53 protein-coding genes and 4 tRNA genes (1 of these 57 running past the window's edge) are annotated in these 57671 nt (G+C 56.8%); 38 read left to right on the forward strand and 19 right to left on the reverse strand.

Annotated features, from left to right (window positions below):
- The 11 genes from dnaA (at position 1) to LG294_RS00055 (ending at position 11008) form a co-directional block, all read left to right on the forward strand.
- Positions 1-1437: a chromosomal replication initiator protein DnaA gene (gene dnaA / locus LG294_RS00005; protein WP_404288297.1), complete on the forward strand. Its 1437-nt coding sequence runs from the start codon at positions 1-3 to the stop codon at positions 1435-1437.
- 467 nt (positions 1438-1904) lie between these two features.
- Positions 1905-3032, forward strand: a complete 1128-nt coding sequence (dnaN, locus tag LG294_RS00010) for a DNA polymerase III subunit beta (protein WP_404288299.1) — start codon at positions 1905-1907, stop codon at positions 3030-3032.
- A 60-nt stretch (positions 3033-3092) separates the two neighbouring features.
- Complete coding sequence (gene recF / locus LG294_RS00015) at positions 3093-4256, forward strand: DNA replication/repair protein RecF (RefSeq protein WP_404288301.1); 1164 nt, start codon at positions 3093-3095, stop codon at positions 4254-4256.
- The gene (locus LG294_RS00020; RefSeq protein ID WP_404288303.1) at positions 4249-4776 is read left to right on the forward strand and encodes a DUF721 domain-containing protein; all 528 of its coding nucleotides are present in this window, start codon (positions 4249-4251) and stop codon (positions 4774-4776) included. Before recF ends, LG294_RS00020 begins: the two co-directional genes overlap by 8 nt.
- A gap of 342 nt (positions 4777-5118) precedes the next feature.
- A complete protein-coding gene (gyrB, locus tag LG294_RS00025; RefSeq protein ID WP_404291830.1) occupies positions 5119-7116 on the forward strand; it encodes a DNA topoisomerase (ATP-hydrolyzing) subunit B in 1998 nt (665 codons plus the stop codon).
- Between the two features lie 60 nt (positions 7117-7176).
- Complete coding sequence (gene gyrA / locus LG294_RS00030; protein ID WP_404288305.1) at positions 7177-9804, forward strand: DNA gyrase subunit A; 2628 nt, start codon at positions 7177-7179, stop codon at positions 9802-9804.
- A complete protein-coding gene (locus LG294_RS00035) occupies positions 9801-10412 on the forward strand; it encodes a DUF3566 domain-containing protein (RefSeq protein ID WP_404288307.1) in 612 nt (203 codons plus the stop codon). The genes gyrA and LG294_RS00035 overlap by 4 nt, the downstream gene beginning before the upstream one ends.
- A gap of 118 nt (positions 10413-10530) precedes the next feature.
- Positions 10531-10604, forward strand: a tRNA-Ile gene (locus LG294_RS00040).
- 31 nt (positions 10605-10635) lie between these two features.
- Positions 10636-10755 carry a DLW-39 family protein gene (locus LG294_RS00045; RefSeq protein WP_404288309.1) on the forward strand — a complete coding sequence of 40 codons (120 nt, stop codon included), beginning with the start codon at positions 10636-10638 and terminating at the stop codon, positions 10753-10755.
- Positions 10756-10763: 8 nt separating this feature from the next.
- Positions 10764-10836, forward strand: a tRNA-Ala gene (locus tag LG294_RS00050).
- A gap of 99 nt (positions 10837-10935) precedes the next feature.
- Positions 10936-11008, forward strand: a tRNA-Ala gene (locus LG294_RS00055).
- A 77-nt stretch (positions 11009-11085) separates the two neighbouring features.
- Here the strand turns inward: LG294_RS00055 and LG294_RS00060 are convergent.
- Complete coding sequence (locus tag LG294_RS00060) at positions 11086-12228, reverse strand: glycosyltransferase family 4 protein (RefSeq protein WP_404288311.1); 1143 nt, start codon at positions 12226-12228, stop codon at positions 11086-11088.
- A gap of 357 nt (positions 12229-12585) precedes the next feature.
- Between LG294_RS00060 and LG294_RS00065 the strand changes: the two genes are divergently transcribed.
- Both LG294_RS00065 and LG294_RS00070 read left to right on the forward strand, forming a co-directional pair.
- A complete protein-coding gene (locus LG294_RS00065) occupies positions 12586-12915 on the forward strand; it encodes a hypothetical protein (RefSeq protein ID WP_404288313.1) in 330 nt (109 codons plus the stop codon).
- Positions 12916-13140: 225 nt separating this feature from the next.
- Positions 13141-14010, forward strand: coding sequence for a DMT family transporter (locus LG294_RS00070; RefSeq protein ID WP_404288315.1), 870 nt, complete (start codon positions 13141-13143; stop codon positions 14008-14010).
- Here the strand turns inward: LG294_RS00070 and LG294_RS00075 are convergent.
- The gene (locus LG294_RS00075; RefSeq protein ID WP_404288317.1) at positions 14007-14210 is read right to left on the reverse strand and encodes a hypothetical protein; all 204 of its coding nucleotides are present in this window, start codon (positions 14208-14210) and stop codon (positions 14007-14009) included. The genes LG294_RS00070 and LG294_RS00075 overlap by 4 nt on opposite strands.
- 168 nt (positions 14211-14378) lie before the next feature.
- Here LG294_RS00075 and LG294_RS00080 point away from each other — a divergent pair, with 168 nt between their 5' ends.
- Positions 14379-14924 carry a peptidylprolyl isomerase gene (locus tag LG294_RS00080; protein ID WP_404288319.1) on the forward strand — a complete coding sequence of 182 codons (546 nt, stop codon included), beginning with the start codon at positions 14379-14381 and terminating at the stop codon, positions 14922-14924.
- Positions 14925-15146: 222 nt separating this feature from the next.
- On the forward strand, positions 15147-15881 hold the full coding sequence (locus tag LG294_RS00085; protein WP_404288321.1) for a rhomboid family intramembrane serine protease: 735 nt from the start codon (positions 15147-15149) through the stop codon (positions 15879-15881).
- Between the two features lie 492 nt (positions 15882-16373).
- Here the strand turns inward: LG294_RS00085 and LG294_RS00090 are convergent, their stop codons facing one another.
- Positions 16374-16988: a LysE/ArgO family amino acid transporter gene (locus LG294_RS00090; RefSeq protein ID WP_404288323.1), complete on the reverse strand. Its 615-nt coding sequence runs from the start codon at positions 16986-16988 to the stop codon at positions 16374-16376.
- A gap of 71 nt (positions 16989-17059) precedes the next feature.
- Here LG294_RS00090 and LG294_RS00095 point away from each other — a divergent pair, with 71 nt between their 5' ends.
- The gene (locus LG294_RS00095) at positions 17060-17944 is read left to right on the forward strand and encodes an ArgP/LysG family DNA-binding transcriptional regulator (RefSeq protein WP_404288325.1); all 885 of its coding nucleotides are present in this window, start codon (positions 17060-17062) and stop codon (positions 17942-17944) included.
- A gap of 258 nt (positions 17945-18202) precedes the next feature.
- Positions 18203-18295: a hypothetical protein gene (locus LG294_RS00100; protein WP_404288327.1), complete on the forward strand. Its 93-nt coding sequence runs from the start codon at positions 18203-18205 to the stop codon at positions 18293-18295.
- A gap of 41 nt (positions 18296-18336) precedes the next feature.
- On the opposite strand, the gene LG294_RS00105 is transcribed toward LG294_RS00100, so the two are convergent.
- Positions 18337-18594 carry a cell division protein CrgA gene (locus LG294_RS00105; RefSeq protein WP_404288329.1) on the reverse strand — a complete coding sequence of 86 codons (258 nt, stop codon included), beginning with the start codon at positions 18592-18594 and terminating at the stop codon, positions 18337-18339.
- A 211-nt stretch (positions 18595-18805) separates the two neighbouring features.
- Between LG294_RS00105 and LG294_RS00110 the strand changes: the two genes are divergently transcribed.
- Genes LG294_RS00110 through LG294_RS00120 form a run of 3 tightly spaced genes read left to right on the forward strand, consistent with a single transcriptional unit; the run spans position 18806 to position 20397 of the window.
- The gene (locus LG294_RS00110) at positions 18806-19579 is read left to right on the forward strand and encodes a class E sortase (protein WP_404288331.1); all 774 of its coding nucleotides are present in this window, start codon (positions 18806-18808) and stop codon (positions 19577-19579) included.
- Positions 19580-19588: 9 nt separating this feature from the next.
- Complete coding sequence (locus LG294_RS00115; protein WP_404288333.1) at positions 19589-19756, forward strand: hypothetical protein; 168 nt, start codon at positions 19589-19591, stop codon at positions 19754-19756.
- Positions 19753-20397, forward strand: coding sequence for an anthranilate synthase component II (locus tag LG294_RS00120; protein ID WP_404288335.1), 645 nt, complete (start codon positions 19753-19755; stop codon positions 20395-20397). The genes LG294_RS00115 and LG294_RS00120 overlap by 4 nt, the downstream gene beginning before the upstream one ends.
- On the opposite strand, the gene pknB is transcribed toward LG294_RS00120, so the two are convergent.
- From pknB to LG294_RS00155, 7 genes are read right to left on the reverse strand one after another with little or no spacing between them, the layout of a single operon-like run.
- Entirely contained in the window at positions 20398-22293 is a 1896-nt protein-coding gene (gene pknB / locus LG294_RS00125) for a Stk1 family PASTA domain-containing Ser/Thr kinase (protein WP_404288337.1), read from the reverse strand.
- Complete coding sequence (locus LG294_RS00130) at positions 22290-24086, reverse strand: protein kinase (RefSeq protein ID WP_404288339.1); 1797 nt, start codon at positions 24084-24086, stop codon at positions 22290-22292. The genes pknB and LG294_RS00130 overlap by 4 nt, the downstream gene beginning before the upstream one ends.
- On the reverse strand, positions 24083-25543 hold the full coding sequence (locus LG294_RS00135) for a penicillin-binding transpeptidase domain-containing protein (RefSeq protein WP_404288341.1): 1461 nt from the start codon (positions 25541-25543) through the stop codon (positions 24083-24085). The genes LG294_RS00130 and LG294_RS00135 overlap by 4 nt, the downstream gene beginning before the upstream one ends.
- Complete coding sequence (locus tag LG294_RS00140; protein WP_404288343.1) at positions 25540-26928, reverse strand: FtsW/RodA/SpoVE family cell cycle protein; 1389 nt, start codon at positions 26926-26928, stop codon at positions 25540-25542. Before LG294_RS00140 ends, LG294_RS00135 begins: the two co-directional genes overlap by 4 nt.
- Complete coding sequence (locus LG294_RS00145; protein ID WP_404288345.1) at positions 26925-28322, reverse strand: PP2C family protein-serine/threonine phosphatase; 1398 nt, start codon at positions 28320-28322, stop codon at positions 26925-26927. Before LG294_RS00145 ends, LG294_RS00140 begins: the two co-directional genes overlap by 4 nt.
- Positions 28323-28325: 3 nt before the next feature.
- On the reverse strand, positions 28326-28805 hold the full coding sequence (locus LG294_RS00150; protein ID WP_404288347.1) for an FHA domain-containing protein: 480 nt from the start codon (positions 28803-28805) through the stop codon (positions 28326-28328).
- Entirely contained in the window at positions 28802-29626 is an 825-nt protein-coding gene (locus tag LG294_RS00155; RefSeq protein ID WP_404288349.1) for an FhaA domain-containing protein, read from the reverse strand. The genes LG294_RS00150 and LG294_RS00155 overlap by 4 nt, the downstream gene beginning before the upstream one ends.
- Positions 29627-29896: 270 nt before the next feature.
- Here LG294_RS00155 and LG294_RS00160 point away from each other — a divergent pair.
- Positions 29897-29980 (forward strand) — tRNA-Leu (locus tag LG294_RS00160).
- A 315-nt stretch (positions 29981-30295) separates the two neighbouring features.
- Entirely contained in the window at positions 30296-30811 is a 516-nt protein-coding gene (locus LG294_RS00165; protein WP_404288351.1) for a YdeI/OmpD-associated family protein, read from the forward strand.
- Here the strand turns inward: LG294_RS00165 and LG294_RS00170 are convergent, their stop codons facing one another.
- On the reverse strand, positions 30812-31855 hold the full coding sequence (locus LG294_RS00170; protein WP_404288353.1) for a LacI family DNA-binding transcriptional regulator: 1044 nt from the start codon (positions 31853-31855) through the stop codon (positions 30812-30814).
- A 139-nt stretch (positions 31856-31994) separates the two neighbouring features.
- Here LG294_RS00170 and LG294_RS00175 point away from each other — a divergent pair, with 139 nt between their 5' ends.
- From LG294_RS00175 to LG294_RS00215, 9 genes are all read left to right on the forward strand, one after another.
- A complete protein-coding gene (locus LG294_RS00175; RefSeq protein ID WP_404288355.1) occupies positions 31995-32954 on the forward strand; it encodes a nucleoside hydrolase in 960 nt (319 codons plus the stop codon).
- Between the two features lie 91 nt (positions 32955-33045).
- On the forward strand, positions 33046-33744 hold the full coding sequence (locus tag LG294_RS00180; RefSeq protein ID WP_404288357.1) for a dienelactone hydrolase family protein: 699 nt from the start codon (positions 33046-33048) through the stop codon (positions 33742-33744).
- Positions 33745-33821: 77 nt separating this feature from the next.
- Entirely contained in the window at positions 33822-34253 is a 432-nt protein-coding gene (locus LG294_RS00185; RefSeq protein ID WP_404288359.1) for a universal stress protein, read from the forward strand.
- Positions 34254-34348: 95 nt separating this feature from the next.
- Positions 34349-35068 (forward strand): LysR family transcriptional regulator substrate-binding protein, encoded by a 720-nt coding sequence (locus tag LG294_RS00190; RefSeq protein WP_404288361.1) that lies wholly within the window; start codon positions 34349-34351, stop codon positions 35066-35068.
- A 42-nt stretch (positions 35069-35110) separates the two neighbouring features.
- Complete coding sequence (locus LG294_RS00195) at positions 35111-35899, forward strand: enoyl-CoA hydratase/isomerase family protein (RefSeq protein ID WP_404288363.1); 789 nt, start codon at positions 35111-35113, stop codon at positions 35897-35899.
- Positions 35900-35901: 2 nt separating this feature from the next.
- Positions 35902-36576 (forward strand): alpha/beta hydrolase, encoded by a 675-nt coding sequence (locus LG294_RS00200; protein ID WP_404288365.1) that lies wholly within the window; start codon positions 35902-35904, stop codon positions 36574-36576.
- A complete protein-coding gene (locus LG294_RS00205; protein WP_404288367.1) occupies positions 36573-37478 on the forward strand; it encodes a carbohydrate kinase in 906 nt (301 codons plus the stop codon). Before LG294_RS00200 ends, LG294_RS00205 begins: the two co-directional genes overlap by 4 nt.
- A complete protein-coding gene (locus tag LG294_RS00210) occupies positions 37475-38269 on the forward strand; it encodes an HAD family hydrolase (RefSeq protein WP_404288369.1) in 795 nt (264 codons plus the stop codon). Before LG294_RS00205 ends, LG294_RS00210 begins: the two co-directional genes overlap by 4 nt.
- A complete protein-coding gene (locus LG294_RS00215; protein WP_404288371.1) occupies positions 38266-38982 on the forward strand; it encodes a glycerophosphodiester phosphodiesterase family protein in 717 nt (238 codons plus the stop codon). Before LG294_RS00210 ends, LG294_RS00215 begins: the two co-directional genes overlap by 4 nt.
- Here LG294_RS00215 and LG294_RS00220 read toward each other — a convergent pair.
- The gene (locus tag LG294_RS00220; protein WP_404288373.1) at positions 38979-40016 is read right to left on the reverse strand and encodes a mandelate racemase/muconate lactonizing enzyme family protein; all 1038 of its coding nucleotides are present in this window, start codon (positions 40014-40016) and stop codon (positions 38979-38981) included. The genes LG294_RS00215 and LG294_RS00220 overlap by 4 nt on opposite strands.
- A gap of 444 nt (positions 40017-40460) precedes the next feature.
- On the opposite strand from LG294_RS00220, the gene LG294_RS00225 reads away from it, so the two are divergent.
- The 4 genes from LG294_RS00225 (at position 40461) to LG294_RS00240 (ending at position 44699) form a co-directional block, all read left to right on the forward strand.
- Positions 40461-41387, forward strand: coding sequence for a carbohydrate ABC transporter permease (locus tag LG294_RS00225; RefSeq protein WP_404288375.1), 927 nt, complete (start codon positions 40461-40463; stop codon positions 41385-41387).
- Positions 41380-42354 carry a carbohydrate ABC transporter permease gene (locus tag LG294_RS00230; protein ID WP_404288377.1) on the forward strand — a complete coding sequence of 325 codons (975 nt, stop codon included), beginning with the start codon at positions 41380-41382 and terminating at the stop codon, positions 42352-42354. Before LG294_RS00225 ends, LG294_RS00230 begins: the two co-directional genes overlap by 8 nt.
- A 72-nt stretch (positions 42355-42426) precedes the next feature.
- Positions 42427-43782: a Gfo/Idh/MocA family protein gene (locus LG294_RS00235; protein WP_404288379.1), complete on the forward strand. Its 1356-nt coding sequence runs from the start codon at positions 42427-42429 to the stop codon at positions 43780-43782.
- 8 nt (positions 43783-43790) lie between these two features.
- Entirely contained in the window at positions 43791-44699 is a 909-nt protein-coding gene (locus LG294_RS00240; RefSeq protein ID WP_404288381.1) for an NAD-dependent epimerase/dehydratase family protein, read from the forward strand.
- 64 nt (positions 44700-44763) lie between these two features.
- Here LG294_RS00240 and LG294_RS00245 read toward each other — a convergent pair whose 3' ends face one another.
- The 5 genes from LG294_RS00245 to LG294_RS00265 are packed head-to-tail and all read right to left on the reverse strand — an operon-like array spanning position 44764 to position 51359.
- Positions 44764-45858, reverse strand: coding sequence for a M24 family metallopeptidase (locus LG294_RS00245; protein ID WP_404288383.1), 1095 nt, complete (start codon positions 45856-45858; stop codon positions 44764-44766).
- Positions 45859-45887: 29 nt separating this feature from the next.
- Positions 45888-47987: a DUF6807 family protein gene (locus LG294_RS00250; protein WP_404288386.1), complete on the reverse strand. Its 2100-nt coding sequence runs from the start codon at positions 47985-47987 to the stop codon at positions 45888-45890.
- 47 nt (positions 47988-48034) lie between these two features.
- A complete protein-coding gene (locus tag LG294_RS00255) occupies positions 48035-48943 on the reverse strand; it encodes a sugar phosphate isomerase/epimerase family protein (protein ID WP_404288388.1) in 909 nt (302 codons plus the stop codon).
- Positions 48940-50196: a dihydrodipicolinate synthase family protein gene (locus LG294_RS00260; protein WP_404288390.1), complete on the reverse strand. Its 1257-nt coding sequence runs from the start codon at positions 50194-50196 to the stop codon at positions 48940-48942. The genes LG294_RS00255 and LG294_RS00260 overlap by 4 nt, the downstream gene beginning before the upstream one ends.
- Positions 50193-51359 carry a Gfo/Idh/MocA family protein gene (locus LG294_RS00265; RefSeq protein ID WP_404288393.1) on the reverse strand — a complete coding sequence of 389 codons (1167 nt, stop codon included), beginning with the start codon at positions 51357-51359 and terminating at the stop codon, positions 50193-50195. Before LG294_RS00265 ends, LG294_RS00260 begins: the two co-directional genes overlap by 4 nt.
- Positions 51360-51501: 142 nt before the next feature.
- Between LG294_RS00265 and LG294_RS00270 the strand changes: the two genes are divergently transcribed.
- Positions 51502-52512, forward strand: a complete 1011-nt coding sequence (locus tag LG294_RS00270; protein ID WP_404288395.1) for a LacI family DNA-binding transcriptional regulator — start codon at positions 51502-51504, stop codon at positions 52510-52512.
- Positions 52513-52697: 185 nt separating this feature from the next.
- A complete protein-coding gene (locus LG294_RS00275; RefSeq protein WP_404288397.1) occupies positions 52698-54014 on the forward strand; it encodes an ABC transporter substrate-binding protein in 1317 nt (438 codons plus the stop codon).
- 62 nt (positions 54015-54076) lie between these two features.
- Here the strand turns inward: LG294_RS00275 and LG294_RS00280 are convergent, their stop codons facing one another.
- Positions 54077-55054, reverse strand: a complete 978-nt coding sequence (locus tag LG294_RS00280) for a hypothetical protein (protein WP_404288399.1) — start codon at positions 55052-55054, stop codon at positions 54077-54079.
- A 91-nt stretch (positions 55055-55145) separates the two neighbouring features.
- Here LG294_RS00280 and LG294_RS00285 point away from each other — a divergent pair, with 91 nt between their 5' ends.
- On the forward strand, positions 55146-57671 hold the 5' portion of the coding sequence (locus LG294_RS00285; RefSeq protein ID WP_404288401.1) for an HAD-IA family hydrolase. It continues 654 nt past the right edge of the window; only the first 2526 of its 3180 coding nucleotides appear in the window; it begins with the start codon at positions 55146-55148; its stop codon lies beyond the right edge, outside the window.

Consider the following 57671-nt stretch of genomic DNA (forward strand, 5'->3'; position numbering starts at 1 on the left):
GTGAGTAGCGACGAGACCAATAGTATTGGGAGCTCCTGGCGTCAAGTCATACGCAAGATCGAAGACGACGATCGGGTTAAGGCCCGCCACCGTCCATTTGTGTCCTTAGCAAAGCCCCAGGGTCTCATCGGAAGTACCCTTCTTGTCGCAGTGCCAAATGACCTCACCCGTGACATTCTGCAGACGCAGCTGCGCGAGCCGCTGGATCAGGCTCTGCGCGAAGTCTTCCAGGACGATATTCGCTGCGCGGTAAGCGTCGACTTGTCTTTGGCTGAAGAAGTCGAACAGCCCGTTGAGGAAAAATCAGCACCGGTTCCCATCCCGGCGCCGGTTCCGGAGACTCCAGGCCCGCGCCCGCAGCCGGCACCGCAGCCGACTCCCCCGTCCAATTCCCAGGAATTCGGACGACTGAATCCGAAGTACATATTCGATACCTTCGTGATCGGCTCTTCAAACCGCTTCGCTCATGCTGCTGCCGTCGCCGTCGCCGAAGCTCCTGCGAAGGCCTACAATCCGCTATTCATCTATGGTGATTCCGGTTTGGGCAAGACTCACCTACTTCATGCCATTGGGCATTACGCGCGCCACCTCTATAAGGGCATCCGGGTTCGCTACGTGAATTCAGAAGAATTCACCAACGATTTCATCAATTCGATCCGTGATGACGAAGGTGCCAGCTTCAAACAGACCTACCGCAATGTCGACATTCTGCTGATTGACGATATTCAGTTCTTGGCAAATAAGGACGCGACTCAGGAAGAGTTCTTCCACACCTTCAATGCCTTGCACAACCACAATAAACAGGTAGTGATTACCTCCGACTTGCCGCCCAAACAGCTGCAGGGCTTTGAAGATCGCATGCGTTCACGTTTCGAATGGGGTTTGCTCACCGATATCCAGCCGCCTGAACTGGAAACTCGAATTGCGATCTTGCGTAAAAAGGCGGACGCGGAGAATCTTTCTGCCCCGGGCGACGTGATGGAATATATCGCTTCACGTATCTCTACGAACATTCGGGAGCTCGAGGGCGCACTCATTCGCGTGACTGCTTTCGCCTCATTGAATAACCAGCAGGTAGATCTCGCCCTTGCCGAAACCGTGCTGAAAGATTTGATCAGCGCAGATGGTGCACAGGAGATCACTCCTTCGACCATCATCAAGCAGACCGCCGAGTACTTCGGGCTGAGCATTGATGAGCTAAACAGCAAGTCGCGTACTCGAACGCTGGTCACCGCACGTCAAATAGCTATGTACCTGCTCCGGGAATTGACGGACATGTCTCTGCCAAAGATTGGCGCCGAACTTGGCGGACGTGACCATACAACTGTGATCCACGCTGACCGCAAGATTCGTGAACTGATGGCCGAACGGCGTGCGATCTTCAACCAGGTGACGGAACTGACAAACCGCATTAAACAGAGCCAGCGCGAGCACTAATTCACGAAAAACACAGCTGTGGATAAGCCTGTGGAGTAGCTGGAGACAACCTGCGCATAACTGGCACCTCGAGTGTGGACTTCGAAAAGGGTGACACTGAGTTTCAACAGGGTGCTGGAACTGAGTGTCACTCCCAGTCACAGATTGTTCACATGCACAATTGGTTCAATCTATGGGCTCGAAGGGGTTATCCACAGTATCCACAGGGGTTATTAACACTACTTCCTTTAAACACTTATTCATCCAAATAACGAGACCTCTCCCCAGATGCCCGTTTTGAATGATTTTTTGTTCATAAGTTCGTCGCGCTCCACACTTCGAAATCTTCTATGCAGCTTCATGAGAAAAGTCGTGGCAAGATTATATGGAGATGTCGTGTAGCTACCTGCTCTATGCTTAAGAACTTGGCGGGAAACAAGCTTCTTGGCCTGACTTAAGACTTATGGGTTCCGAAAGGCGGATTTTTCGTGAAGTTCAGCGTTGAAAAGGATGTATTGGCAGACGCCGTTTCTTGGACCGCAAGGTCTCTAGCGCAGCGTCCACCATCTCCAGTACTTGCTGGCATTTTGATCACTACCCATGAGGGCATCGTTCGCCTCGAGGGATTTGATTACGAAATCTCATCCCATATTGAAATCCCTGCCGATATTGCCGAGCAAGGTGAAGTGCTGGTCTCTGGCAAGCTTCTTGCAGAAATTACCCGCTCCTTGCCAAATTCGACGGTGACCCTGGAAACCGATGGCACGAAGATTACGGTGTCTTGCGGCCGTTCACGTTTCCATTTGGCAACCATGCCAGTTGATGAGTACCCATCGTTGCCGGCACTTCCAGAAGTCGCAGGAACCATTAACGGGCAGGCCTTCTCCGAAGCTGTATCGCAGGTCATCGTCGCTGCATCCAAGGACGACACACTTCCGGTTCTTACCGGCATCAAAGTGGAAATCGAGAACGATCTCATTACCTTCCTGGCCACAGACCGTTACCGCTTGGCGATGCGTGAACTGAATTGGTCCCCAAATCAGCCAGAAGTTTCCACCTCGTTCTTGATCAAGGCTAAAACCTTGAGCGAAGTCGCGAAAACACTTTCGAGCGCCGGTGATTTGAAGCTGGCTATCAGCCCTACCGGCGAAATGGTTGGTTTCGAAAGCGCCAATCGTCGAACCACATCGCTGCTGATCAATGGCGACTACCCGAAGATTCGTTCGTTGTTCCCGGACAACACACCCATCCATGCGACCGTTCGCACCAGCGATCTTATTGAAGCCGTACGCCGTGTTTCGGTAGTTGCCGAACGAAATACCCCAGTTCGCATGGCTTTCACCGATGGCCAGCTAACCCTGGATGCTGGAACCGGCGAAGACGCTCAGGCCGAAGAAGCAATTGTTGCTTCCCTTCGGGGCGAGGACATCACAGTGGCGTTCAACCCTACATTCCTGAGTGAAGGCCTAGGCTCTTTCAACACTGACTACGTGCGATTCTCTTTCACCAGCGCACCTAAACCTGCCATGATCACCGGTCAGAAGCAGATCGACGAAGACGATCAGGACCAGTACCGGTACTTGGTCATGCCGGTTCGGTTGCCAAACTCGAACTAGTAATACCCTCGCGGTGGATGGCCTTGGGCATCCACCGCTTCGTAGCTTTCAGGACTCTCGGTGTATATCTCGCAGCTTTCCCTCACGAGCTTTCGCTCGTACGTGCAGGCCGACGTGCAACTTGCCCCGGGCATTAATGTACTGGTCGGTCCCAACGGTGTGGGCAAAACTAACATTGTTGAGGCCATCGGCTATCTGGCGAATCTTTCTTCGCACCGGGTTAGCAACGATGCACCACTAATTCAATTTGGGGCCGATCGCGCACTGATCCGCGGCACTTTGCATCGCGGTTCCCAGACCTCCTCGCTCGAGGTGGAAATTACCAACGGCAAGATCAACCGTGCCCGGATCAACAGGGCCAATCCAGTACGAGCGCGTGAAATTCTTGGACTGGTTCGAACGGTACTTTTTGCTCCCGAGGATCTCGCTCTGATCAAGGGCGATCCCTCGAACCGCCGCCGGTTTCTGGACGAAATGCTCATCTCCTTGCGGCCCATCGAAGCTGGAACTAAAAACGATTATGAGCGGATCGTAAAACAACGCAATGCGTTGCTGAAATCCATCCGCGGGAAATCAAAGCTGAACTCCTCGCAGGAGAGCACCCTGCAGGCTTGGGACATGCAGCTTGCAAACTGCGGGGCCCGCCTCATCCGGGGACGACTGAACATTTTGGCCTTGCTCCGTCCATATATGGAAGCCGCCTATGCGGATCTAGCCGATGGTAAAAAGCATGCCGGCGCGATCTATCGTTCCTCACTCGAGGGAGAAACCGATGAGAACTCAATGCCTGTCAACGATCTTGAAGGATTGAGCCAGGAAGCGATTCGAGAATTGCTGCTAAGTTCCATCGAGGCAAACCGATCACGCGAATTAGACCGCGGAATTTCACTCTTTGGCCCGCACCGCGACGATCTGACACTGACCTTGGGCGCGACACCGGCGAAGGGTTATGCCTCGCATGGCGAGACTTGGTCATTTGCGCTCGCTTTGCGTTTGGCAGCCTACCGAGTCTTCGGGGATGACGATCCCCGAACCGGCTCAGGCCCAATCCTGATACTCGATGATGTCTTTGCGGAGCTAGACGCGACTCGACGAGACAGGTTGGCACATATCGTGTCGGGGGCCGAACAAGTTCTTGTTACGGCTGCGGTTGCCGCCGATGTGCCCGAAGCTTTGAAAGGTCATTTTTTCCAAGTCAGTCCCGGCCAGGTCAATGATGTCTGAGGATGAGCTCGACTCGGCGAAGGCACTGCTCAATCGCATGCGCAAGCTCGCGGAGGAACGCGGAGATGCGAGAATCGATGCCGCCCGCATGGAGCGGGTGAAGAAACGGCAAGCATCTCGTCGCGGTTTTGCGGCACCGAAAGGGGCCGCGCCTGAAGGATCTGCCCGTGACCCTCATGCCATCGGCGAAATCGTCAACAGAATGTCCAAATCACGTGGCTGGAATACGCAAGTTGCCGTCGGTTCTGTTCTAGGCAGGTGGGCAGGACTTGTTGGAGAAGACGTTGCGGCTCACTGCAAACCAGAATCATTTGAGGACACGGTGGTCATCGTGCGCTGCGACTCAACTTCTTGGGCCACGCAATTACGCCTACTCAGCCATCAAATTTTGAAGAAAATCGATGCCGAATTGGGGCCCGGGATCGTGACCGTCATCAAGGTTCTGGGACCCAATGCCCCGTCTTGGCGTCACGGAATGCGCACCGTCGCCGGTCGTGGACCAAGGGACACTTACGGATAAAAATGCTGGCACGGCATATGGCGCTCTAACGGACCCGGTGGCTGGATCCCCCCACACCGGATCATCCTCAACCGCTCAGAGAGATGATTCTGTGGCTACTACAGCCGATTTGAGCCTCAGGATCCCTGTTTATTTTGCTAAACGCGGTAGAATTAGGGGTAGTGAATGCGCGTTGTGCAGGTATCCCCTGCGCTCGTTGCACCCGACCATGATTTTTTGATACGCACCTCACGCAGGAGCGGCAGGGAATCGCGCGCCAAATTCGAGGAGTTCGTAGCACAAGTGTCTACCGAAAACGCTTCACCGCAGGAGCCGGCCGAGAGCCAAGTACCCGCGGAATCGATGACTTCAAAAGTCGAACACACCTATGGCGCCCAGGACATTACCGTTCTCGAAGGACTCGAAGCGGTACGTAAGCGCCCGGGCATGTACATCGGTTCAACCGGTCCACGCGGCCTGCACCACCTGGTATACGAAGTTGTCGATAACTCCGTCGATGAGGCATTGGCAGGCTACTGCGACACCATTGACATCACCTTGCAAGACAACGGCGGTGTCCGCGTCGAGGACAACGGCCGTGGCATTCCCACCGACATGCACCCAACCGAAGGCAAGCCTGCCGTAGAGGTCGTCATGACGATCCTGCACGCCGGCGGTAAATTCGGCGGAGGCAGCTACGCCGTTTCCGGTGGTTTGCACGGTGTGGGTATTTCCGTTGTCAACGCCCTGTCGCGCCGGGTCGATACCGTGGTTCGCCAGAAGGGTCACGCCTGGCGAATTTCCTTCGCCGATGGTGGCGTCACCACGCTGCCGCTGACCAAGGGCGAAGAAACAGAGCTAACCGGCACCACCCAGACCTTCTACCCGGACCCGGAAATCTTCGAGACCGTAGAATTCGACTTCGAAACTCTGCGTGCCCGCTTCCAGCAGATGGCGTTCCTGAACAAGGGCTTGCGCATCCGGCTGACAGATGAGCGCGTCGTCGATGAAGTGGAAGCCGAAGTCGAGGAAGAGCGTGAGAACCAGGTAGTCAAGCCCCGCGTGGTCGACTACCTGTACAAGGACGGTCTGCTGGACTACGTCAAGCACCTGAACTCCGCCAAGAAGGTCGAGCTGGTCCACGACGAGGTCATCGCCTTCGAAGCCGAGGACACGGTCCGCGGCATCAGCGTCGAAATCGCCATGCAGTGGACCAGTGCCTACTCGGAATCGGTGCACACCTACGCGAACACCATCAACACCCATGAAGGTGGCACCCACGAGGAAGGCTTCCGCGCGGCGCTGACCGGCCTGCTGAACCGCTACGCCCGCGACAACAAGATCCTGCGCGAAAAGGACGACAACCTCTCCGGCGACGATGCTCGTGAAGGGCTGACCGCGGTGCTTTCCGTGAAGCTTTCCGAACCGCAGTTCGAAGGCCAGACCAAAACCAAGCTGGGCAACTCAATGGCCCGCGGGTTTGTCCACGGTGTGGTCAACGACGAATTGGGCGACTGGTTCGAGCGCAACCCGAACGTTGCCCGCGACATCATCCGCAAGGCCCAGCTCGCCTCCCAGGCGCGCATGGCAGCCCGCAAGGCGCGCGATAATGCGCGCCGAAAGTCGCCGATGGAATCCTTCGGCATGCCGGGCAAGCTCTCGGACTGCTCCTCGAAGAACCCCGCCGAGTGCGAAGTGTTCATCGTCGAGGGTGACTCCGCAGGCGGCTCGGCCAAGCGCGGACGCGACCCGCACACCCAGGCCATCCTGCCGCTGCGCGGCAAGATCCTGAACGTCGAGCGCGCCCGCCTGGACCGCGCGCTGGGCAATGCCGAGGTGCAGGCGATGATCACCGCCTTCGGCACCGGCATCGGCGAAGAATTCGACATGGCCAAGCTGCGCTATCACAAGATCGTGCTGATGGCCGACGCCGACGTCGACGGCCAGCACATCACCACGCTGCTGCTGACGCTGATCTTCCGCTTCATGCGCCCGCTGATCGAACACGGTTACGTCTACCTGGCCAGCCCGCCGCTGTACCGCATCAAGTGGACCAACGCGCCACACGAGTACGTGTACACGGACCGCGAACGCGATGAATCCCTGGTCAAGGGTGCCGCCGCGAATAAGCGGATCCCGAAGGAAAACGGCATCCAGCGCTACAAGGGTCTAGGCGAGATGGACTACTCCGAGCTATGGGACACCACCATGGATCCGGCTCATCGTGTCCTGCGCCAGGTGGCCATGGATGACGCGGCCGCCGCGGATGAGGTCTTCTCCGTGCTGATGGGCGAGGACGTAGAGTCCCGGCGTAACTTCATTCAGCAAAATGCCAAGGACGTGCGCTTCCTGGATATCTAACTCGCGCTCCGCGCAGCGAAACGATAACCAGCAACGAATTTTGACTTGTAAAGGGATGAAATGAGCGACGAGCAAACCCCGGGGACCGAACCGTTGGACGGGGAAATCGTGCCCGTACGTGAGGGCCACGACAAGATCGACCAGATCGATCTGCAGACCGAAATGCAGCGGTCCTATCTTGACTATGCGATGGCTGTCATCGTGGGCCGTGCGCTGCCAGATGTGCGCGACGGGCTGAAGCCGGTGCACCGCCGCGTGCTGTACGCAATGTACGACGGCGGCTACCGCCCGGAGCGTTCGTACAACAAGTGCGCCCGCGTAGTCGGCGAAGTCATGGGCCAGTACCACCCGCACGGCGATACCGCGATCTACGATGCGCTGGTTCGCCTCATCCAGGACTGGGTGATGCGCTATCCACTGGCTCTGGGCCAGGGCAACTTCGGCTCGCCGGGCAACGATGGCGCAGCCGCCCAGCGTTACACCGAAACCAAAATGGCCCCGCTGGCCATGGAAATGGTCCGTGACATCAACGAGGATACCGTTGATTTCACCGACAACTATGACGGCAAGAACCAGGAACCAACCGTGCTTCCGGCACGATTCCCGAACCTTCTGGTCAACGGCTCCTCGGGTATTGCGGTCGGCATGGCCACCAACATTCCGCCGCACAACCTGCGCGAAGTTGCCGAGGGCGTGCAGTGGTACCTGCAGAACCCGGAAGTTTCCCGCGAAGAGCTGCTCGCCGCACTGATGCAGCGCGTGAAGGGTCCGGACTTCCCCTCCGGTGCCATGATCCTGGGCACCAAGGGCATCTCGGACGCTTACCGCACCGGCCGTGGCTCGATCACCATGCGCGCCGTGGTCAACGTGGAGGAAATCCAGGGGCGCGCCTGCCTGGTAGTCACCGAACTGCCGTATATGGCCAACCCGGATAACCTCGCGGTGAAGATCGCCGAGCTGGTCCGCGACGGCAAGATCGCCGGCATTGCAGATATGCGCGACGAGACCTCTGGCCGTACCGGCCAGCGTCTGGTGATCGTGCTCAAGCGCGACGCCGTGGCCAAGGTGGTGCTGAACAACCTCTACAAGCACACCGAGCTGCAGTCGAACTTCTCCGCGAATATGCTCGCGATCGTTGATGGGGTGCCACGCACCCTGCCGCTGGATGGCTTCATCCGCCACTGGGTGACGCACCAGATCGAAGTGATTGTACGCCGCACCAAGTACCGGCTGAAGAAGGCCGAAGAAGAGGCCCACATCCTGCGCGGCCTGCTCAAGGCCTTGGATGCGCTGGACGAAGTGATCGCCTTGATCCGCCGCTCTTCCACCACCGAAGCCGCCCGCGACGGGCTGATGGAACTGCTGGACATCGATGAGGCTCAGTCCCGTGCCATCCTCGACATGCAGCTGCGCCGGCTCGCCGCCCTGGAACGCCAGAAGATCCAGGATCGCCACGCGGAGCTGGAGGTGATGATCGCCGAGTTCAAGGAGATCATCGGCGATCCACAGCGCCAACGCACCATCGTCTCGGAAGAACTTGCCGAGATCGTGGACAAGCACGGCGACGACCGCCGCACCAAGGTGCTCATGGGCTTCGACGGCGATATGAACGTCGAAGACCTGATTCCCGAAGAGGAAATGGTCGTCACCATCACCCGCGGCGGTTATGTGAAGCGCACCCGTATCGACAACTACCGGTCGCAGCAGCGCGGCGGCAAGGGAATCAAGGGCGCGAACCTGCGCGGGGACGACGTGGTGGAGCACTTCTTCGTCACCTCCACGCACAACTACCTGCTGTTCTTCACCAACCACGGCCGCGTGTACCGCACCAAGTGCTACGAATTGGCCGAGGCAGGACGTGACGCGAAGGGCCAGCACGTGGCCAACGTGATGGCATTCCAGCCGGACGAGCATATCGCACAGGTGCTGGATCTGCGCACTTACCAGGATGCCGAGTACCTGATGCTCGCCACCCGCAACGGCCTGGTGAAGAAGACTCGCCTGGAAGATTACGACACCAACCGCACCGCCGGGGTGATCGCCATCAACCTGCGCGAAGACGACGAATTAGTCTCCGCACAGCTCGTCAGCGAGTCAGATGATGTGATGCTCGTCTCCCGCAAGGGCCAGTCGGTGCGCTTCACTGCGACCGATACGGCACTGCGTCCGATGGGCCGCGCCACGTCCGGCGTGACCGGAATGAAGTTCCGCGAGCACGATGAATTGCTCGCCGCCGAAGTGGTCCGTGAGGACTCCTATGTATTCACCGTGACCAACGAGGGCTATGCGAAGCGCACCACCGTCGACGAATATCGTGTGCAATCACGCGGTGGTTTGGGCATTAAGGTAGCAAAACTCAATGAAGAACGCGGCGAATTGGTCGGTGCGTTGATCGTTGACGACAGCGATGAAGTGCTTGTTGTGATGGCCTCGGGCAAGGTCGTTCGCTCGGCAGTTTCGCAGGTCCCTGCCAAGGGCCGCGACACCATGGGCGTGATCTTTGCGAAGCCGGATAAGAAGGACCATATTATTGCGGTTGCCAAGAACTCTGAGACGGAGCTCGAAGAGAACTTGGAGGAAGATGCCGTAACGTTGAAATCAGAAAACATGACAGATGAGTCATCTGCTGTGCCTGAAATCGCTTCGGATGCACAGAACAATGACACCGATAACGGAGGTAACGCATGAGCACGCCCTCGACGCCTCGCCCAAGTGGCAGCGCCCCGAAGAGCGCAGCGCCGCGACCTACCCAGGTAAAGCGCCCAGCGCCAACCTCGAACGGCAACCGTCCAGTCGGCGCCCGACCGGCACCGACCGGTCAGCGCCCTACTGCCGGAGCGCCACGCCCGGCAGCTGGGTCGCAGCGTCCGGGAACTGGTCAGCAGCGTCCAACGCAGCCGCAGGAACGCCTGGTTCGCCCAGCGCCCAAGGCAAAGGTGCGCAAGGCGCGCCTGCTAGCTTCGAAGGTTGAGCCGTTCTCGGTACTCAAACTTGCCTTCTTGCTTTCGGTAGCTTTCGGTGTGATCACCGTGGTGGCATCCGTTGCTATCTGGGCACTGTTGGATTTAACTGGAACTTTCGATTCCTTCAACCAGCTAATGCGTGATGCAATCGGCGCTGAAGGAACCTTCGACCTCCGGGATATAGCCTCACTGGGTCAGGTAGCCTCGTACGCAACGATCATCTCCGTAGTCAACGTTGTGGTGATTTCCGTGCTCTCGATGCTGGGAGCGGTGTTGTACAACATCGCTTCCTCGCTCGTTGGCGGCGTCGGAGTCACCCTCACGGACGACTAAGAACGTGCTAGTCGAGCCCGGGATTCCTGCTGTGATGCATGACACCCGGGCTCGATTTGTATCTTCTTGCAAACCCCGGTAAAGTTTTATTTCGTTCCGAAGGGAATGAAAAAGGTAAGGGCGTATAGCTCAGGCGGTTAGAGCGCTTCGCTGATAACGAAGAGGTCCCTGGTTCAAGTCCAGGTACGCCCACTGAATCCTTACCGCTGAGAAAGAGGGTAGAATGAAAAAGCTCCTGATTCTCGGGACGGTTGTGGCTGCTGCAGTAGTCATAGTCAAGAAGGTTAAGGGTTCTACGGAAATCAAGGAAACCTGGCAACAGGTTACCGACAAGGTTTCCTAACGCTTTTCGGGGCCTTAGCTCAGTTGGTAGAGCGCCTGCTTTGCAAGCAGGATGTCAGGAGTTCGAATCTCCTAGGCTCCACAGAATAGATTGGCGGAAAGCAGCAGCTTTCCGCCAATTCTTTTCCAAAGACGAGTTGTAGTTTCGTCAGGAAGTGAAAGTCTTTCGATAATAGAATATGGGGCCTTAGCTCAGTTGGTAGAGCGCCTGCTTTGCAAGCAGGATGTCAGGAGTTCGAATCTCCTAGGCTCCACAGAAAGAAAAAGGGACGGAAAGCGATAAGCTTTCCGTCCCTTTTCTTACCCAAAATTTCTGGCGCTAACTGCTGGGCTACTGGCTGACGCGTGCACGCATCACATTCTTGTAGTGATCGAGCAGCTGTTCGCCGATGCTGAACCATGTCCGATCTTGCACGCTCAGATAGGCGGTTCGAGCAAATGCCAGACGCTTAGCATCATCGTAAATCAGGTCGCTCACGCGAGAACGGAGCTCATTGAGATCTCCGGGCGCATAAAGCCATCCTGTGCGCGAGGAATCCACTAGATCAAGTGGTCCTCCCCTGCCGACAGCTACGACCGGCACAGCGCAAGCCATGGCTTCCTGAATGGTCTGGCAGAAAGTCTCCGAGGCGCCCGGATGAACGAAGACATCAAAAGATGCGATGACTTCAGCTAGACGGGTACCGGACAGGAATCCGGTGAAATGGGCATCGGGCAACTCATTGCGAAGTTCATCTTCCAAAGGTCCGGAACCAACGACGACGATTCGGGTGTTCGGCAGTGAATTCAACACCCGGAGATCTGCGACCTGCTTCTCTGCGGCCAAGCGACCAACATAGCCGATGATGCGTTCACCATTGGGCGCGATAGCCTCACGGAACTTCGCGTCGCGACGTTCGGGTGTGAACTGAACAGTGTCTACTCCCCGCCGACCCAGCGCTAGCCTTGTGACGCCCAGAGATTCGAGCTGGTGCCGAGAGAAGGTGCTTGGCACCAGAGTCAGGTCCGCGGCCGTGTGAATGGCTCTGACGTGGTCCCAGAGCCGTTCGGTCAGCCAAGGCATTTTATAACGAGCGGCATAAGTCGGCACCTCGGTTTGATACATCGCCAGAGTAGGAATATTTAGTTCCTGCGCGGCGCGCAAGGCACGCCAGCCTAGGAGGAAAGGACTTGCCAGATGAATAACGTCTGGTGCTTCCCTGGCCAAGATCTTTTTCAGCCGGCCTGTGCCCCCGGCTGCCAAGCGGACTTCTGGATATTTGACCATAGCGACCGAGGGGACGGTGATGACTGGAAAACCCTTGTATGAACGTGGCACGCTGTGCCCCTTGAGCTCACCTGAAAGTGAGCCCGCCGGGGTAATAACCACTGCGCTATGGCCGGTGAGGGCCAAATGATCGAGGGTCCTTAGGACCGAGTTGGTGACCCCATTGACGTGGGGCAGGAACGATTCAGCAACGATAGCAACCTTCACATCTCCATACTGCGGTTTCGGGGTAACGCTGAGCTTAACGTGCCCCACAGCGTTCATTAACTTCTAGCTTCGACTGTTCGCCCCGTTGTCATATCCACGGAGGGCAGCCGAATCTAACCCTTGAAAGGGAACAGAAATTAACCCGGCGCTTTCGACTCGCGGTTTTGTAGCTACATGCTCTTTTTGCGTAGAGGCTTGAACGGCAGGTTTTTCCACAGTACTTCCCCGGGCAGAGTCTGTGGATCAAGCCGTTGCACACGACCTTTATCTTTGACACGGGAATGGTTGTTTGCCACTACTCAATCCCATAGTTGCGCTCTGGATTGCGGGCAGCACCTGCCAGTGGACGCTGATTTGATGGCCAATACCGTAAATGAGATCGTCCTGGTCTCTGTGGCCCGCGGCTCGATGCCTGGAATGTTCTTCACTAAGACAACTCAGAAATCGACGTTCGTTTCGCCATGGAATTCTGTTCTAGCTATTACACTTTTCGTTGCTGGAACTGGTGTCAAGGTTAGGGAAAATGGCCTATGGATCTTGATTGCGTTGCTATCGCACAACATTTTGGAGCTGGCCGTTGGCTGCGGGATCGGCAGATTGTTGAGATCCCGAAGGCAGACCGTGACGCGCTGGCCCTGGCTGTTCAAATGTAAAAACCTTGAATTGGCTGGCGGACTAAGCAGATAGTTTCTCTCAACCGAAGCCTACTTTTTTAGTGCAGTATTTCCGGTGCGGGAAATTTTTCAGGATCTCTGAAAGTCGAACACTGACGTTGCAGGATCGGAGCGTGAATCAATATTATGGATCCTGAACAGTGTATATACTTTGATGCGTATATATTAATACAACCTTTGATGCACCCTCGAAAGCTCCGAACCAAGGTCACGGCAGAGAACTTGTAAACTTAGCCAAGTGACGTTCTTATTGGCCGCGGTGGGAATACTCGGCATTTCAGCTTCTGGCCCAATCATCGCAGCATTTCCCAGCGTCCCGGTGATGTCCATGGCCTTCTGGCGCAATGCCGCAGCGGCTGTCCTTCTTGCCGGTCCGTCGATCAGGAAGAATCCTCGAGCGTACCTGAAACTAAGTCGCCGGGAATGGTTCTACATCCTGTTGGCAGGCGGGGCGCTCGCTCTGCATTTCGTGTGTTTCATGTTTGCCGTTCGAATGACCAGCGTGGCAGCTGCTACTGCTCTCGTTTGCATCCAGGGCGTCTGGATCGCTTTGTTTCAAACCTTGCGTGGAGTTCGTTATCGCTCTCCCGTAATTATTGGTATGAGCGTCGCAATTGTAGGTGTCTTGACGATCACCGGGTTCGATTTGGGACAAGGACACATGGCATTCTTTGGAGACCTCTTAGCGCTGGCCGGCGGCGTCCTTGCCGCCATTTATACCTTCGCTGGCGCAGCGGCACGGCGCACCATGACGACCTCCAGATACACTTCAATCTGCTACGCGGTGACCGCTGTGCTATTGCTGCTGATCTGCCTGTGTACAGGTCAACCGCTCTGGGGATTTGACGCCTGGGGTTGGTTGGGGATCATCTTGTTGACGGTGTGCGCACAGTTGTTTGGGCATACTGCGATGAACCACTTGTTGAGCGTTCTCGGCCCGCTGACGGTCTCGACCTTGATCCTGCTGGAGATTCCCGGAGCTGCACTACTCGCGGCTTTGCTCTTGGGCCAGGTGGTTCCTATCGGGACGTATCTGGGTTTGGGGATAATCCTGTTGGGTCTCGTCTTGGTGGTGAGAGGGCAAGCAAAACCCACGCTCGAGGTCTAATCTTCGGCGATAATTTTTCGAACTTCGCCGACGTCCGCTTCGCGAGATTCAACAGGTTGCTGCGGTTCAGCGATTTTCAGTTCATTTTCCCATGGGTCTTCGACCGGCCTGGAAGCCTTCCACATGGCTACGCCTAAGGCCACGAGACCGACAAACACGCCGAATGCCAAAAGTTTTCCTACAGCACTTTTCTTGCTCATGCTCACTCCCTAATGAATCAATTTTCTTTACCAGCTACGTCCAGACTAGGCAGTTAGCTGATGCGAGGCCAGTGTTCACCAACGGGGCATGGCTAATCGACAAAATGTTTCACTCAACGCGTACCCCAGCTTTGGCGGCCTTGGCCCTACTCATGGGAGAATGAAGCCATGACCGCAAACGCAACGCATAAAGCCACGATTCACACTACTTTGGGCGACATCGTCGTCGATCTTTTCGGCAACCACGCCCCGAAGACCGTAAAGAACTTCGTTGGCTTGTCGACCGGTGAGCAGGAATGGGTACACCCAGAGTCCGGTGACAAGAAGGCCAACACCCCGCTATACAGCGGCACAATCTTCCACCGCATCATCTCGGACTTCATGATTCAGGGTGGCGACCCACTGGGGCAGGGCTTCGGCGGACCAGGCTACCAGTTCGATGACGAGATCCACCCAGAACTGAACTTCAACGAGCCATACAAGCTAGCCATGGCAAATGCCGGCATCCGCATGGGCCGTGGCACCAACGGTTCCCAGTTCTTCATCACCACCGTCCCAACCGCATGGTTGCAGGGCAAGCACACCATCTTTGGTGAAGTCACCGAAGCTGAATCACGCAAGATCGTCGACGCGCTGAACGCAGTCGCCACCGATGGCCGTGACAAGCCAACGGAAGATGTTGTAATCAACTCGGTAGATATCGAAACCCTGTAACACCCGCTTTTAGCGACTTCGGCTCCGGTGATTCCCTAGTGGAGTCGCCGGAGCCGACGTATTTAACAAACAAACATGCAGATGAGATCAAGGTTGAAATAGATGTCTTACGGTCAAGTGACTCCCGCGGGCCAAACCGCCCCCACCTGTTTTAAACACCCCGAAACGATCTCATATGTGTCATGCACCCGCTGTGGTCGCCCCGTGTGCCCACGCTGCCAGGTGCCTGCGCCGGTCGGAGTCCAGTGCGTTGAATGCGTCAGCGAGGCCAACAAGAACATTCCTACGCAGCGCACAGAATTCGGCGCAACAGTGCGTCAGGGCGCCCCGATTATCACCTATTCGTTGATCGCACTTAACGTATTGGCATACATTGCACAGTGGATTATCCCCGGAACCACCGAAAATATGGTCCTGGTGCCCGCCTTGGCCGGGTGGGAGCCATGGCGTCTGATCACCAGCGCTTTTGCTCACTCGACTGGTTCCATATTCCACATAGCGATGAACATGTACGGAGTTTACCTCTGTGGTGTATTCCTTGAACCCCGTCTAGGTCGAGCGCGTTTTGGCTGGCTATACCTGCTCAGCGCTCTAGGTGGTTCGCTGGGGATCCTGCTGCTAAGCCCTGCGCTGAGTGCCACCTTGGGCGCTTCGGGCGCGCTAGCGGGACTATTCCTTTCCCTCTTCGTTGTCTTCCGCACCAACAAGCAAGTCCTGCGGCAAATGGGTATCGTGCTGGTACTAAATGTTGTGCTCGGGTTCGTAGTATCGGGGATTTCGTGGCAAGGCCACTTAGGTGGTGCCGTGATTGGCGCGCTTGCTGCTGCGTGCATCGTATTAGTGCCGCGTAATCCACAACGCACGAAGATTCAGTTCTCGTTGCTTGGGACCTTGACGATACTTGTTGCAGTGGCGATATATCTTTCCGCGGTAGCGGTTAAATGGCCGCTGGGCTAATTCGAAATCTTGAGCCGCTAGTTATCCACACAATTTATCCACACTGTTAATAACTTACACCCGTGTAACTCACCAATAGTGGAGGGCACCCTTCTGCTGCAAACAGCGAAATTCCGCGGATATGCCATCTGAGGTATTGAATACTCACAGCTTTACCCACATTTGTGGATAACTTTTAAACAGGGCCTGTAGATAGCAGTAATACGAGGTGCGCTTGAGGAGCATTTGCGTGTTCGAATTTTTAAACGAATCTGCAGATTTCGGGATTTTCCCACTGCGGGGGAGATGTCCACACGGGTAATCCACAGTGTTAATAACTTACAACCATGTAATTCCACAGTCGTTATCGCGTCCTGATTAGGGTCTAATGCTGGTTTATACACTAAGAGAGCATGTTATCCCCAGCTGTGGATAAAGTTGTGAACAAGTAAACTTGGATGTTCTCCACAAGGCTTGTGGATAAACTGTTAATACTGTGGATATCTGCCTCGTCTACCTAAAAAGCGGCAAGATGAGCAAGACAGCAAATGTGGCCATAAAAATGCAGATAATCCCGTCCAGTACGCGCCAGGAATTAGCGCTGGCGAATACCCGAGACAAGAACCTTGAGGCGTACCCAAGGGCGGCAAACCAGAATATGCTGGCGGTTATCGCGCCGGCGGCGAAGTGCCATTTCCCCTCACCCTGCGCGACCGCTACGGAGCCTAGCAACAACACGGTGTCCACATATACATGTGGATTAAGCCAAGTTAGCGCGAGTGTGGCAAGTACAACGGAAAGCTTGGCGGTCGGTGCAGGCGACTTTGATGCACTTAGAATCCCCGGTGATAGCACTCGACGTAGAGCGAAAATCGCATAGCATGCAAGGAAAATGAACCCGCCTATCCTCGCATAAGTGAGTATCCATGGCGCACGTTCAACGATTGCCCCGATTCCCGACACACCTACGAGGATCAGCACTATGTCTGACAGGGTGAAGGTGCACACCGTCAGAAGTACGTGTTCACGTCTGATTCCCTGGCGAAGCAGAAAAGCATTTTGAGCTCCGATGGCAATTATGAGCGAAAGCCCTGTGGAGAAACCGAGGAGTGCTGCCGTGTGGATCATAAACTAACCGTAGGAGAGACACTTCTTCGCTGTCGAACTTAAAACACTGAAGCTGCATTAGTGTTTCTAATGTGAATCTTGATCTCGAGCACCTAGATACCCTTCTTGCGGTGGTTGACGCGGGCAGCTTCGACGACGCCTCTATCGACCTTGGCGTGACACCGTCCGCGATCAGCCAACGTATAAAAGCCTTGGAGAGTCGTCTGGGTTCGATATTGCTTGTACGAAGCAGGCCAGTGAAGCCAACAGAGCAAGGTTCCAGAGTTCTACGCTATGCAAGACAGATTTCGTTGCTGGGTACAGAGTTCAACCACGAACTGATGCGCGACGAAGTTCAACAGGGCAAGATCTCGCTTTCAATCGGTGTAAATTCCGATTCGCTCGCGACGTGGTTTTCACCCGTATTTTCGGAACTGGCAAAGTGGCCGCAGCTTAGTTGCGAGATTCTACGCACCGACGAGAATCGCACCATGGATCTGTTGCGAACCGGAAGAGTCAGCGGTGTGGTGACCAATAGTCACGAAGTCGCTCAAGGGTGTTCGGTGCAGCGCCTCGGGTCTATGCGATACCGCGCGGTTGCCGCGCCCAGCGTGCTGAGCGCTTGGACAACCCAAGATCTGTCCAATATGCCGATAGTACTTTTTGATCGCGAAGACCCGCTTCAGCACCAGATGCTTACACGTATAGACAGTTCAAGGAAAAGACCTACCGGAACGATTTATTACGTTCCGGATTCTTCGCAGTTTGTCCAAGCAATACGCGCCGGCATGGGATGGGGAATGGTGCCTGAGCAACAGTTGAGCTTAAATCCGGAACTCAGAATACTCGACGATAGTTGGTTCATCGATGTCCCTCTATATTGGCAGCGATGGTCCGTGGATTCGCCCGCACTTGACCGGCTCGGGTCGATACTGCTCAAGGCCGCAGAGCGCAACGGGCTCGATTTGATCCTCTAAAGGGGAGTGGTCAGCAACCCTAGTCGGATGATGGAGTCGCAGCACGGATCCACAGCTAAGAAGGTCACTAGGTAACTGGCAGGTGTGGGCTAGTTCTCGTGATCTCGGGGCCGTTTGCAGCGCTCGCGGCTAGAACCTTGGGGAGGACTCCGGGATTTCATAACTAGTCACCAGAGTTGTTTTCCTCGCGCTAGCGATTTCATAGGTTGGCTTACCGCAGTAAAAGAAATCCCCACCGGAACCGCATCTGCAGTCTGGGTGGGGATTGGCGCCTCACTGATGGTCATATGCTCAACAGGGACAGGTCAGGGAGCGTTCTCAGCACTTAGAGTGTTGTTTATGTGGGTCTAGCTAGCTGCTTAATCGGGCTTAGGACCCTCAGTAACTAAACGCTATTTCCAGCCGGTCGTCATGAAGAATCCGACCATGGCGATGCCAAAGCCGATGACTATGTTCCAACCACCAATATTTGGGATTGGGAACAGCGTCTGCGAAATGTAATAAACAATGATCCAGACCAATCCGAGTAGCATCAAGCCGAACATGACTGGCTTGTACCAGCTAGGCATGGGCTTATCCACCGCATGTGCGCCTTGTGCTGTCTGCTGGGACTGTGGTTTGTTCTTGCGTCGTGGCTTAGACTCTGGCACTAGAATGCTCCCTCGGCTTCATCCGCATAGTGTAGTAAATGGGAGACTCTCAGGTCTTCCCGGTAGGCTTGAGGCAGGTAATGAACGAAAGATCGTATCGATTTCCTGCGTAGATTCCATACTAGCCGTAATGCGCCTAGTCCTTCGATTTACGGTTCGCGAAAGTTCGTCCGTCTTTTTATGCCCGATCGCCCAAAGGAGCATCACTGTAGTGAATCGTGTAGCGTCCGCGCCTGGGCGAAGAATGGCCCGTGAGAAGCAAACAGTCGGAGGCAGGATCACTGGATTCTTCGGTGAACTGCTCATTACCTTGGGTATTGTCTTGATGCTTTATGTCGTCTGGGAACTGTGGTGGACGAATATCGATTCCGCGAATGCCCAAAAAGAAGTCACGCAAAACCTAGTGCAAGACCTGGGTGATGTGGTGATTCCTGAGGAAGATGTTGAGGAAGAAGAGATCGACTATGGTCCTGCGCCGGTGGCCGAGGCCGGACCGGGGGACACCTTCGGAATCATGTATTTCCCAACCTTCGGCAAAAACGGGACTCACCATCCGGTTAGCTTCGGTGTGCAGAGCGCTGTGATCGACAATCTTGGGATCGGATATTACCCGAATACCCAATTGCCGGGCGAGAAAGGCAACTTTGCAGTCGCCGCTCACCGGCAGACCCATGGACAGGTTTTCTGGGATATCGATAAATTAGACAACGGGGACAACGTCTACTTGCAAACCAAGGAGGGGTATTACACCTATACCTGGTTTGACACCGAGATCGTTGCTCCATCCAATGGCGACGTACTGCTTCCAACGCCTCACCAGTGGGGCGTTGAGCCGACGAAATCGATACTCACGATGACAAGCTGCCACCCACCATTTAGTACCCGTGAACGCATAATTGCCTATTCCGAGCTAACCGATTGGCGCCCGCTAGACGCAGGCCCGCCCAAGGAAATTCGGGAACTCGTTGCGGACGCTACAAGCTAGGGAGAAATAATGTACGCATGGATTTTTCGAAATCTGCCCGGGCCGGTGTGGTTACGCATTATTGAGGCATTGATCCTGATCGCCGCGGTCGTGTTATTGCTGATGGTGTATGTTTTCCCTTGGCTGTCGCAGTACAGCCCCTTTACCGACTCTACGATTGGCCAGCTAACCCCGTGAGCACCACCAAGATCCTCGTAATCGACAATTACGATAGCTTCGTTTATACCCTCGTCGGTTACCTTCAAGAGCTCGGCGCGGAAACCACGGTGTACCGCAATGACATGATTAGCCTAGAACAGGCGATTAAACTTGCTTCCGGATACGACGGAGTATTGATCTCTCCCGGGCCAGGGGATCCTGCGGGAGCGGGAGTGAGCATCGACTTGATCAAATGGTGCGGCGCAAACTCCAAGCCGATGCTCGGCGTCTGCCTTGGCCACCAAGCGTTGGCCGAAGCTTATGGAGGCACCGTCACACATGCCGAAGAACTGATGCATGGAAAGACCTCATTGGTCAGCCATGAAAATCATCCGGTGTTCAAGGACGTTGCCAACCCATTTACCGCAACGCGCTACCATTCTCTGGCTGCTGTGCGGGAGAGCATTCCGGAGGCATTGGAAATTATCGCGCAGACCGCCGGGGGAGTCATCATGGGCTTGGCGCACCGCAGCGCTCCACTATGGGGACTGCAGTACCACCCAGAATCTGTGCTCACCGAACAGGGTTACCAGATGCTCGGCAATTGGTTGGAGTTCGTCGGCCTGCAGGGCGCGTCCAGGAAAGCTGCGACCCTCAGCCCGCTATTTAGCGGCGAGTAGCTACCCGTTCTGGTTCCCTCTGCCTTTCCCATTTCCATTTGTGGACTGGGGAGGCTTTGAAGGTTCTGGCTTCGAAGAATTAACTTCTTCTGGTTCGTCCGTTCCCTCGGATTCCTCAGATTCATTGGAGGAGTCCGAGGGGGTAGGCGTTTCGCTGGGAGTGGGTACTACTCGTTCGATCGCTTCAGATACCTTCACCAGGGATCCCTGAGCGACCTCCGTGCCGGAGACGGGTTCCTGCAGGAAAAGAGTGCCTGGCTCCGAATCGCTTTCGATCTCAACGAACTGTGCGCGCAATCCCACATCATCTGCGGTTAACGCTTCCTCCGCCTCCTCACGGCTCATCCCGGAGACATCTGGAACCTTGACCATACCCGTTGAAAGAATCAGGTCAACGGTCGAACCAGCCTTGACCTTCGAGCCTAGCTCTGGGCTAGTTCCAATCACCCAGTCGGTAGGGATGCTCGGGTGGTTTTTGCGGCTGACCTCGCCTACCACTAGACCGGCCTCGCGGATTGCATCGCGGGCGGCTACCTCGGATTGGTTCTCCAAAGATTCCGGAATGCTCCGATCTTCGGATCCGTCGGAGATGAAAAGCTTCACCGTGGAATCCTTGGGAAGATTGGTTCCGTTGTCCGGGTCGGTGCGCGTCACCTTATTCTCATCGATGTCGTCGCTGAATTCATGCTCGACGTCCACCTTGAAGGTCGCATCGTTTAGTAAACGTGTGGCATCGTTCTCCGAGAGGTTCTTAACCTCGGGGACTGCTACGGGCGCGCGCTGTTCGGCCTCCGCTTGCAACGACCGGATGACAAGGAAGCTGGCGATGCCCACCGCGACCAAGGCAATGATGGTCAACAACCAAATCAAGCCACGATTAGACCGATGCTCGGTCTCGCGCGCATCTGAACGGGCGGAGAAGACCGGGTGCTCATTGGTGACCGGGTGTTGGGGTGAAGAACTTTCCTCTGTCTGTTCATAAAACGGCACGGACGCGGCGAGGATCGTCGCCGACTCATCCCGGTATTCAATGCCGTTTAGCGCGTCCTCTAGGGCCGATGCAAAGGCTCCTGCAGACTGGAAGCGTTGGTCTCGTTCCTTGGCCAAGGATTTGAGCACCACCGGGTCATAGATTTCCGGCAGTGCGCTGTTGACTTCACTCGGCGGAACGGGGTTTTCACCAACATGCTGGTAGGCCACGGAGACCGGGGAGTCTCCGGTGAAAGGCGGCTGGCGGGTGATCAGCTCATAGAAGAGGCAACCGGAGGAGTAAATATCCGAACGGTAATCCACCAGCTCACCGCGTGCTTGTTCGGGGGAGAAGTATTGCGCGGTGCCAACCACGGCGGCGGTCTGCGTCATCGTGGCTGAAGTGTCCATGGCTCGGGCGATCCCGAAGTCCATGAGTTTCACGTGGCCCTCATCGGTCAACATGATGTTTGCCGGTTTGATATCGCGGTGCACCACATTCTTCATATGCGAATGATCCAGTGCATCGCAGACCCCGCGGATCAGTTCGACCGCATACTGCTCGTCGACCTGCTCTTCGCTGAGTACCTGCTTGAGGGTTCGCCCGGAGACGTATTCCATGACGATATATGGTGAGGTGGAGTTACTGTGTTCAGCGGCCGGCAGTTCACCGGTGTCATAGACCGCTACGATATTCGGGTGGCTCAGTCCGGCCACGGATTTCGCCTCGCGACGGAACCTATTGACCACCATCGGATTATCTGCGGTGTCTTGCCGCAGAACCTTCACCGCAACTTTACGCGCGAGCGTACGATCGGTGGCCAAATAAACGTCGGCCATGCCTCCGCGGCCGATCAACGAGTGAATTTCGTAGCGGTCGGCGATCAGCCGGGGCAAGCCTGGCGGCAATGCATCAAATTCACTCATGGTGCTTCGCTTGTGCCTGTTTCTTCTGGTGCTGCTGACTCGGTCGCGGTAGGCGTAGGGGTTGGGGTAGGCGTTGGCGTGGGGGATTCCTCAGGTTCTGGGCCCAAGGAAATCACCAAGGAGATACGCGATCCCGGGGTGACCTGGGTGCCTTCGACAGGAGACTGGCTCAGTACCGTGTTCGCTACAGAAGAGTCGTATTCTTCCCCGCCCTTAGCCACCGCAAGGCCGGAGTCCTGCAACAGCTTCTGCGCAGCCTCATAGCTCATGCCGGTTACCGCGGGAACCTCGGTCATCTCAGGCGCCTTGGCATAGCTGACCTTGATGGTGGATCCTGGTTCAACGCTGCCGGTTGGGGAAACCGAAAGAACCTCGCCCGGATCGTCATCGGTGGATTCAACGGCCGTGGCATCAACTTCTAAGCCAAGTGAAGTCAGCCTGCTGGTCACCGTGTCGATATCTTGGCCGACCAAATTAGATGGGACGGTCACGAACTGCGCAGTCTCCGAAGCTTCGGTCGTCTCGACGCTGGGTTCCGTGGTCTCGTCACTCGGCTCGGTAGTTTCCTCGCTCGGCTCGGAGCTCTCCACCGAGGCGGTGGTGCTGGCCGGCGGAACGGTTGGCTCCTCGTTCGACGAGTTGATCTTAGGAATCAGCCATGCGCCGAGGGCGATGAGTGCGGCCAACACGATGACAACGACCAATGGAATGATCCACGGGTTTCGCTTTTCATCGGGGTAATCTTCTTGGCGGTCCACCTGACGCTCATCGAAGTCTTCGTCGTCGTAACCTGCAGCGGCTAGTCCGGCTTCTGCCGGCGCAACTACCGTCGGCATGGCATCTGTCAATGGCGGTGCGGTTTCCACCGGAGTCACCACGCGTGTCGCGTCATCTGCGATGTTCAGCGCCTGCGTAGCATCATCCTGCACACCGGTGATCAGCATTCCGGGTACTGCGATGGTCGCGGTGTCCGTATCGCCCTTGCGCAGTGCCTCGGCGGCGTCGGCCAACGAATTGGCATTGGCTGGCCGGTCTGCCGGATTTTTGGCGAGCATCGACATGATCAGCTGTCGCACCGGTGCCGGAAGCGAGTCCGGCAGGGCTGGAGGTGCGTCGTTGACTTGAGCCAACGCGATGGCGATCTGCGATTCTCCGGTGAATGGACGACGACCTGCAAGGCATTCGTAGCCGATGACGCCCAACGCGTAGATATCCGAGCTGCCGGTGGCGATCTGCCCGGTGGCTTGCTCCGGGGCCAAATACTGAGCGGTGCCCATTACCTGTCCGGTGGCGGTCAGCGGGACCTGATCGGCCAGACGGGCGATGCCGAAATCGGTAATCTTCACGACACCGGTAGGCATGACCAGGATATTTCCCGGCTTCACGTCGCGGTGAACCAGACCGTGCTCGTGGGCCGCGGCCAACGCACGTGCGGTTTGAGCGATCAGCGACAAGGTGCGGTCAACGTCGAGCTTGCGTTCGCGTTCAATAATCGTCGAAAGCGGCGGGCCGGGAACGAGTTCCATGACCAGGTAGGCGGAACCCTGTTCCTCACCGTAATCAAAAACTCCGGCAATGCCCGAGTGGTTCAGCAGCGCCGTATGGCGCGCCTCGACGCGGAAACGAGTCAAAAAGCTCTCGTTGTCCGTGTATTCCTCTTTTAGAATTTTGATCGCTACAAGGCGTCCGAGAACCTGGTCTCGTGCCTTCCAGACCTCGCCCATGCCACCGATCGCGATGCGGTCGGTCAGCTTGTATCGACCGCCCAAGGTGGTGCCCGTTACTGGCCTCACTTGTTGAACACCGCCTCTGTCATCTTCTTCATCAGTGACCCGGCCGTGTTGTGGCCGGTGTTGTAATCTACTTGCTCAATATTGACCGTGATAGCCACTTGAGGATCATCGCCCGGTGCGAAACCGGTAATCCAGGAATTCACGATCGGGGTTCCGTCGTCTTCGGTCCGGACCTGAGCGGTACCAGTCTTGACTCGCAGGTCTACGCCCGGTACCGCGGCGTTCATCGCGGTGCCGGAAGTGACCGGTCCCTTCATCAAATCTGCCACCGTGTTGGCGACTTCTTTGGTCGTAGCCGTGGAGAACGCTTTCGGTTTAGGATCTTCGATAACTCGCAAATCCGGAGCTATAACCTTATCGACCATATTTGGCTGCATAATCACCCCGTCATTGGCGATAGCCATGGCAACCATATTCATCTCCAAAGGGGTGGTCTTGGTATCAAACTGGCCGATGGTGGACATCGCCAACTCCGAAGCAGTGATCCCCGTGGGGAATACGCTGGCAGTGACGGACTGCGGAATGTTCAGCTGCTGCCCAAAACCGAAGCGTTCGGTAACATCCTCGTAGGCTTCCGCGCCGAGCTTCTCGCTGATGCCAACGAATGGGGTATTACAGCTCTGGGTGAAAATGAAATCCAATTTCGCCTGCGGGCGGCGAGCACAGATGCCCTCTTCAAAGTTGCCAAGCGGAGTGTTGGTTCCCGGCAAGGTGACCTTGGTTGGGTTATCCAACACGGTATCCAGATCATATTCACCGGATTCAAGCGCTGCTACGGTACTCAAGATCTTGAATGAGGAGCCCGGTGCGACCAGATGGCCGATGGCCGGATTGGTATAAGGGCTCAAGCCCTTAACGTTTGTCAGCTTCTTCATGTTCTCGGCCGCGACCGAGGTTGAATGAACCGCCAAATCGTTCGGATCGTAGCTCGGCTTCGAAGCCATAGCCAAAATGTCCCCGGTTTTCGGATCCGTCACCACAATGGTGGCGCGTAGCCCATCGGGAATCATCTCGTAGGCCTTCTTTTGCAGCTCACCATCGATGGTCAACTCGACTGAGGCACCTTCGGCGGTCTGTCCGGTGAACATCGCGGTGAGCCGGTCGAAGACAAGGTCGGAACTGCTTCCGGTCAACCAGTCATTGAGCTCGGACTCTAGGTGTGTGCTGCCATTGGCCAACGAGTAGTAGCCGGTTAGGTGAGCGTATTGCTCAGGGTCGTTGTACTGGCGCTGATAGGTGAATTGACCGTCGTCGGTGGGCACCGATTCGGCAATGGGCTTGCCATCCACCAAAATGGCACCTCGCGGCAGGTCGAACTCACGGAAGAGCTGGCGCTTATTTAATGCGTTGTCGGCAAGCTTCTCGGAGCTGAAGAACTGGATGTAGCTCAACCCGGCCAGGCAAATAACAAACATCATGGTCAGTGCGATCCAAACACGCTTAATGGCTTGATTCATACGTTCTTCACCGCCTTAGGGGTTGTAGCTCCCGGGGTCGCAATCTCGTCTGTAGGTCCCACGCCACCGGTCATCGGGCGGCGCGAGTTATGCGAAATCATCAGCAACAACGAGATGATGATCCAGTTAGCGAGCAAGGAGGAGCCGCCGGCAGCCATAAATGGAGTGGCCAGACCGGTCAGTGGAATCAAGCGGGATACTCCGCCGATGATGACAATGCACTGCAGTCCCAGGGTGAAAGATAAACCTGCGGCAAGCAGCTTGCCGAAGGTATCTCGCGAACCCAAAGCAGCGCGCAATCCGCGGCTGATCAGCAGCATATACAGCAAGATAATTGCAGTCAGGCCAATCAGGCCGAGCTCTTCACCGAAGGAAGCAATGATCATGTCCGAGTTTGCTAGCGGCACACGGTATGGGGATCCTTCCCCTAGACCAGTACCGAAGAGGCCGCCATCGGCCATGCCGAAGAGGCCTTCGACAATCTGCATGCTGCCGCCTCTGGCCTGGTAAATCTCCGGGTCGAATGCATTGAGCCAGACGTCGATGCGCCGAGTCACGTGACTCATCGTCGTAGCTGCGAAGACACCGCCAGCCGCAACCATGAGCAAACCGATCAGCACCCAGGAGATGCGCGCGGTAGCCACATAGATCATCACGATGAAAAGGCCAAAGAAGAGAATCGAGGAACCTAGATCGCGCTGGACCACCAGTACGCCGATAGACAAGACCCAGGCCACAACCATCGGAGCCATGTCTCGCAGGCGTGGCAGCTGAAGTGGGCCGATTTTACGACCGGCCATCAAAATTAGATCTCGGTTGGAGGAGAGGTATCCTGCAAAGAAGATCGACAAGGTGATCTTTGCCAGCTCGCCTGGCTGCATCGAGAATGCGCCGAGCCGAACCCAAATTCGGGCACCGTTTATAGTCACGCCGAAACCGGGAATCATTGGCAAAAGCAGCAAGATGATCGATGCCAACAAGGCAATATAGGTGAAGCGGCGAAGCATTCGATGGTCGCGGATTGCCCATAAAACGATGGCAGCAATGATCACCGCAATGGCCGTCCAGAGCAGCTGGCGCATCGATTGACTCGTGGTTTTAGCCAAATCAATGCGGTGAATCATGGCGAGGCCAAGTGAGTTCAAAGCCACCGTAATTGGAAGTATTACTGGATCGGCATATTTTGCGAAGATGCGTAGCATAATGTGCATCAGCAGCGCGAGTCCAGCCAAAATTCCGGTTTGTACAAAGAAGTCTTTGCTGTCGTCGCTGTCCGATGAACTTCCAACGAGGAAGAAGGCCGCGGCGCCGACGCTCAGTGCCAGCAGTAGCAGGACCAGCTCAAGGTTGCGCCGTGGAACCGGTGCGGTGTGCAGTTCGCTCATCGCATGATCTCCTGACAGTAGGCTGGCGGTAAGGGAATGTCATTGCTGGCTCCGTTTGTGCTTGGGGCCATGACCGGACAATTCTGTTTCGCTGTTACCAGCAACTCCTGAATCATCATGCTTGCATGTTCGAGGCTGTCTGCCGGGATCGCTGATTCGACTCGTTGACGCGCATACTCTGGCAACGCTTCGAGTGGGATGCTGCTGACCGTATCAACCTCGGAGAGCGAGATCGGGCCGAGCTCTTGTGGAACGCCCTTGTAGATGGCGACCTTATCTCCGACAGCGCCAACAAAGAATTGAGTTTGCGTCCACATGTAGCCCCAGACCCCGAGCCCGATCACCAAAATAGTGATCATGGTCAGCAGCAGCGGCATGATCCAGCGGCGGTGCGGCGCCCTGGACTCGAGTGGATCAAGGATTTCGCCGGCAGCTGGTGAGCGGTGCGTCAACAGCGCAGCGGCGCGTCGCTCGCCGGTGTGTTGGGTGACTACCGGTATCTGCCCGGTCTGCGTGGCAAGCTGAGCTGCCCCGACCAAGAGATGGGGCCGCTGAGAAATTTCATGTCGCAAGACCGAAGCGCTCGCCTCGATATCGCCTTCAGCGGCAATTGTCAGCTGGCCGGTATCCGGCGCCGGCTCGAGAACGGAGGGTTCGGAGTCTTCAGACTCGTCCACCTCGACTAGCTCAAATATGACCACGGTGACGTTATCCGGGGCGCCATTGCGCAGGGTCGTAGCCACTAGTTCATTGACTGCAGCATTCATGTCTGCGGTGCCGCGTATGATTTGTTCGATAACGGGCACAGCTACCGCGTCGGTCAGACCGTCGGAGCACAACAGCCAGCGTTCTCCGGCGGTTGCCTCTAGCTGTTGCACATCAAGTTCGGGGGAGGCATCCGAATCGCCAAGCACGCGCAACAAAACGTTCTTATGCGGGTGCGTCTCCGCCTCGTGGGGTTGAATTCGCCCCTCTTCGACAAGCCGCTGAACGAAAGTGTGGTCGCGGCTGATCTGTTCAAATTCGTTGTTTTTCAGCCGATATGCCCGGGAGTCCCCAATGTGAGCCATATGCAGCGTTTCGTCCGAAAGCAACAGCGAGGTGACAGTGGTACCCATCCCCGAAAGCTTCGGGTTCGCGCCTACCAGTTCATTGAGAACCAGATTGGCCGCCTGAATTTCATCGGGAAGCGCGTTTTGCGGGTCGGCGGTGAATCGTTGGTCTAGATGCACCAGATCTAGCACGGTGGACGCTGAAGCCACATCGCCGCCGACGTGCCCGCCCATTCCATCGGCAAGCACCGCAAGGTACTCGCCGGCATATGCGGAGTCATCGTTCTTTTTGCGTACGCGTCCGACGTCGGACATCGCAGCGAATTTAAACTTTAACGCCATTGGCTAAGCCTTCAATTCCAGAACAGTCTTCCCGATGCGGATTCGCTGTCCCGGTTCCACCGGCTGCGCGCGGGTGAGCTGGGCGTCTCCTACGAAGGTGCCATTGGTGGAGCCAAGGTCCTCAATGAACCACCGGGAACCTTGCGGGAAAAGTCGTGCATGGCGACCCGAAGCGTAATCGTCTTCGAGCACCACAGTGGCATCCTGCGCGCGGCCAAACATGATCGGCTGGCCCTGCAATGGAATGCTGCGCCCTGCCAACGGGCCTTCCACGATCTGCAAGGTATGGGCTGACTTGCGCGTGCTCATCTCTGGTTCGGCGAGTTCTGGATTCTTTTTCAGTGCTCGGGCGCTGGGTGCTCCGGTTCGAGCTCGTGCGCCGATTGCCAAGTCGCGGCGCATCGCACCGACGATGCTCAGTACGAGCAACCAAATCAAGACAAGAAAGCCAAGTCGGAACAGGTTGAGAACCAGATCATTCATGCACGGCCTCCGTTGCTAGGCGTAATTAGGCGAAAGACTATCTTGGTCTGCCCGATAGTGATGATCGAACCGTCCAATATACGCGTCTCGCCCGTAATCTTTTTACCGTCCACGTAGGTGCCGTTGGTTGAACCCAGATCGGTGACGGCGTAAGTGCCCCTATCTTTCTCTTCAACACGGATGTGCTGTCGCGAAACTCCGGTGTCATCCACCGGAATGTCTGTGCTCGCTGAACGCCCAAGCACGATCGAATGGTGATGAAGCGCGAAACGTTGTCCATTGACCTCGACAACCGCCTGTTTGGGAAGTGGTGAGGCGACCGGTGCCGCCGGCGGGGGAGTAGGGCGTGGCTGTGCAGTGGTTTTTGGGGACGGAGTCGAGGCGGCCCGTTCCTGCTGCGGTGCGGGGGTTTTTGCCTTCACCGGGGCCGAAGCAACCGGGTTAGCGCTGGAGTCCTTGATGGAACCGGAAACTTCCATTTCGCCGGACTTCAGCTCTTGGGAATTCACGAAATGAATCATGATGTTTCCTTGAACCGAATAGCCTTGGCTCACCGCATGCTCCGCGGTGACCTTGGCCATCTCGTTGACTACAGGTGAGCCCCATGCCTTGGCTGTTGCGAAGTCTTTGTCGCTCAACGAGACGATGAAATCGTTCGGAGCAAGACTGCGGCCCTCGCTGATCGTAAGAATTCCGCGATCCATTTCATTGCGTAGGGCGCTGGAGAGTTCAACCGGCTTAATATCTGCGGTGCTGGTGCCACGAAAGAAGCTGGTGACGACCTTCTCTAAGCCTCGTTCGACGTTGTCGAGAAAGCTCATTACGTGTGCTCCTTTCCTGTAAACCACGCCGTTTCTAGGCCTGGCGGTATTGGTCTAATGCCCTCGCGACACAGAACTTCATTTTCGATCTTACTGTTTACAGCTGTGCAATTCCCGGAAATATCCTTGAAGGAACGACCAGCATCATATTCAACGCACCAGCGGCCCAAAAGGTTTCATGTGGCGCTAAGCACATGTGGGTCCTCTGATTAGGTGAACAATAAAAGATGCGTGTAAGCTATTTCTTGTTGCCGCGAGAGCGGGAATCATGCGCGAGTGGCGGAATTGGTAGACGCGCTGGCTTCAGGTGCCAGTGCTCGCAAGGGCGTGGGGGTTCAAGTCCCCCCTCGCGCACATGAGAAAAGAACCTCTCACTAGTCTGTAAAGACCAAGTGAGAGGTTCTTTTTGTTAATCTGCGTGTAGTCTCGATTTCGATTTTTGGACTTCGCCGCAAGTTCTCGCGGCACGGGGACCAAAGGTTATCTAGAGAACCCAGTAAATCCTCGCAATAATTCGCTGCCCGCTATCTATGCAATCGGCTTCACCCGAGAAAATTATCGGCCGGGTGTGGGAGGCTTCACTTTTCCGGCTTTCTATCCAGCCGTGTTCTCTTCATTGCCCATCACATAGAATCGGCCTGGAAAGACTTCGTAAACTGATGGGGCATCATGGTCGACACCAACAAAATCTTTGAGCTGGCAGGAGCTGTCCGCCAAATCAAGAGCCGACTGGTATTGCACTTCGATCAGGAATCGAGTCAAAAACTACCCAGTCGTGGGCAGGTGGCTGTGCGCCTGGTGGATTCAGACCAAAGTGTCGTCTTGGAACCAGATGGGCGGCGTGGTCATTGGCTGCCAGCCGAGCAGCTTGATCTTGAACTAGGGCAGAACACCATATTGAAGGTGGCAATCGCAGATCGGTGGCCAGAGGTAACCCTCCCGGAAGATCTGGCCGGGGCCCTTGCCGAGGCGAGCGATCTGCAAGACACCTGGGACGGGCTGACTCCCATGGCCAGATGGGAGTGGGCGCGTTGGGTCGAATCGACGAAAAACACTTCGACCCGTGAGCGGCGGGTGGAGGTCAGTATTTCCAAGCTGCGCGATGGCAAGAGGCGTCCGTGCTGCTTTGACTTGTCTTCCTGCACCGACCCAGAAGTTGCCAAGAGCGGAAAGCTCATCGACTAGCTACTGGGCTCCGCCGCTGGAAGCGCGAACCATCAGCTCGCTGGACAACAGCAATTGGGACTGCTCAAGGTTCTTCCCGTCGATCAGGGTCCGTAAAGCCTGCGCGGCTTGAATGCCAACGGTTTGGGCATCGAGGCGAACGCTGGTCAGCGAAGGGTTGGACGTGGCAGAGAATGGCAGGTCATCGAAGCCGGTGACCGCTAGCTCCTGCGGGATCCGCACTCCCGCTACGCTTGCGCCGTGCAATACGCCGTAGGCATGCGTGTCGGTGGCGCAGGCCAACGCGGTGATGCCAGCGTTTTTCCATTGTTTCCAGTTCGCTGAGAAGGTCTCTGCCGCATCCCCCATTTCAATGGTTGACGATCTGATCGCGGCTGCCGGAACTTCCATGCCGTGTTCGGCTGCTGCGCTTAGGAAGGCTTCGCGCCGCATGCGCAGTGTGGCTGTTCCGGTGGTTGCGTCTAGGTAGCCAACCTTGCGATGCCCCTGTGAGGCCAGATGAGCGGCCACCTCTCGAGCGCCTTGGAGTACGTCAAAATTTACCGACGGAACGTTGTCCGGCGCATCCGGTGCATCGAGTGCAATCAGTGGCAGTGGGCTGGATAGCTCAGCGAGGAATTCCGGTGTGGGCGCATGGACGAGCAGTCCGGCTGGGCGCAGGCCCAGCAGGCGCCGGATTTCGGCGGCGCTGGGGGATAGGCCGGCGTCGGTGACCGAAAGCAGCAGCTGGTAATCTTCGCCAAGAACCCCGCGCACCCCGGCGATGAGCTTAGCGAAGAATGGGTTGGAAATATCCGGAGCCACCAAGATGACCAGCGAGCTGACCCCCCGAGCCAGTGAACTGCCGATGCTATCCACGTAGTATCCGAGCTCGCGGATCGACTCGCGGACGCGTGCTTCGTTTCGGTTGGAGACTCGGCCGCTGGACTTGCCATTGGCCACCAGCGAGACAGTTGCCGTGGAAACTCCAGCATGAGCCGCGACCATGGCAGCAGTGACCTTACGCGCTGGCTGGGTTCCGTTCGACGAATCACCATTATTCATGGCTCCATCCTAGTGTGCCGTGCAGGGCATGCAATGCATACAGTTAAGCGCTTGACGCTTTGTGCTATCCGGGGAAGAATCAAGGATAACTACACATCGAGCTCCCGGTAGTCGGCTATCGGGCGGATCAAGGGCGCAAATGAGTACACCACGCAAGATCATCCTCGACTGCGATCCGGGGCACGACGACGCGGTCGCCATTCTGTTGGCACACGGAAATCCGCAGATCGAGCTGCTTGCGGTAACTACCGTCGTTGGAAATCAGACGTTAGAAAAAGTTACCGACAATGCACTGGCAGTGGGTACCATCGCCGGGATCACCGGAGTGCCATTCGCTGCCGGTTGCCCCCGCCCGCTGGTCCGCAATATCGAAACCGCTCCCCAAGTGCATGGCGACTCCGGGATGGACGGCCCGGCTCAGCCTAAACCGCGAATCGAATTAGACGAGCGCCATGCCGTGGATCTGATCATCGAAATAATCATGTCGCACGAACCGGGCGAAATTACGCTGGTGCCCACCGGGGCATTGACGAATATCGCGCTGGCCGTGCGCCGCGAACCGCGCATTGTCGAACGTGTGCGCGAGGTTGTGCTGATGGGCGGCGGCTACCATACCGGCAACTGGAGCGCCGTTGCCGAATTTAACATCAAGATCGACCCGGAAGCGGCGCATATCGTCTTCAATGAGAAGTGGCCGGTCGTCATGGTGGGCTTGGATCTCACCCATCAGGCACTGGCCACCAAGGAGGTCGTGGAACGCATCGAGCGAATTGGCACCGGTCCGGCAAAGTTCGTGCGAGAGCTCATGGACTTCTTCGCGCAGGCCTACCGTGATCACCAGGGTTTTGACGCCCCACCGGTACATGATCCCTGCGCCGTGGCCTATGTCATCGACCCGACAGTGGTGCGAACCCTGCGCGCTCCGGTCAGTGTTGAGCTGCGCGGCGAGTTGACCCTTGGAATGACGGTGGCTGACTTCCGCGCCCCAGCCTCGGCCGACTGCCACACCTCGGTGGCCGTGGACCTGGATCACGAGCGCTTCTGGGATCTGGTGGTCGACTCCTTGGAACGCATCGGTGAGGTCGAGCTAACAGAGTAATTTCGGCAAAATCCGTCGAATTGTGATGACAGTCAATGCCAAAGCGCACCGTCGTGCATAGACTGGAGATAAATACAGCTCAGGAGGCGAAGTGGCAGTCAAAACCCCGCACCAGAACGTAACATTCGAATCGTCCGGAACTCAGGCGCACGGTTATCTTGCGCTTCCAGAGTCCGGTAAAGGTCCCGGCGTCATCGTGATCCAAGAATGGTGGGGGCTGACTGACCACATTCGCGATATCGCTGATCGTTTGGCTGCCCAAGGTTTTGTCGCGTTGGCTCCGGATCTCTACGGCGGCTGGATCACCCATGATGGCGACGAGGCCGGCAAGATGATGTCCGAACTGCCAGAAGACAAGGGCGCACAGCTCTTGTCCGGTGCGGTCGACTACCTGCTCGCCAGCGACAATGTCACCGGCAGCAAGCTGGGAACCATTGGCTTTTGCATGGGCGGCGGTTTCGTCTTGCAGCTGGCAGCTCAGCAGGGCGAAAAGATCAACGCTGCGGTTCCGTTCTACGGTGTAGGCCAGGGCGTACCCAATGAATTCAGCGCAGTGCGCGCGGCAATCCAAGGCCATTACGCGAACTTTGACGACTCCTACCCGGCCGCTGTGGCCAAGGCCCAGGAGGAGCAAATCCGCCGAGAATCCGGTGCTGAGGTTCAGTACTTCTACTACGACGCCAAACACGCATTCCATAACGACGAGAACCCTGCGGGCAACTACGACGCACAGCTCGCGGCCTTAGCCTGGCAGCGCGCCGTCGACTTTTTGCGACAAAAAGCCAACTAAGCACATAAAGTGGTAGGCATCACAGTTGGTGTATGCCTCGAATACTTCCGAAGCAATCCAAATTCAAGGAGAAATTAATGTCTGAAACTATTCTCGTGGGTGTTGACGGTTCCGAAACCGCGCAGCGTGCAGCTCGCCGTGCGGCCGAACTTGCAGTGAAGCTCGACGCCGAACTGGTGGTGCTCACCGCACACGCCTCGGACAACACCGAGGTCGTTTCCATCGGCAGTGACACCTGGATCCTCGACGACGCCGAGCAGGCCCGCAAGCTGGCCCAGCGTGTGGCAAATGACGTGCGCAATGCGGTACCAGGCGTGAAGATCAGCGCCGCTGCCGGCCACGGCAAGCCAGGCGACGTCTTGATCGCCGATGCAACCGACCGCGGTGCCTCGATGATCGTCGTTGGCAACGTTGGCATGAAGGGTCTGGGCCGCGTGCTCGGCTCGGTCGCCTCCTCGGTAGCCCACTCGGCTCCATGCGACGTGCTTGTGGTCAAGACCGACAAGTAAGCGAAATTTGAACTGCGGCGGGCATGGATCATTCCTAGCCCGCCGCAGTGCTTTAACCGAACCCCATCCGAGCAAAAGACCAGTAGGCTTTAATCGTGCAAAAACTTCGAGTTTCCTACGTAGCAGGCGTCACCCCGGGCAAGTGGATAGATCGCTTCACCGAACGCTACCCGCAGGTCGAGTTCGTGCCCTCGCGTTATGACGGCGACGATATCCTCCAGCTACTGGCAGCAGATCAGGCCGATGCGGTATTCGTGCGCTACGCCGGAGATTCGCCGAAGGACGCCAGCCGCCACGTCATTCCGCTCTACGAAGAGCTCGAGGTGGTCTGCGCGGCCAAGGACCACGATGTGGAGTACTACGAGGAAACCATCGATGAGCAGGAAGTCGCGAAATTCCCGCAGCTTGATCTGTCCGAGTACCCAGAAGAGGTCGGCGGGACCCCGATAGCGATGGAAGTTGTAGCCTCCGGCGCCCAGGTCCTGCGCGTTCCGCAGAGCATCGCCCGGCTGTACCAGCGCAAAGACGTGGTTTACCGCATCATCGAAGGCGGAGCGAGAACACAGATCGGCATCGCCTGGCCTACGGCCCTGGAGGATACCGAAATGGTCGATGAATTCATCGGCATCGTCCGCGGACGCGGCGCAAACTCCTCGCGCCAGGCCTCGGTGCGCAGCACCCAGCAAGAAGCCAAGGCAGTTAATGACAAGCTGCGTGCGGCAGCCAAGGAAAAAGCGAAGCTGCGCGCAAAGCAAGAAAAACAAGCTAAGGCCAAGGCGCGTTCAGGTGGGGCCAAATCCCGCAAGCGCCGATAATAACCTAGTCAGCCATGCTAGAGACATGAGAGAGTATGCAATATGGAGCAATTCGATACCCTCAGTCTAAGCACGCAGGGCAGCGCCCTGATTATCACCATCAACCAGCCTGCCTCGATGAACGCGCTCGCACTTGAGGTCGTCGCAGACCTCGAGCGGGCCCTTGACTACCTTGAATCCAGTGGGTTCAAGCACCGTGGAGTCGTCATCACCGGTGCGGGAGAGAAGGCTTTCGTAGCCGGGGCAAATATCGTGCAGATGAACACGATGGACGCCGCTGCCGCCGAGGCCTACGGCCGACGCATGCACCAGGTCACCGAGCGGCTCGAATCGCTGCAGTTACCGGTGATCGCGGCCGTGAATGGTTTCGCGCTGGGCGGCGGGTGCGAACTCGCCTTGGCGTGCGACTTCATCTACGCCTCGCAGAAGGCGAGTTTCGGACAGCCCGAGGTTACGCTCGGCCTGGTGCCCGGATTCGGTGGATCGGTACGTCTGCCACGCCGCGTGGGAAATGCGATGGCACGGGAACTGATCTTCACCGGCCGCCGGATTAAAGCCGAGGAGGCACTGCGCATTGGCCTAGCGAACCGCTTGGCGGCCCCGGAAGAACTGCTGCATCAAGCCGTCGCGAGCATCGAGGAAATGGCGAAGGTTTCCCCGACCGCCGTGGCGAACGCTAAGCGTGCCATGGTCAAAATGGACTCGGTCAACGTCCATGAAGCTCTCGACCTGGAGGCTCAGAGCTTCCGTGAGGCCTTTAACACCGCTGATTCCGTGGAGGGCCGGGCGGCTTTCGTTGAGAAACGTGCCGCGAACTTCCCCGGAAACTAGCCATGCACTACGGGGCGCATCAGGATCAGTGGCTACGCTTCTATGCCCCTGAAGAGGTTACCGCGCAGGGTGCGGTGATGATCATCCATGGCGGATATTGGCGCGAAAAGTACACCGCGCAGCTCGGTGTGCCACTAGCCGTGGACTTGGCCTCAAGAGGCATCCCCACTTATAACCTTGAATACCGGCGAGGGCCGGGCAGCGCAGCAAAAATGCTGTCGGATGCCCGGCTTGCACTGGCTTTGATCAAGGAAGAGGGTCCGATCACCCTGATCGGGCATTCCGCAGGTGGACATCTCGCATGCCTGCTCGCAGCCCACGAGGAGCGGGTCAGCCAGGTAATTTCCCAGGCCGGCCTGCTCGATCTGCAGCTTGCCCGGACGCTGCGGCTGAGCAACAACGCGGTCAACGAAATGCTCGGCGACTGTGATTTGTCCACGCTGAACCCCGTGGAATTATGGCCGATGGGGGCGCGTGTCGTAATCTTTCATGGACGGGCCGATGCGGATGTCCCGGTGAAAATTGCCCGGCGCGCGGCCGATCATGCCGCGGCACTAGGCCAGCAGCACTCCTTACGGATTTTTGATGGCGATCATTTCACTTGGATCGATCCGTCCAGCCATCAGTGGGAGGCGTGCGTTAAGGCGCTGTATCCGCTGCACTACAAAGGAGCATGATGAACCCGACGGTCATAGGTGAGGCGCTGGTCGACGTATTGGCCTCTGGAATTGCCCCGGCGAAAGAATTTGTGGGCGGAAGCCCGCTGAACGTCGCCGTCTCACTGGCCCGTTTAGGTTACCCGGGCACCCTGATTACCCGCTGGGGTCAGGATGAAAAGGGTGCAAAAATCGAACGCTTCCTGGCCGAGAACGACGTTAAGTACCTCGGCGGCGCCGATGATGAGCCGACGGTTATCGCCCACGGAATCCTGGATCCCGCAGGTGGCGCGACCTTCGCATTCAACGCTTTCTGGCAAATGCCCACCATCGGTCCCGAACTGGCGCAGGACACCGAACTGGTGCACACCGGATCCATTGCCACGCTCTTCAGCCCCGATGAGCTGCTTCCATTGCTGGCGGCCGCACGTCGTCACGCCACCATCAGCTATGACCCGAACCTGCGCCCCTCGCTAGTGACCAATCACGCCCAAACAGTTGCCGAGGTCGAGCAATACGTGGGCCAAGCCGATGTTGTCCGAGTCTCAGGGATCGACCTGAAATGGCTCTACCCGATGCGTTCGGTGCACGAGTCGGCGCGCGCTTGGCTGGCGATGGGTCCGGCAATCGTCGTAGCAACCGCCGGATCGCGTGGCTCTTGGGGAGTGGTGCGCGCGGGCGAGTCCGAGCACACCGCGCAGGCCGTTGAGGTCACGGACACCGTTGGCGCCGGAGATACCTTCACCGCGGCCCTATTGTGCTGGCTGGCCGAACATGGGCTGATCGGTGCGGCGAACCGTGAAAAGCTGGCCCACCTTGCCGTGGACCAGCTCGAGCAAGCCCTGGATTTTGCCGCGCGCGCCGCGTCGGTCACCGTGGGACGCGCCGGCGCGAACCCGCCGAACCGCGAGGAACTTTCATGATCAAGCTGATCGCCTCAGATCTCGACGGAACCATCGTGGCGCGCGACGGGAGCATCAGTGAACGAACTCGCCGCGCCTTCCTGGACGCCCGCGAAGCCGGAATTCACATCGTCTTCGTCACCGGCCGCCCGTTTCGCTGGCTCACCCCCATCATCGAAGCCTTCGGCGGGATGGGGACGGTGATCTGCTCAAATGGCGCGGTGCTCTACGATCTGGAGAAAGACTGCGTCATCTGGTCCCGCACGCTCACCTCTGCTACCGCCAGAGCGGCAGCAGAGATTATCTTGAAGCATGAGCCGAACGCCGCTTTTGCGGCCGAGACCACTCGCGGATTGCACCTGGGCGAGAACTTTGCCGAGCGCCATCGGACCCTTGGCAGCCAGTCGGTATTGGATCTAAACTCGGAAGTCATCGACCAGGAGGGCATCGTGAAGTTTTTGGCTCGCTCCAAAACTCTGCCCATCGATGAGTTCTATGCCGCTGTCGCCCCGGAACTGGAAAAACTTCTTTCGGTGACTCACTCCGCTTTCGATGTTTCGCTGCTGGAAATGGCTCATGTCGACATCCACAAGGCCACCACTCTCGACGTGTACTGCCGCGAACTGGGCATTACCGCCGATGAAGTCATGGCCTTCGGAGATATGCCCAACGACCTCGAGATGCTCGAATACGCAGGCCACGGTTATGCAATGGCCTCCGGCCACCCGCTGGCCTTAGCCACCGCGCAGCACACAGCTGACACCCTCGAGGCAGACGGAGTCGCGCAGGTCATCGAGGGTCTGTTGAAATGACCTACGCGTTCACGCACCGTGGCGTACGACGAGCTGGCGAAGAGAACACGCTGATCGCGTTTCAACGTGCGTGGGACTTGGGCATTACCCACTTGGAAACGGATGTGCGATCTTCAAAGGACGGCACGGTATACGCATTCCACGATGAGACCCTGGACCGGGTTACCGATGCCACAGGACCGCTGGGGGACCGCACGGACGAAGAACTTGCTTCGGTGCGCGTTGCAGGGCAGCCGTTGTGCACTCTCGCCGAATTATTGCGCAGTTTCCCCGAAGCGCTGGTGAACATCGATGTCAAGGACGAGCAGGTAATAGCGCCGCTTGCCCGTTTGATCGAAGAGCTGGGCTGCCACCGGCAGATCGCCTTGGCGTCATTTGATACCTCACGCAGTGCCGCGGTGCAGCATCTCATTTCCAGCCCGATGAAACGTTCCCCCGGCATTCGTGAGATGGCGTTGATCTGGTTGTGCGCCATGGTTTTTGGCCGCGTGCCTAAGCGGCTCATTAGGGATTTTTGGGCGGTGCAGGTGCCCCTCAAGCAGGGATTCCTGCCGGTGGTTACCTCGCGTTTTATCCGTGCCGCACATGACGCGCGGGTGCAGGTGCATGTGTGGGTCATCAATGATGAGCCGACCATGCGAATGCTGATCGATAAAAACGTGGATGCGATTGTCAGCGACGAAGCCGAACTGCTGGTCAAGGTGCTTGGTTAATTCAATAACACGCGTTTGACTAGATACTTCTCCAATATCTTCGCATCTGGATCGAACCCAAGGCCGGGGGCCTGCGGCAGTTCGATCCTACCGTTCTGATCCATGGCAGATTGATGTGGTGCGTGCAGGGGATGCAAAGTTTGCTCCCATTTCACAAACGGAATCTCCAACTCCGGAAGCGGCGTCCCGTTGATGAGGAACTGGGGTGGGTCGAGCGCGAGTATTTGAGCGCTCGCAAGCAACGCAGGCCCGTAGTAGAAGTTGTGCGGCACCACTGGAATACCAAGTCGTTTGCCTGCCTGGCGGACCCTGAGCATTGCCGAGATCCCACCGATTTTGCCTACGCTCGGTTGCGCAAAGCTGAGCGTTTTGGATTCCATGGCCGAGATGAGCCCGGCAACTCCCGAGTGGTTTTCCCCGGCTGAGATGTTTGCGAAGCGAGCGTTGAGTTCACGTAGACCCGTCGTGGAATCGGGTGGAAAGATTGGTTCTTCAACCCAGAGCAGATCCAATGCTTCAAAGCTTGCGATTGCCTGCGCTGCACTGTCCGGATCCCAAGCGCAATTGACGTCCACCATCAGTGGTGCGCTACCTATGCTCCGGCGGGCGGCGGCAATAGCCTCACGGGTGGATTCATGCAGTTTGAAGGCCCTAAATCCCATGCTTTGCGCCTGTTTCACGTGGGATGAAACTTCGTGCGGATCTTCGGCGTAGTGGACCAACGACGCGTAGGCGTGGATCTGGTCTCGCGATCCAGGCTCGATGTATTCGCGTAGCGTCACCTCCGCTTGCTGCGCCTCGAGGTCCCACAGCGCGATATCTATTGCTGAGAGCGCGTAGTGAACCGGACCGGTCCGCCCGAAAGCATGAAATGAATACTCGGCCGCGGGCATGGAAGTGGCGATCCCGGTTTCTTGGCCGATAAAAAATGGGCCGACGATCTCTTCCAGTGCCGCCCAAGTGGCAGGGTTTGATTTGTGGCCAAAGGCTTCACCCCATCCGGTAAGCCCGTTTGTGGTACGGATCTTGACCATGAGTGATTCCATATGGGTGAAATTTCGCGACGATGCATTGAATGTATCGATTGATTCCACATCGGAATCTTCGAGTTCTTGGCGTCCGGCGTCGAATGGCATGGAAATCAAAAGCAACTCAATAGACTGAATGTAATCCTTTATTCTAAGTTTGACTTGAGTCAATGCATCAATCCTTCGTTTTTTCAGAGAAATTTTCTGGCGCAGCAGAGTGCGGCCCATGAGTCTGAGGCGAATTGCGGAACCGCTCTACGTATAACTGAGCTCGATGTGGTTGACCTCACGTTGGTTTTTAGTTTAGCGTGGTGGAATACGCTTTGGAAAGCGCATTCCTAACTATTAGTTATTCAGCTTCTCTAGGAAGCATCGAACCGAGGAGTCAGCCATGTTGGTCCACACTCGCCAAGGGTTCCACCGCACCCTTTCGAACGAGGGCGTTGGTCAATGAGTGCCATTGCTGAATTATCAAGACTAAGCAAGTCCGAGGGTCGCAAGGCTCCTGCCAAAGATAACAAGGCCGGCCACCTCTTCTTGCTGCCGTGGACTATCGGGCTATTCCTGATCACGCTGGGCCCTATGGCAATGTCCCTGTACTTGTCATTCACGGATTACAACCTATTGCAGGCCCCGGAATTCGTCGGCATGGAGAACATCGAACGGATGTTCAGCGACGACCGCCTGCATAATTCGCTTCGCGTGACGTTCACCTATGTACTAGTGGGTGTTCCGCTTCAGCTCGGAGTCGCGCTCGGGGTCGCCATGCTGCTGGATCGTGGAATGCGTGGGCTGTCCTTCTACCGTTCGATTTTCTACCTGCCCTCAATGCTGGGCTCATCGGTAGCTATCGCAGTGCTATGGAAGCAGATCTTTGGTACTACCGGGCTGGTCAACCAGCTCCTGGGACTCGTGGGTATTGAAGGTATGGGGTGGATCTCCGATCCCAGCACTTCGCTGAGCAGCCTCATCTTGCTAAATGTGTGGACCTTCGGCTCGCCGATGGTGATCTTCCTAGCGGGTCTGCGTCAGATCCCCGTCATGTACTACGAAGCAGCCTCGATCGACGGGGCAACTAAATGGCGCCAATTTGTAAGCATCACTCTTCCGATGTTGAGCCCGATTATTTTCTTCAACCTCGTGCTTCAGGTGATTGGCGCCTTCCAGAACTTCACTCAGGCATTCATCGTCTCCAACGGTTCTGGCGGCCCGGCGGATTCAACAATGTTCTTTACCTTGTACCTCTACCAGCAGGGCTTCAAGCAGTTCGACATGGGCTACGCCTCAGCAATGGCATGGCTATTGGTCCTGATCGTCGGTGGTTTCACAGCACTGAACTTCTTCGTTTCTAAGTATTGGGTGTTCTACGATGACTAATCAGACTTCAACTTCGCGCGAGGAACTAGACGCGAATAAATTGACGGCACTTGATGAAGAAGCGCTGTTTGGAGGCCAACCTCCACTGGGCGGAACCGATGACAAGGGTAAAAAGGTCAAAGGCTATCGTCCCAGCGCACGAACCCGCGCACGTTCCATCATCAAGCACACCATCTTGATTCTGGCCGCGCTGGTCATGATCTACCCGTTGCTGTGGATGATCGCTAGTTCCTTTAGACCCAACGATCTGATCTTCCGCGAAGCCGGACTGGTGATCTCGAGCGTCGAGTGGGAAAACTACCCCAACGGTTGGAGCGCACTCTCGGAACCATTCAGCAAATATCTGATGAACTCGGCCATCGTAGTGCTCGGTTGCATCCTAGGGAACCTGGTTTCTTGTTCGATGGCGGCCTACGCCTTTGCCCGTCTGGAATTTAAGTTCAAGAAGATCATGTTCGTGCTCATGTTGATGACCATTATGCTTCCCATTCACGTCATCATCGTTCCGCAGTACATCATGTTCTCGCAGATCGGTTGGGTCAACACCTTCTGGCCCATCATCGTTCCGAAGTTACTAGCCACAGACGCGTTTTTCATCTTCTTGATGATCCAGTTCATCCGCGGCATTCCCAAGGACATGGATGAGGCAGCGCGCATCGATGGCGCAGGCCACCCACGAATTTTCTTGCAGGTGATCTTGCCACTGATGGTTCCGGCGCTGGCCACCACGGCGATATTCACCTTCATCTGGACTTGGAGCGACTTCTTCACCTCGCTGATCTACCTGACGAATCCAAGTAATTACACGGTTCAGGTGGCGCTTAATGCTTTCATCGACTCGACCGGTGAATCGAACTGGGGCGCACTGTTCGCAATGTCGATCATTACTCTCGTTCCTGTTTTCTTGGCCTTCCTCTTTGGCCAGAAGTTCCTGATCAAGGGCATCGCCACTACCGGCATCAAATAACCGCCAGCTATGAGCTCGAGCGAAAGGTCCGAGCCCATTGCCTTGTCAACGATTTCTTAAGGACGCACCCAGATGACTACACCTGCCCGCACCCGGTACGTACTAATCGGCACCGGAAACCGTTGCGAAATGTATCTCACGGCGATCATGGGCGAGCACAGCGACGTCGCCGAGCTCGTGGCATTATCCGATCCGAACCCCGGGCGGATCGAGTACTATCAGGACGTCGTGGAACAGACTTTCGGGCAGAGCCTGGATGCCTTTGATCCCTCGCAGCTAGCCGACTACGTTACCGAGCATGATATTAACCGGGTGATCATCACCAGTCCGGACTACACCCACGCCGACCTCGTTTGCGCGGCGCTGCATGCCGGTGCGGATGTGATTGTTGAGAAGCCGCTGACCGTCGATTCCGCAAGCACCACCCGTATCGCCGCGGCGGTTGCAGAAACCGGCCGAGAAATCATCGTCACCTTTAACTACCGCTACTCCCCGCGAAATACCGCATTGAAGAAGGCCATTGATGACGGCCTAATTGGCGAGGTAACCTCCATCGACTTCAGCTGGGTGCTAGACACCGTGCATGGAGCGGACTACTTCCGCCGCTGGCACCGGATCAAGGAAAATTCCGGCGGATTGCTGGTGCATAAATCTAGTCACCACTTCGACCTTGTTAACTGGTGGCTATCCGACACCCCGCAACGGGTCTTTGCCGCCGGTGGCTTGAAGTTCTATGGCCAGGATAATGCCGCGGAGCGCGGACAGCAGGCCAACGAACGTGGCACTCATGAGTACAGCGAGGCTGAACCTTTCGATCTGGATCTACGCAGCGATCGACGCCTAGAGCAGTTGTACTTGGCCAGTGAACATCATGACGGATATCGACGGGACCAGGGAGTGTTCGCCGGCGAGATCACCATTGAAGACAACTTGGCGTTGACGGTGGAGTACGAGGGTGGCCCGGTGCTGTCATACTCCCTGAATGCACACAGTCCCTGGGAAGGCTACCGGGTCGCAGTCAACGGCACCGCAGGACGTCTGGAATTGGATGTGGTCGAGCGAGCTGCGGTGCTCCCTGCCAAGGGGGGAAGCGCCGTGGATCCCTCCTTCTCGGATGATGGACAGAACACCGCGGTGCGCGCCAAGGGGGAGAAGCTTGTCCTCCAACGGCACTGGGGGCCGGCCGCGGAACTGGAAATCATCAACGGGCAAGGATCTCACGGTGGTGGGGACACGCTCCTGCTGGAGGAACTGTTCCGCGGCACCCGCACGGACAGGTATTCACGGCAGGCTGGATTCTTGGACGGAGCGCGAGCCATCGCCGTGGGAATCTGCGGTAATCAGTCTCTAGAATCAGGACTAGCAGTTGAAGTGATTCATGCTGGCCTTGGAGTTAATTTGTCCCGGGTGGAACAGGTTCAGGTGTAGTTAGAAACATGGGCGAGAAAGTTATTATCACTGGCGGATCAGGACGCTTAGGCCGCGCCGTCGTAGCAGGTTTTGTCCAAGCGGGGCACCATGTTGTTTCCCTAGACCGCACCCTTCCCGATGACCCTATTGAAGGTATCGACTACCGAAGCATTGACCTCATGGATGCTGCAGCCACGCATGTGTTGTTCAAGGAAATCACCCCGCAGGCGGTAGTCTCCCTAGCTGCCATGGCGGTGCCCTTTATGGCGCCGGAGGAAGTACTGCTGCACACTAATGCAACGATCGCACACAACGTCACCTCGGCCGCCGTGGAGTCCGGGGCAACCCGAGTGGTATTAGCTTCCAGTCCGTCGATCATGGGCTATGGATCCCCCGGCGGCTGGAAGCCTGAAAAGCTGCCGTTGGACGAGGCCGAAACACCGCGTCCCTGGCACGCATACGGCTTATCCAAATACGTGGCCGAACAGGTCGGGGCAATGTTTGCCGCAAAGATGGGACCCGAAAGCACAGTTAAGTTCGCCTCCTTCCGACCTTGTTATGTGATTGCCGAAGAGGAATGGGCTGGTGCAATGACTCAGCAGGGTCACACCGTGGCCGAACGCTTGGCTGATCCTAGACTTTCGGCGCCGGCATTGTTCAACTACGTGGACGCCCGGGATGTTGCAGATTTTCTGCTCTTGCTGCTTGAACGCTTTGACCGTGTGGAGAATGGCTCGGTCTTCTTCGTAGGGGCCAAGGATGCCATGGCCACCAAGCCATTGTCGGAGATCATTCCTGCGATCTATCCAGAGCTGACGGAACTGGCTGCCAACCTCACCGGAGATTCACCGGCTTTTAGCATCGAGAAGGCTCGTAGCGTCATCGGCTGGGAGCCAAAACGCAGCTGGAGAACCGAATTGAAGCAACTGGTTTAACGGAGCTGAGGATGCTCGACAGATTAGTCGAGCATCCTCAGATGCTTAATTCTCGTTCTGCGGTTCAGCGGACCAACACCGCGGGACGATCCAAGTTGCCTACTCGAACCACCGGCCACATGGGATCGACGCTGAGTACTTCCACGGTTGGCCTACCGTCGCGCTCGGTGAGCAGAACGGTATCCTCAACTTTAAAGGTCATTCCGTTTTGTACCGCACTGGGATTCCACGCATAAGCCTGATTCGTGCGGATGATGTCGGTAGCATCCGGGGTCAGTCGAGGGTCTCTGCCGTTAAAACCGGCAATTCCTCCTTGATGATGGTTCTGCCACTCTTCGGGATCAAAGCCATGCAGCGGATACGCGGCCTGAACGACGGGAAACACCGACTTTAATTCATTGCCCGGTTGCAAGGATTCCCAGATTTCGTGTTCCACTTGAAGAATCGCCTTCTCGGCTTTCAGCTCTCCGGGCAGTGGGCCTCCAAAACGGACCCATCGGGTCACATTGGCGATCAATCCACCACGACGTACGCAGAGTACGGCCATGGCTTTGCGCCCAAGCGGGGCCTCGGTGGGCAGCGGGTGTCGGAATGCCGATCGCGAAGCCCCGCAGACCAACGCCACTAGCACTTCGCCGCCAAACCCTATCGCCGCGGCGCTGAGCTTGGCCGCAATTTCCCGTTCGGAGTTTTCGGTTCTGGCCTCACCGAGCACTTGCGTGAAGATTCCGGCGGTATCCACGCAGAGACTTCGGTACCTGCTTATTTCAGCGTCGCATAAAACGGTACGTACACCTCGTAGCTGTTCTTCAATCCGTCCCTCGGGCAAAACGTTCTGTCCGCGCGCCTCTGGAAACCAGGCAGCGTAGTCGTCGAGCGGTGCGTACCAGTCCAGAATGTGCAACCGGGCATCGGGGACTTCGCTCAGCTCTTCGGCAAGCAACCGGTCTGATTCACTCAGTGGCGTGGCGATTTCACAACCGTCACGGTGCACCAGCACACGCAGTATCGGAGCGCCCGCGAGTGAAACATGGATACGAGCGCCGGCTAAGTACCAGGACAGCGTCGCGGAGGTGGATAAAAAGATAGCGTCCGCACCCAGCTCGTCGAGCAGAGCTACCAGCTGGGCGTGCTTGAGCTTATATTCGTCGTGGGACATGATTCTCCTTGCCGCGTAGAAAGTTATGCCTAACGAAACGATTCTGCAAGCTGGGCACTTTGCTGTTTAGTGAGTGATCCATCAACGACTAAAATCCGCACCTTACGGCTGACTGAGGCCGTCGGATTAAGAACCACTGGGCTATCCCACGCCAGCGATGCACCGATGCCGGGATAACTTGAGTACCGAACAAACCATGGGTCATTCGCTGTGGAACAGAAGATGAGCGTTGCGGCTCCATGACCCAGGGCGCGGGAATGCAATCCCACGGAATCGGCGGAAAAGACCGCGCTGAATGCTAGCCAGTCACTGGTGGAGCCGTGCACGGCTGATTCACCGCAAACATCTGCCGTATATATTTCGCCCCCTTGCACGTCGGGCAGACGCCAGAAGAATCCCCCATAGCCGCCTTGGTCCCGACCATTTGAGCCAGGAGATCCCAGTGATACCTGCTGGTCGCGCGCCTGTAGCGTGAACTCAAAGTCCAAGGACCAGCCGTGGATTCCTAAACGATCAAAAACCTCAGCTTGTCCGGTGCGGCGTTCATCAAGAAGCACCTGTCCATGGTGGTCAACCCATTCCAGCTGCGAAGTAACGCCGGATTTAGAGTCGTTGAACTCTTCGGAGATGGCTCTAATGTGGCCATGATCCGATTTCCAGATATAGCGCCCAGCCGAGCGTGTGTAGGTACGTCCGCCCCAGAAGTTGGACCCGTTCACATCCTGCAGCGCGACTCCGAGCCCTAGGTGCCACGTGTGGTCGAGTGGTTGCTGGTCGCTGACGGTGACTCCGTCGAGGGTGCGCAGCTGGTCGAAGAAAGGCCGTGGTGAGTTTGTCGGGGCAATGTCCGTTCCGGTGCGCAGGCGCGCAACCTCCACGAGGTCACCACTATGCGGATTGCGGATTTGGAGAGCTCCACTAGTGGGTGCCGACTTAGCCCAGGGGGCTCCTAAAGAAGAGAAAGACGTTTGCGCGGCCACCGCGCGGTCAATGTATTTTTCGATGTCCGGAACTACTGGATGAAATTCGGCATCTGCGCCCATTCCGTAGACATCACAGGGGTGGATATTGTGTGGTTCGGGTGAGGTCCGCACCTGCTCGAGTACTCTCATGAACGCTCCGGCATGTTCCAATGGGCACAGCAGTTTGGGTGCTGCTCCGCTTCGCACATCCACAAGATTTTCGAGCAGGTTGACTCGACCGAAGCTGCGGATATATTCTTCACCGCCAAGATCCGGGTTAGGACGAACCACAAGCTCGTCTCGCGTGTAGAACAAGGTTGCTTGACCTTCGGTCCCGTAGACGGTGACCCACGGGTCGCGTTGCTCTGCCGCACACACGGTTAATGCGGCAGTCACGGGGATCCCGTTGACTGTCCGCAGGGAGAGCACCGAGGTGTCATCGGCTTCGATTTTGTGAGCGTGGTAGAGCTCGGTGGAAAGTTCTGCAACATCCTCGGCTCGTCGTGCGCCAGCAACGTGCAGAGCACTCATGACCGCGTGGGCCAGTGGGTTGGTAATGACCCCGTCAGCAATATGGATGCCATCCAGGACGCGGTGTCCGGCCCAGGGTGCTCGATCGTAATACCCCTGGGTGCGCAGCCAGCTCCCGGAGGCGCCGACGGCGCGTAACTTGCCGATGGGTGAATCACGCGCATCGTCAACAAAAAACTCTTCAAGAGCCTCTAAAGCCAAGGAACCAACTGCCTGAAAACCGACTTGTACCCGGGCCCCGGACTCCCGGGCAGCCGAAAGCAGATCCTCGTACTGAGCGAAGGTCGCCGTTGGAGGTTTCTCCAGGTACAGATCGGCGCCGGTCGTGAGCGCTTTGAGCGACAATTCAAAGTGGGTATTGATCGGCGTCGAGACAATGATGATATCTGGACTAATTTCCGAATCAATTAGCGAGTCAAGCGAGGCGAACACCGGGGTATTTGCACCGCGGATGTCCGGCCCCGGGTCATCGGGACCGGCTCCGGCTACAAATCTGGCTTTACCCAGCGCAACAAGGCGGCGGATGTTCAGCAGATGCTGACGCCCGAACCCGTTCAGCCCCACTAACGCAATCCCCGGTACGTTGAGATCCGGCGCATTTGTTTTCATGGCCGCTTGCTGCGATGAGTCGGTCATACCCGTCCTTGGTTAATATCGTTGACTACGTGAAATAAGGATACGAACTAGTTGGCTGCGCTCGCCGGAAGCACCCCCGCAGCTTGATTGAGGTGAGGGAGCACTAGCTGCTCGTAACGCTCTTTCATGGTGCTTATAGTCAGTGACGCGGCTTGATTATTAACTTGTTCGTTGAAGATTTCTACCTCAACGCAGCCGCGGTATCCGGCTTTGGCGACCCAGCGGGAGATGGAGGCGAAATCAATGTATCCATCGCCCATCATGCCGCGCGACTGCAGGGCATTGTGGGCGATCGGTAGGTTGAAGTCGCAGATCTGGTAGCTTGCTAGTCGTCCTTCGTGACCGGCCCGCTGAATTTGAGCTTGAAGCTGGGGATCCCAGAATACGTGGAAGGTATCCACCACGACACCCACGGTCGACGTCGGATAGGGGGTAGCTAAGTCCAGAGCTTGGCCGAGAGTCGACAGCACCGCACGGTCGGCCACATACATTGGGTGCAGGGCTTCGAGAACCAACCGGACGCCGAGTTCGGCGGCGTATGGGACCAAATCTCCGAGGGCCTTGGCGACGCGGTCGCGGGCCGCAACAATGTCTTTATCAGCCCCTTCCCCTTGGCCGCCGAGGACATGAGCTGCGGCCGGCAGTCCGCCCACAACCATAATTAACTCGTTGGCTCCGATGGTGGCCGCTTCACGGATTGCTTCGCGATTCGATTCCAAGGCCTCGGTTCGACCCGCGGTCGAATTGGTGGTCAGGAAGCCACCACGGCACAGCGTGCTTGCCTTCAGCCCGGCGCCGCTGATGATCTTCTCTGCTTGTTCTGCTCCGCCGACGCCGCTAATGAGATGACGCCATGGACCTATATGGCTCAGTCCTGCCTCGGCGGCTGCTTGCACTGCTTCGTGCAGATTCAGATTAGGGGTAGTTCCGGTATTGAGTGACAGTTCGAAGCTCATGCGACTCCAGTCAGAGTTGGTACGGGGGCGGATGCACCGTTCATTACTAGTAGCTGTTTCATTCGTTCAGCAGCTAGCTCGGGATTCAGCAGCAGACCGGCCTGATCCGCTAGGACAAAGGTGCGCACCAGATGCAGGGTCGAACGGCCTGCATGCAGCCCGCCGACCATTTGGAAACCGGTTTGGTGCCCGTTGAGCCAGGAAAGGAACGCAATTCCCGTCTTGTAGTAGAACGTCGGCGCGGAGAAAATATGCAACCCCAGGTCTCGCGTGGAATCCAGGATGATGCGTGCCCGCTGCGTATCTCCTGCATCCAATGCTTGTAGCGCGGTCGAGGCTGCCGGATAAATCGCGGCGAAGATGCCAAGCAAGGCATCTGAGTGCCTAGTTCCGTCGCCCTGGATGAGTTCTGGATAGTTGAAGTCGTCACCGGTGTAGAGCCGGACACCCTGTGGCAGGCGTGCGCGCAGATACTTTTCATGTTCGGCATCCAATAGCGAAACTTTGACGCCATCGATTTTGGCTGCATGCTTCTCCAATAGGTGGGTGAAGGTGGCGGTTGCCTTGTCGATGTCGGTGTCGCCCCAGTAGCCAGCCAGCGACGGATCAAACATTTGACCAAGCCAGTGCAAGATCACCGGTTCGGTGGCAGCTTCCAGCAGGGTGCCGTAGACGTTCAAGTAGTCTTCGGCCGATTCGGCGGCGCGCACCAACGCCCGCGAACACATCAAGATGGCCTTCGCCCCGGAATTTTCAACGAGCCGCAGCATCTCTAAATATGCATCGGTGACCCGGGCTATCTCGCTCGCCTGCACCGTGAGGGGATCTAACTGGTCGGTTCCGACTCCGCAGGCCAAGATGTCCCGGACGGTTTGTCCGGTCAGCGCAGGATAGCTATTGCTTGCAACTACCTTCGACGCTTCGGCGGCAGAACGTTCGATGAGTTCCCTGGTCGCCGCATAGTCCAAGCCCATGCCCCGCTGAGCAGTGTCCATGGCGTCGGCGACGCCTAGACCGTAGGACCATAGCTCGTGGCGGTAGGCCAAGGTTGCGTCCCAGTCCAAGCTGGCCGGTGCGCCTGGTGTGTTATCGGCGGTCATCTGGGGAATTACGTGTGCCGCGGCGTAGACCTTGCGTGAGCTGATGGGTACAGAAGGACGGCGAAAATCTCCAGGTCCAGACAGCGTATAGCTATAGGGTTCACCGTGCTCGTTGGGCAGAATGATTTTCGGCTGTGCTGGTTGCAGGTTCACAGGGTGATCTCCGGGATGTCAATGGTGCGGCGCTCGGCGGTGGACTGCAGGCCAAGCTCGGCTAACTGCACGCCTCGAGCGGCGGACAGCAGGCCGTATCGGTGTTCGCGGCCGGCCACGACATCGGCCAGGAATTCTTCCCACTGCAATTTGAACCCGTTATCCAGATCGGCGTTGGCTGGTACTTCCAGCCACTGATCGCGGAAGGATTCGGTGACCGGAAGATCCGGATTCCAGACTGGCTTTGGCGTGTTGGCTCGTTGCTGGGCTACGCATTTATTGAGGCCCGCAACTGCCGATCCATGAGTGCCGTCGATTTGGAATTCAACGAGTTCGTCGCGATAGACGCGCACCGCCCAAGAGGAGTTGATCTGGGCTACGACTTGATCACCGCCAGGAGTTTCAAGCTCAAAGATTCCGTAGGCGGCGTCGTCTGCAGTTGCCTCGTAAGGCACTCCCTTTTCATCCCACCGCGTGGGAATGTGTGTTGCGGTTTTGGAGGTGACTGACTTGACCTTGCCGATAATGCCTTCGAGGACGTAGTTCCAGTGGCAGTACATGTCGGTGGTCATCGACCCGCCATCTGCTAGTCGATAGTTCCAGGAGGGACGTTGTGCTTCTTGGATTTCGCCTTCGAAGACCCAGTAACCGAATTCTCCGCGCAGAGAGAGAATTCGGCCAAAGAATCCCTCGTCGACGAGCCGGCGAAGTTTGACTAGGCCTGGCAGGTATAGCTTGTCGTGCACTACGCCAGCGGTAATTCCCTTGTCTTTGGCTTGGCGTGCTAGGTCTACCGCTTCGGTGAGGGTTTCGGCGGTCGGCTTTTCGGTGAAGATGTGCTTACCGGCTGAAATGGCCTTGGATAATGTGTCGTAGCGCAGTGAAGTCATCGAGGCATCAAAGACGATGTCGACGGAGCCGTCGTTGATTAGCGAGTCAAGGTCGGTGGTGTAATGCTCGACGTTGTGCAGCTGCGCCAACTCCTTGAGTTTCCCCTCATTGCGACCGACAAGGATCGGCTCGACGGTCACCTTGGAACCGTCGGCCAAGGTGATTCCTCCCTGATCGCGGATCGGAAGGATCGAGCGCACCAGATGCTGCCGATAGCCCATACGGCCGGTGATGCCGCTCATGGCGATGCGAAGGACTTTTGTTTCTGTCATGGGGTGCTCCTCGTGGACCGGGTGTCTAAGAAAGAATTTGGGAATGCGCTTTCCACGATAGTGTTGCCCAAATAATGTGTCAACCACTTCACTCCATGGAGATAAGCTTGTTCAAAATTGCAATGGGTGATAAGGATTTCATGTGGCTATTCGACTGACTGATGTGGCTGATGAAGCTGGAGTTTCATTGGCAACGGCATCGCGTGTACTGAACGGATCGGCGCGAAAGCCTGCCGAGGAAATTTCCCTCCGCGTACGTGCGGCGGCCGAGAAATTGGGTTACTTTCCCAATGCGCAAGCGCAAGCGCTTGCCCGGTCCTCAACGAAGCTAGTGGGCCTGGTAGTTCATGACATTGCCGACCCGTACTTCTCGTCCATTGCGCGCGGGGTGCAGCGCGGTCTAGACGCCAGCGGCATTCAACTATTGCTTACCAGTACTGGCGCGGAATATGACCGGGAACTGGCCGCTGTTCGCGCCTTCATGTCGCACCGGACCGACGCTATTATTATTTCGGGAACCAGACGCTTGAGTGGTGACAAGGAGCTCATGGAATTGCTGGAGAGCTATCAGAGCAATGGTGGCCAAGTGGCGATGATTGGGCAAACTTTTCCCGCAACGGGCGGAATTCAGGTAGATAACGCTGGAACCGCCAGCGAACTGGCCGGAGCACTACTCAAGGCCGGGCATCGCCGTTTTGTTGTTTTAGCAGGTGATCCGAACTTGGTGACGGCGAAACATCGTTCCGACGGGTTTGTCGCCAAGCTTGAGCGCTCCGGAGTTCCGGTGGAGGAAGTGCTTCACGGGGCCTTCTCTCGCGAGGGGGGTTATTTGGTCATGAGTGACTACCTGCGTCGGTACAGATCCCCTCAAGAGACCGCTCCGGTTTGTGTTTTCTGCGTATCTGACGTTATGGCGTTGGGTGCGATTCGCGCAATTCGCGAGTTCGGCTTGCGGATACCTGAAGACATCGCGATTGCCGGTTTCGACGATATTCCAACGCTTGTCGATGTCACCCCGTCCGTGTCGACTGCACGTCTTCCGCTCGAAGAAATGGGTCGTATGGCAGGAGAGATGGTTCTTGCGCACAGCGACTCTAAGCTCTTGGTTGTTTCGGGAACCCCTGTTTTACGGGAAAGCACCGGCAATTACTAATCCATTGATACCTTTTTAGAATCATGCGATTCCAAGGTGTCATCGATATATTTCCATTTCGATCTTGACTCGTGAGCTGACTCACATCTAGATTACTTGGGAAGCGCTTTCCAATCGTGTCGGCGCTCTGATGGCTCGCCACTGAGTAAACCCCCGCGAGTTCTCGCCCATCCAAGGAGGAGTCCATGAACAATCAACAACGGTCAGTAGGCGTGCGTCGCATCGCCAGTCGACGACTTACTAAATCCATTGCAGTCGTTGCCGTCTCAGCGCTGGCGTTAACTGGATGTGGCGGGGGTGGGAATGCAGCTGATAGCGCCGATGGCAAGGTCAGTTTGCGATTCGCCTGGTGGGGTTCGGACTCCAGAGCGCAGGCTACCAATGAGATCATCGAGGCCTTCGAAGCAGAGAATCCAAATATCGATGTTCAGGGCGAATATTCTGATTGGAGTGGGTACTGGGACAAGCTAGCTACCCAAGTCGCTTCGAATGATGCCCCGGATATTGTTCAGATGGACGACAAGTACCTTCGTGAATACGCCGACCGCGGGGCGCTTCTCGACCTGACTGGTGTTGATGTCTCTAACTTTGAAGAGGTTTCCGTCTCCAATGGAACTACCGAAGATGGATTGGTTGGCATTACGACGGGAATTAACTCATTCACTTTGACCGCAAATCCTAAGGTTTTGAAAGAAGCTGGACTGGATGTTCCGGACGACAAAACTTGGACATGGGACGATTATCGTGAAATCACTAAAACGGTAAGTGAAAAAGTCGACGGAAAGTACGGTTCGGAGGCGCCGAATGAACCAGCCGGGTTGCAGTCCTGGCTGAGGCAGTCTGGCAAGCACTTGACCACCGAATCCGGAGAACTGGGACTGTCCGTTGAAGATCTTGCGGGTTATTTCCAGCACCACCTAGATTTGTTGGATAACGGATCTTATCCAGTGGACTCGGTGCTAGCCGAGAACCAGAACGCCGGCCCCGACCGCTCCATGACCGGTACCGGTACTTCGGCCTTCGGGATGTGGTGGAGCAACCAGCTTGGTTCCCTCTCCGCAGCTGCCGGTGTTGATCTGGTGCCACTGCGTCTACCGAGCTCTACGGGTAAAGCCGAAGACAATGGGCTCTGGTACAAGTCATCGATGATGATGTCCGGCTACAGCAAATCCAAGCACCCTGAAGAGGTCAAGAAGTTCATTGACTTCATGGTGAATTCCGAAGAAGCTGGCGAACTGAACAAGATGGACCGTGGGCTTCCGGCGAACACCAAAATTCGCGAGTTGGTCGTCGCTGACCTTGAGCCAATCGAAACAGCTTCTGCAAAGTTCGTTACCGGAATTGAAACGGAGTTGGCGGGATCTGAACCAATTCCGCCAATGGGGTTTAGTAAGATCCAGGATATTTTGTACCGCTATGAGATGGAAATCTTCTTCAAGCGGCAGTCACCGCAGGATGCGGCAAATAACGCATTAAACGAAATGCGGTCGGCGGTTGAGTAGAAAATAAAGCTTTTGATCTGAACATAAGTCTGGCGGGGAATATCTAATTCCCCGCCAGACTTTTAGTTTATTGTCAGTGTGTCCAAGACCGATGAAGCATTTTCTTTCAAGTGCTCATCGCTGGCATCAAGCAGTAGGCGCAACCAAGTCTCATGCTGTGACAGCGGAGCAACTAGGCATGCGGGGGCGACTAAGTTGTATAGCTCGTCGGCGCTGCCATATGCGGCGAACTCACCTAGGTAGGCACCGAGGGCACGCATAACGCGCTCGTCATCGGTCCGGCATTTCCACGATTGCGTCATGGCTGCCAGCGGGGCTGCCAGTGAAGAAAACGGATGGGCCCAGTGTGCCGTCGCGAAGTTCGTGATCCGCGCATGCTGGCCCTTTTCCGAAGGCACCACTGCCTGCGACAAATCGAAGGCACCATGTTCCAGGCTCAACGGGACCGGACCAAGGTGCAGGGCTTTGCAGGCCTCGGAAAGCGTCCCTATTTGGCCATGTAAATCGTCGGCCTGTTGAGGGTCTAAATGCAGAGGATGATTTGCATCGAGGGAAACATGCATGGTCAACGCTTGCTCGAACTGCTCTGCGAGGAATTGCGGATCCACCACCGGCATGCCGACGTCGAAGAAGGCCTCTTCGTTGCCCATTAAGGCCACCTGGAATGACCCCAGCGAGGCAAGGGCCAGCTGCCAGTTTTCTGCGCTGTCACCCAGGTCGGCCAGGGTATGGCCAAAGTCAGGGGAAAGCATATAGCCGGCCATACGGTCGATTGCCAACGGCATCACCACGCGTTCGGGCTGCAGCCCGCCGGCGGTAATCGTCACCGCGGCCTCCGATGCCAACCCTGGCGCATTGACCTTAAACACGAGATCTGCCGCGTCGGTCCCTACCAGCGCCGAAACCTGGTCCAGGGAAGCCGGCCAAAAATCCGGTCCCGCGACACGTTCGATGCCGTAGGCAGCGCAGGCCTCATCGATCCAACTGGCGGCAGACTCACGCCATTGTTCGCTATTCCATACATCTATCCACTGAGCCACATTCCTTATCGTAGTATGTCGATGCAAGTGAGATCACTTGCTAACGTGGGGTCTACGGCCAATAACTGCTCCTCGACGAAGGATTTCGATCGTGAACGCTGCACGTCCGACCTACCGCCACCGTGATTTCAAGGCCGTCCTTTTTGATTTGGATGGTGTTCTCACACCGACCGCGCTATTGCACCGTGCGGCCTGGAAAGAATTATTTACCGGCTTTTTCGCTCAGGAACACCCGGGCGTGCCGCCCTACACCGATCCGGACTATTTCGAGCTGCTTGACGGCAGGCCACGCTATGAAGGCGTCGGCGCAGTGCTCGAATCTCGGGGGATAACGCTGCCCTGGGGAGACCAGAATGACCCGGCGGGACACACCTCGGTATGCGCCCTGGGAAATCTGAAGAACTCGGTTTTCACCACGGTGTTGGAACGAGATGGGATTACGCCATATTCCGGGTCTGGGAACTACCTGCAGCAGGTCTTGGAAGCAGGGCTGGATGTTGCAGTGGTTTCCTCATCGCGCAACGCCCGCTCGGTGCTGGAAGCCGCGGGTCTGGCTAGTTACTTCACCACCGTCATGGGCGGCCACGAGGCGGCTGCTCGCGAGCTGCCGGGCAAGCCTTCACCCGCTACGTTCCTGGCAACTGCCGAGGACCTGGGCTGGCGACCCGAAGAGTGCGTAGTCATCGAGGATGCGACCAGTGGTGTGCAAGCCGCCCGTGAGGGGGGCTTCATGGTGGTCGGCGTGGCACGCGAAGACAATGAACAGCAACTAATGGATGCCGGCGCGCACTTTGTGGTCAAGGACCTCAGCGAGCTAGTTTCAGCTTCGGCGGTACAGGCATGGAACTTTGATCCCTGGTCGATCACTCGTGAAATCGAACGTGACGAGACCGGCGCCCAAGATACCGTCTTCTCCTTGGGCAACGGCTTCCTCGGCGCTCGCTCAGCCCAGGTGGGCCTCGGTGAGCAAGTGGGTGGAACCTTCATCAACGGGTTGCATGAAACCTGGCAGATCCGCCACGCTGAAAGTGCCTTCGGACTGGCCGAAACCGGCCAGACAATGATTAGCGCTCCAGATTTTCGAACCCTGCGTGTCTTCATCAACGACGAGGCCCTAGAAGTGGGGCGAACCGAGATGGTCCGCGATGACTTGCGCTTGGACTTCCGCGAGGGCACGTTGATATCCCAGACCCTGTGGCGCACCGCAGAAGGCAATCGTGTAGCGGTCACTGCACGCACCATGATTTCCTTCAGCGATCGGCATCTGGCGCTCCAGGACTTGCATGTGAGGCTGCTTGACGCCCCGGCTCACGTGCTGGTTCAGTCCTCGGTGATCGGCTATCGTTCCGAACCCGAGGTGTCATCTCCAGCGGCCCTCGACTCGGGCAAGGATCCACGCAAGTCCGATGAATCTTCGGATAATCCATTGCACCCGGCCGGCCACGTCGAGGAAGGGCCCCGCCTCGGGCTTTCCTACACCGTAGCTGGTTCCAATATGTCTGTATCGGCAGTCGTGGAGCACCGGGTGAATACCACCGGCGGTGCCAGTGCCCAGATCCAAACCGAGCGCTCAGCGAAACCTGACCGCGCCGACGAGGTCTCAAGCGCGAACCTCGAAGCAGGCCAGGGGCTGCGCGTGGCCAAGTTCGCGGCCTATCACTCCTCGCGCCGCCACCCGGCCAAAGAAATGCTGCAGCGTTCAAGCCGCGCGCTGAATCATCTGGTACCCCGAGGCATCGATGAGCACTTCCGTGCACAACGTGCATTCATGAAGTCCTACTGGCAGCGCAGCGACGTAGTAGTGGACAGCGACGATCCGAGTCTGCAGCGTAAAATCCGCTGGAACCTCTTCCAGCTTGCCCAGGCCTCGGCACGAGCCGACGGCATGGGAATCAGCGCTAAGGGGGTCAGCGGCAACGGATATTCCGGGCACTACTTCTGGGATACCGAAATATACGTACTGCCGTTTTTGACCTACACGAACCAACAATGGGCCAGAAACACTCTTCGCGCGCGCATCTCGATGATCCCGGCGGCGATACGCCGGGCGCGCATCATGAACGAGGAGGGGCTGCTCTTCCCTTGGCGTACCATCAACGGCGAGGAAGCGAGCGCCTACTACCCGGCGGGTACCGCGCAGTATCACATCAATGCAGACGTGGTGTATTCGCTCAACCGCTATCTCGATGCCGCCTGCGATGACGAGTTCCTCGAGGCGGGCGCTGCAGAGATCTTGGTCGGCACCGCGCGCATGTGGGCCTCGTTGGGGTTCTGGCGCAGCTCAGAGGAACAGCGCAGCTTCCACATTCACGGGGTGACTGGCCCGGATGAGTACACCGCGGTGGTCAACGACAACACGTACACCAATGTGATGGCGCGCTTTAACCTGCGCCGTTCTGCGCAGCTGATCCGCGAGCTAGCCGCCCGGCGCCCACAGTTCTACGCAGAATTGGCCCAACGGCTGGAACTTGAATCATCGGAGATATCGAAGTGGCAGTTGGCTGCCGACCGAATCCATATCCCGTATTCCGAGGCCGTGGGAATTCACCCGCAGGATGAGCAATTCCTCAATCGTGAGGTCTGGGATCTTGAAGCCAGCGGAGCAGACAAACGCCCG

Source organism: Glutamicibacter arilaitensis (genome assembly GCF_044793945.1).
GTDB lineage: Bacteria > Actinomycetota > Actinomycetes > Actinomycetales > Micrococcaceae > Glutamicibacter > Glutamicibacter arilaitensis_B.

What these genes read in the sequence shown, in the direction of transcription:
- LG294_RS00020 (WP_404288303.1), top strand. Translation starts at nt 4,249, where the DNA reads ATGTCTGAGGATGAGCTCGACTCGGCGAAGGCACTGCTCAATCGCATG.
- gyrB (WP_404291830.1), top strand. Translation starts at nt 5,119, where the DNA reads ATGACTTCAAAAGTCGAACACACCTATGGCGCCCAGGACATTACCGTT.
- gyrA (WP_404288305.1), top strand. Translation starts at nt 7,177, where the DNA reads ATGAGCGACGAGCAAACCCCGGGGACCGAACCGTTGGACGGGGAAATC.
- LG294_RS00035 (WP_404288307.1), top strand. Translation starts at nt 9,801, where the DNA reads ATGAGCACGCCCTCGACGCCTCGCCCAAGTGGCAGCGCCCCGAAGAGC.
- LG294_RS00045 (WP_404288309.1), top strand. Translation starts at nt 10,636, where the DNA reads ATGAAAAAGCTCCTGATTCTCGGGACGGTTGTGGCTGCTGCAGTAGTC.
- LG294_RS00065 (WP_404288313.1), top strand. Translation starts at nt 12,586, where the DNA reads ATGGCCAATACCGTAAATGAGATCGTCCTGGTCTCTGTGGCCCGCGGC.
- LG294_RS00075 (WP_404288317.1), bottom strand. Translation starts at nt 14,210, where the DNA reads ATGAGCAAGAAAAGTGCTGTAGGAAAACTTTTGGCATTCGGCGTGTTT.
- LG294_RS00080 (WP_404288319.1), top strand. Translation starts at nt 14,379, where the DNA reads ATGACCGCAAACGCAACGCATAAAGCCACGATTCACACTACTTTGGGC.
- LG294_RS00090 (WP_404288323.1), bottom strand. Translation starts at nt 16,988, where the DNA reads ATGATCCACACGGCAGCACTCCTCGGTTTCTCCACAGGGCTTTCGCTC.
- LG294_RS00115 (WP_404288333.1), top strand. Translation starts at nt 19,589, where the DNA reads ATGTACGCATGGATTTTTCGAAATCTGCCCGGGCCGGTGTGGTTACGC.
- pknB (WP_404288337.1), bottom strand. Translation starts at nt 22,293, where the DNA reads ATGAGTGAATTTGATGCATTGCCGCCAGGCTTGCCCCGGCTGATCGCC.
- LG294_RS00135 (WP_404288341.1), bottom strand. Translation starts at nt 25,543, where the DNA reads ATGAATCAAGCCATTAAGCGTGTTTGGATCGCACTGACCATGATGTTT.
- LG294_RS00140 (WP_404288343.1), bottom strand. Translation starts at nt 26,928, where the DNA reads ATGAGCGAACTGCACACCGCACCGGTTCCACGGCGCAACCTTGAGCTG.
- LG294_RS00145 (WP_404288345.1), bottom strand. Translation starts at nt 28,322, where the DNA reads ATGGCGTTAAAGTTTAAATTCGCTGCGATGTCCGACGTCGGACGCGTA.
- LG294_RS00150 (WP_404288347.1), bottom strand. Translation starts at nt 28,805, where the DNA reads ATGAATGATCTGGTTCTCAACCTGTTCCGACTTGGCTTTCTTGTCTTG.
- LG294_RS00155 (WP_404288349.1), bottom strand. Translation starts at nt 29,626, where the DNA reads ATGAGCTTTCTCGACAACGTCGAACGAGGCTTAGAGAAGGTCGTCACC.
- LG294_RS00165 (WP_404288351.1), top strand. Translation starts at nt 30,296, where the DNA reads ATGGTCGACACCAACAAAATCTTTGAGCTGGCAGGAGCTGTCCGCCAA.
- LG294_RS00170 (WP_404288353.1), bottom strand. Translation starts at nt 31,855, where the DNA reads ATGAATAATGGTGATTCGTCGAACGGAACCCAGCCAGCGCGTAAGGTC.
- LG294_RS00175 (WP_404288355.1), top strand. Translation starts at nt 31,995, where the DNA reads ATGAGTACACCACGCAAGATCATCCTCGACTGCGATCCGGGGCACGAC.
- LG294_RS00185 (WP_404288359.1), top strand. Translation starts at nt 33,822, where the DNA reads ATGTCTGAAACTATTCTCGTGGGTGTTGACGGTTCCGAAACCGCGCAG.
- LG294_RS00195 (WP_404288363.1), top strand. Translation starts at nt 35,111, where the DNA reads ATGGAGCAATTCGATACCCTCAGTCTAAGCACGCAGGGCAGCGCCCTG.
- LG294_RS00200 (WP_404288365.1), top strand. Translation starts at nt 35,902, where the DNA reads ATGCACTACGGGGCGCATCAGGATCAGTGGCTACGCTTCTATGCCCCT.
- LG294_RS00205 (WP_404288367.1), top strand. Translation starts at nt 36,573, where the DNA reads ATGATGAACCCGACGGTCATAGGTGAGGCGCTGGTCGACGTATTGGCC.
- LG294_RS00210 (WP_404288369.1), top strand. Translation starts at nt 37,475, where the DNA reads ATGATCAAGCTGATCGCCTCAGATCTCGACGGAACCATCGTGGCGCGC.
- LG294_RS00215 (WP_404288371.1), top strand. Translation starts at nt 38,266, where the DNA reads ATGACCTACGCGTTCACGCACCGTGGCGTACGACGAGCTGGCGAAGAG.
- LG294_RS00220 (WP_404288373.1), bottom strand. Translation starts at nt 40,016, where the DNA reads ATGGTCAAGATCCGTACCACAAACGGGCTTACCGGATGGGGTGAAGCC.
- LG294_RS00225 (WP_404288375.1), top strand. Translation starts at nt 40,461, where the DNA reads ATGAGTGCCATTGCTGAATTATCAAGACTAAGCAAGTCCGAGGGTCGC.
- LG294_RS00230 (WP_404288377.1), top strand. Translation starts at nt 41,380, where the DNA reads ATGACTAATCAGACTTCAACTTCGCGCGAGGAACTAGACGCGAATAAA.
- LG294_RS00235 (WP_404288379.1), top strand. Translation starts at nt 42,427, where the DNA reads ATGACTACACCTGCCCGCACCCGGTACGTACTAATCGGCACCGGAAAC.
- LG294_RS00240 (WP_404288381.1), top strand. Translation starts at nt 43,791, where the DNA reads ATGGGCGAGAAAGTTATTATCACTGGCGGATCAGGACGCTTAGGCCGC.
- LG294_RS00245 (WP_404288383.1), bottom strand. Translation starts at nt 45,858, where the DNA reads ATGTCCCACGACGAATATAAGCTCAAGCACGCCCAGCTGGTAGCTCTG.
- LG294_RS00250 (WP_404288386.1), bottom strand. Translation starts at nt 47,987, where the DNA reads ATGACCGACTCATCGCAGCAAGCGGCCATGAAAACAAATGCGCCGGAT.
- LG294_RS00255 (WP_404288388.1), bottom strand. Translation starts at nt 48,943, where the DNA reads ATGAGCTTCGAACTGTCACTCAATACCGGAACTACCCCTAATCTGAAT.
- LG294_RS00265 (WP_404288393.1), bottom strand. Translation starts at nt 51,359, where the DNA reads ATGACAGAAACAAAAGTCCTTCGCATCGCCATGAGCGGCATCACCGGC.
- LG294_RS00275 (WP_404288397.1), top strand. Translation starts at nt 52,698, where the DNA reads ATGAACAATCAACAACGGTCAGTAGGCGTGCGTCGCATCGCCAGTCGA.